This is a genomic window from Streptomyces sp. col6, from assembly GCF_008042035.1.
Classification (GTDB): Bacteria; Actinomycetota; Actinomycetes; order Streptomycetales; family Streptomycetaceae; genus Streptomyces.
Genome location: NZ_RDBL01000009.1, coordinates 112,408 through 154,783 on the forward strand (window position 1 = coordinate 112,408; position 42,376 = coordinate 154,783).

Annotated in this window: 37 protein-coding genes and 4 pseudogenes (1 of these 41 cut by a window edge); 19 read left to right on the forward strand and 22 right to left on the reverse strand. The window is 69.7% G+C overall.

What is annotated here, in order from left to right:
* The 3 genes from EAO73_RS13385 to EAO73_RS13395 all read right to left on the reverse strand — a co-directional run.
* A protein-coding gene (locus EAO73_RS13385; protein WP_224756271.1) for an SWIM zinc finger family protein crosses the window boundary here: on the reverse strand, positions 1-1,448 show its 5' portion. It extends 121 nt beyond the left edge of the window; only the first 1,448 of its 1,569 coding nucleotides appear in the window; the start codon lies at positions 1,446-1,448; the stop codon falls past the left edge of the window.
* A gap of 225 nt (positions 1,449-1,673) precedes the next feature.
* Entirely contained in the window at positions 1,674-2,576 is a 903-nt protein-coding gene (locus EAO73_RS13390; protein ID WP_147971767.1) for a PhzF family phenazine biosynthesis isomerase, read from the reverse strand.
* Between the two features lie 12 nt (positions 2,577-2,588).
* Positions 2,589-3,518: a DMT family transporter gene (locus tag EAO73_RS13395; protein WP_147971768.1), complete on the reverse strand. Its 930-nt coding sequence runs from the start codon at positions 3,516-3,518 to the stop codon at positions 2,589-2,591.
* Between the two features lie 248 nt (positions 3,519-3,766).
* Here EAO73_RS13395 and EAO73_RS13400 point away from each other — a divergent pair, with 248 nt between their 5' ends.
* From EAO73_RS13400 to EAO73_RS13410, 3 genes are all read left to right on the forward strand, one after another.
* On the forward strand, positions 3,767-5,275 hold the full coding sequence (locus EAO73_RS13400) for a leucyl aminopeptidase (RefSeq protein ID WP_147971769.1): 1,509 nt from the start codon (positions 3,767-3,769) through the stop codon (positions 5,273-5,275).
* Positions 5,272-5,694 (forward strand): RidA family protein, encoded by a 423-nt coding sequence (locus EAO73_RS13405; protein WP_147971770.1) that lies wholly within the window; start codon positions 5,272-5,274, stop codon positions 5,692-5,694. The genes EAO73_RS13400 and EAO73_RS13405 overlap by 4 nt, the downstream gene beginning before the upstream one ends.
* Positions 5,695-5,793: 99 nt before the next feature.
* Positions 5,794-6,438: an SDR family NAD(P)-dependent oxidoreductase gene (locus EAO73_RS13410; RefSeq protein ID WP_147971771.1), complete on the forward strand. Its 645-nt coding sequence runs from the start codon at positions 5,794-5,796 to the stop codon at positions 6,436-6,438.
* A gap of 8 nt (positions 6,439-6,446) precedes the next feature.
* Here the strand turns inward: EAO73_RS13410 and EAO73_RS13415 are convergent, their stop codons facing one another.
* From EAO73_RS13415 to EAO73_RS13430, 4 genes are all read right to left on the reverse strand, one after another.
* The gene (locus tag EAO73_RS13415) at positions 6,447-7,085 is read right to left on the reverse strand and encodes a TetR/AcrR family transcriptional regulator (protein WP_224756273.1); all 639 of its coding nucleotides are present in this window, start codon (positions 7,083-7,085) and stop codon (positions 6,447-6,449) included.
* Positions 7,086-7,185: 100 nt separating this feature from the next.
* Positions 7,186-7,878: an alpha/beta fold hydrolase gene (locus EAO73_RS13420; protein ID WP_147971772.1), complete on the reverse strand. Its 693-nt coding sequence runs from the start codon at positions 7,876-7,878 to the stop codon at positions 7,186-7,188.
* The gene (locus EAO73_RS13425) at positions 7,875-8,351 is read right to left on the reverse strand and encodes an ester cyclase (RefSeq protein WP_147971773.1); all 477 of its coding nucleotides are present in this window, start codon (positions 8,349-8,351) and stop codon (positions 7,875-7,877) included. Before EAO73_RS13425 ends, EAO73_RS13420 begins: the two co-directional genes overlap by 4 nt.
* Positions 8,352-8,365: 14 nt before the next feature.
* Positions 8,366-9,313 carry an NADP-dependent oxidoreductase gene (locus EAO73_RS13430; protein ID WP_147972005.1) on the reverse strand — a complete coding sequence of 316 codons (948 nt, stop codon included), beginning with the start codon at positions 9,311-9,313 and terminating at the stop codon, positions 8,366-8,368.
* Positions 9,314-9,434: 121 nt separating this feature from the next.
* Between EAO73_RS13430 and EAO73_RS13435 the strand changes: the two genes are divergently transcribed.
* The gene (locus tag EAO73_RS13435) at positions 9,435-9,995 is read left to right on the forward strand and encodes a nitroreductase family protein (RefSeq protein ID WP_147971774.1); all 561 of its coding nucleotides are present in this window, start codon (positions 9,435-9,437) and stop codon (positions 9,993-9,995) included.
* A gap of 58 nt (positions 9,996-10,053) precedes the next feature.
* On the opposite strand, the gene EAO73_RS13440 is transcribed toward EAO73_RS13435, so the two are convergent.
* The 3 genes from EAO73_RS13440 to EAO73_RS13450 all read right to left on the reverse strand — a co-directional run bounded on the left by EAO73_RS13440 (position 10,054) and on the right by EAO73_RS13450 (position 13,175).
* Positions 10,054-10,989 (reverse strand): LysR family transcriptional regulator, encoded by a 936-nt coding sequence (locus tag EAO73_RS13440; protein ID WP_147971775.1) that lies wholly within the window; start codon positions 10,987-10,989, stop codon positions 10,054-10,056.
* 284 nt (positions 10,990-11,273) lie between these two features.
* Complete coding sequence (locus tag EAO73_RS13445; protein ID WP_224756274.1) at positions 11,274-11,987, reverse strand: peptidylprolyl isomerase; 714 nt, start codon at positions 11,985-11,987, stop codon at positions 11,274-11,276.
* A 279-nt stretch (positions 11,988-12,266) separates the two neighbouring features.
* Positions 12,267-13,175, reverse strand: coding sequence for a LysR family transcriptional regulator (locus EAO73_RS13450; RefSeq protein ID WP_147971776.1), 909 nt, complete (start codon positions 13,173-13,175; stop codon positions 12,267-12,269).
* A gap of 126 nt (positions 13,176-13,301) precedes the next feature.
* On the opposite strand from EAO73_RS13450, the gene EAO73_RS13455 reads away from it, so the two are divergent.
* Positions 13,302-13,688, forward strand: coding sequence for a VOC family protein (locus tag EAO73_RS13455; RefSeq protein ID WP_147971777.1), 387 nt, complete (start codon positions 13,302-13,304; stop codon positions 13,686-13,688).
* 195 nt (positions 13,689-13,883) lie between these two features.
* Positions 13,884-15,023, forward strand: a complete 1,140-nt coding sequence (locus EAO73_RS13460; RefSeq protein WP_147971778.1) for a serine hydrolase domain-containing protein — start codon at positions 13,884-13,886, stop codon at positions 15,021-15,023.
* Positions 15,024-15,480: 457 nt separating this feature from the next.
* Here EAO73_RS13460 and EAO73_RS13465 read toward each other — a convergent pair whose 3' ends face one another.
* Both EAO73_RS13465 and EAO73_RS13470 read right to left on the reverse strand, forming a co-directional pair.
* Positions 15,481-16,284 (reverse strand): lipase, encoded by an 804-nt coding sequence (locus EAO73_RS13465; RefSeq protein WP_147971779.1) that lies wholly within the window; start codon positions 16,282-16,284, stop codon positions 15,481-15,483.
* A gap of 1,023 nt (positions 16,285-17,307) precedes the next feature.
* Positions 17,308-18,294, reverse strand: coding sequence for an aldo/keto reductase (locus EAO73_RS13470; RefSeq protein ID WP_147971780.1), 987 nt, complete (start codon positions 18,292-18,294; stop codon positions 17,308-17,310).
* Between the two features lie 122 nt (positions 18,295-18,416).
* On the opposite strand from EAO73_RS13470, the gene EAO73_RS37300 reads away from it, so the two are divergent.
* Positions 18,417-18,815, forward strand: a complete 399-nt coding sequence (locus tag EAO73_RS37300; protein WP_191134079.1) for a hypothetical protein — start codon at positions 18,417-18,419, stop codon at positions 18,813-18,815.
* Positions 18,816-18,845: 30 nt separating this feature from the next.
* Here EAO73_RS37300 and EAO73_RS13480 read toward each other — a convergent pair whose 3' ends face one another.
* Positions 18,846-19,199, reverse strand: coding sequence for a winged helix-turn-helix transcriptional regulator (locus EAO73_RS13480; protein WP_147971781.1), 354 nt, complete (start codon positions 19,197-19,199; stop codon positions 18,846-18,848).
* Between the two features lie 96 nt (positions 19,200-19,295).
* Here EAO73_RS13480 and EAO73_RS13485 point away from each other — a divergent pair, with 96 nt between their 5' ends.
* From EAO73_RS13485 to EAO73_RS13505, 4 genes are all read left to right on the forward strand, one after another.
* Positions 19,296-20,177 carry an NAD(P)-dependent oxidoreductase gene (locus tag EAO73_RS13485; RefSeq protein WP_147971782.1) on the forward strand — a complete coding sequence of 294 codons (882 nt, stop codon included), beginning with the start codon at positions 19,296-19,298 and terminating at the stop codon, positions 20,175-20,177.
* Between the two features lie 1,280 nt (positions 20,178-21,457).
* Positions 21,458-21,895 (forward strand): DUF4231 domain-containing protein, encoded by a 438-nt coding sequence (locus EAO73_RS13495; protein WP_147971783.1) that lies wholly within the window; start codon positions 21,458-21,460, stop codon positions 21,893-21,895.
* 643 nt (positions 21,896-22,538) lie between these two features.
* Positions 22,539-24,611 carry an ATP-binding protein gene (locus tag EAO73_RS13500; RefSeq protein ID WP_147971784.1) on the forward strand — a complete coding sequence of 691 codons (2,073 nt, stop codon included), beginning with the start codon at positions 22,539-22,541 and terminating at the stop codon, positions 24,609-24,611.
* Positions 24,608-25,444, forward strand: coding sequence for a hypothetical protein (locus tag EAO73_RS13505; protein ID WP_147971785.1), 837 nt, complete (start codon positions 24,608-24,610; stop codon positions 25,442-25,444). The genes EAO73_RS13500 and EAO73_RS13505 overlap by 4 nt, the downstream gene beginning before the upstream one ends.
* 12 nt (positions 25,445-25,456) lie before the next feature.
* Here EAO73_RS13505 and EAO73_RS13510 read toward each other — a convergent pair whose 3' ends face one another.
* The 5 genes from EAO73_RS13510 to EAO73_RS13530 form a co-directional block, all read right to left on the reverse strand.
* Positions 25,457-27,391: a WD40 repeat domain-containing protein gene (locus tag EAO73_RS13510; protein WP_147971786.1), complete on the reverse strand. Its 1,935-nt coding sequence runs from the start codon at positions 27,389-27,391 to the stop codon at positions 25,457-25,459.
* Between the two features lie 300 nt (positions 27,392-27,691).
* The gene (locus tag EAO73_RS37205) at positions 27,692-28,132 is read right to left on the reverse strand and encodes an SsgA family sporulation/cell division regulator (protein ID WP_318153262.1); all 441 of its coding nucleotides are present in this window, start codon (positions 28,130-28,132) and stop codon (positions 27,692-27,694) included.
* A 479-nt stretch (positions 28,133-28,611) separates the two neighbouring features.
* On the reverse strand, positions 28,612-29,499 hold the full coding sequence (locus tag EAO73_RS13520; protein ID WP_147971787.1) for an RNA polymerase sigma factor: 888 nt from the start codon (positions 29,497-29,499) through the stop codon (positions 28,612-28,614).
* 417 nt (positions 29,500-29,916) lie between these two features.
* Complete coding sequence (locus tag EAO73_RS13525; RefSeq protein ID WP_412074591.1) at positions 29,917-30,828, reverse strand: IS5 family transposase; 912 nt, start codon at positions 30,826-30,828, stop codon at positions 29,917-29,919.
* Positions 30,829-31,652: 824 nt separating this feature from the next.
* Positions 31,653-32,399 carry an SDR family oxidoreductase gene (locus EAO73_RS13530; protein WP_147971788.1) on the reverse strand — a complete coding sequence of 249 codons (747 nt, stop codon included), beginning with the start codon at positions 32,397-32,399 and terminating at the stop codon, positions 31,653-31,655.
* 162 nt (positions 32,400-32,561) lie between these two features.
* On the opposite strand from EAO73_RS13530, the gene EAO73_RS13535 reads away from it, so the two are divergent.
* Positions 32,562-33,173, forward strand: a complete 612-nt coding sequence (locus tag EAO73_RS13535) for a TetR/AcrR family transcriptional regulator (protein ID WP_224756278.1) — start codon at positions 32,562-32,564, stop codon at positions 33,171-33,173.
* A 397-nt stretch (positions 33,174-33,570) separates the two neighbouring features.
* Here the strand turns inward: EAO73_RS13535 and EAO73_RS13540 are convergent.
* Positions 33,571-34,269, reverse strand: a pseudogene (locus EAO73_RS13540) (SDR family NAD(P)-dependent oxidoreductase); the annotation flags it as partial.
* 42 nt (positions 34,270-34,311) lie between these two features.
* Between EAO73_RS13540 and EAO73_RS36485 the strand changes: the two are divergent.
* Positions 34,312-34,467, forward strand: coding sequence for a DUF6131 family protein (locus tag EAO73_RS36485; protein WP_224756279.1), 156 nt, complete (start codon positions 34,312-34,314; stop codon positions 34,465-34,467).
* Between the two features lie 122 nt (positions 34,468-34,589).
* On the opposite strand, the pseudogene EAO73_RS37305 reads toward EAO73_RS36485, so the two are convergent.
* Both EAO73_RS37305 and EAO73_RS37310 read right to left on the reverse strand, forming a co-directional pair.
* Positions 34,590-34,700, reverse strand: a pseudogene (locus EAO73_RS37305) (IS5/IS1182 family transposase); the annotation flags it as partial.
* 113 nt (positions 34,701-34,813) lie between these two features.
* Positions 34,814-34,980 (reverse strand): annotated as a pseudogene (locus EAO73_RS37310) (transposase); the annotation flags it as partial.
* A 229-nt stretch (positions 34,981-35,209) separates the two neighbouring features.
* On the opposite strand from EAO73_RS37310, the gene EAO73_RS13550 reads away from it, so the two are divergent.
* Positions 35,210-35,899 (forward strand): DUF6882 domain-containing protein, encoded by a 690-nt coding sequence (locus EAO73_RS13550; protein ID WP_147971790.1) that lies wholly within the window; start codon positions 35,210-35,212, stop codon positions 35,897-35,899.
* Between the two features lie 259 nt (positions 35,900-36,158).
* Here EAO73_RS13550 and EAO73_RS13555 read toward each other — a convergent pair whose 3' ends face one another.
* On the reverse strand, positions 36,159-37,097 hold the full coding sequence (locus EAO73_RS13555) for an SDR family oxidoreductase (protein WP_147971791.1): 939 nt from the start codon (positions 37,095-37,097) through the stop codon (positions 36,159-36,161).
* Positions 37,098-37,639: 542 nt separating this feature from the next.
* Here EAO73_RS13555 and EAO73_RS13560 point away from each other — a divergent pair.
* From EAO73_RS13560 to EAO73_RS37100, 5 genes and pseudogenes are all read left to right on the forward strand, one after another.
* A complete protein-coding gene (locus EAO73_RS13560) occupies positions 37,640-38,407 on the forward strand; it encodes an SDR family NAD(P)-dependent oxidoreductase (RefSeq protein ID WP_147971792.1) in 768 nt (255 codons plus the stop codon).
* 25 nt (positions 38,408-38,432) lie between these two features.
* Positions 38,433-38,804: a MerR family transcriptional regulator gene (locus EAO73_RS13565; RefSeq protein ID WP_147971793.1), complete on the forward strand. Its 372-nt coding sequence runs from the start codon at positions 38,433-38,435 to the stop codon at positions 38,802-38,804.
* A gap of 1,554 nt (positions 38,805-40,358) precedes the next feature.
* Positions 40,359-41,075 (forward strand): DUF2993 domain-containing protein, encoded by a 717-nt coding sequence (locus EAO73_RS13575; RefSeq protein ID WP_147971794.1) that lies wholly within the window; start codon positions 40,359-40,361, stop codon positions 41,073-41,075.
* 479 nt (positions 41,076-41,554) lie between these two features.
* Complete coding sequence (locus tag EAO73_RS13580; RefSeq protein ID WP_224756280.1) at positions 41,555-42,052, forward strand: nuclear transport factor 2 family protein; 498 nt, start codon at positions 41,555-41,557, stop codon at positions 42,050-42,052.
* 52 nt (positions 42,053-42,104) lie between these two features.
* Positions 42,105-42,376: pseudogene (locus EAO73_RS37100) on the forward strand (hypothetical protein); the annotation flags it as partial.

Below are 42,376 nucleotides of genomic sequence, written 5' to 3' on the forward strand. Positions count from 1 at the left end.
ATGCTGCGGAGGAGGCGGGCGATTTCGTGGTACGTGCGGTCGCCGGTCGATTGTTTGAGGGGTTGGAGTTGGCGGAGGTACACGGCGAGTGCGTCGGAGGGCCTGTGGTCCCTGATGCAGTCGGCGAGGGGGAGGAGTTCGCGGTCGTCGACGTGGCCGACGGCGGCCTCCCACGCCGCGTCGGCCTGGCCCGCATCGAGCAGGATGTCGACGCGTACGCGGACAGGGACGCGGGCGTCGTCGCGCAGGAGCGTCATCGCGGTGTTGCGTTCCTCCTCGCCACGACTGCAGGCGCGGGCCGCCGTGCACAGCGCGCGGAACGCTGCGAGGGAGATACGGGACCGGAAGACGTCGCGGCGCAGGGCGAGGGCCTTCTCGTCGCGGCCGGTGGCAGCGTAGCGGGCGCAGAGCCACTCGACGAGCTGAGGGTCCCGCCCAGTGGCCGGCAAACCGCGTTCGGCCCATTCGAGGGCGTCCCTGGGACGTCCGGCCGCGTCCAGTTCCCGCGCGATCCGCAGGTGGCTGCTGCCGTCGGCGGCGGGGGCAGCGCCCAGGAAGGCGACGAGGCCGTCGATGTCGCCGCGCGCCTTCAGCAGGCGTTCCAACAGCCGGGCGGTCTTCTTGCCGGGGTCTTGCCGCCATGCCTCGGTGGCCAGCTCCTGGGCGCGGGTCAGGCCGGCCTCGCCGAGGATATCGCGGTAGTCGGCGGGGTCGGCAGAGGCGCACGGTCCGAGCAGGTGACCGACGAGCCAGCGCGCAGTCGGCTCCGGGTGCGGGGCGGCCGCCCGGCAGGCGCGCAGGTGCAGTTCCTCAAGGCCCTTCATGGACTCGTACAGGCATGAGAACCCGAGGGCGTGCTCATAGACATCGCTCAGCCGCCACAGCGCCCACCGGATCCCGTCGACGGCTTCCGCCGCCCGCTGAGCCGCGATCAACGCGCTCAGGACGATGCCCGCCTCCGCCACCCGCTCGCTGTATGCGACGGCGTTCGCGGAGTCGTCGTTCTCCTGCTCGTACTGCCAGTCCCCGGGGTCGAGCAGGCCTTTGACCAGGTCGCGGACCTTCGCGTGGTCGGCCTGGGCGGCCTCGGCCCGTATGCGCAGGCGGTCGCGCACGGCGGGGTCGGCGGCCGACTCCTCGGCCAGCAGGTCGAGCAGGGCGTCCCGGCCCAGCGTCGTGAGCCAGGCTGCCGCGTCGTCGCCGGGCCGCTTCGGCGAACGGGCTTCCACCGCGGGGGCCGGTACGGCGTGTGTGTTCGGGGCGGTGGACCGCAGGACCGCGAGGCCGACGGCGACACAGTGCTTGCAGAAGTTGCCTTCGGTGCCGTAGGGGCAGGAACAGGTCCCCGTCACCCCGGCATCGGGTCCCGCGACGAGTTCGACGCAGTACGTCTCCGCACCCGGCACAGTGGCGCGGATCGTGCCGTCGGCGATGTACAGGCCACTCACGGCACCCACGTAACTCTGACCGCGCTCGAACGACGTCGACCCGGCAGCACGCCTCAAGGAGGCCTCGTTGAAAGCCGGTTGCATGTCCATCATCTTCGGCACCCGTACATTCAAACGGATGCCGCAACCAGGCGGAACCTGGACCACGCGTGAACCGGAGTGGTTCCTCGACGCCGTCGACCTCGCCCCCGCTCCAGCAAATGGCCGGCCCGCGCGGGACAGGCCTCAGATGCGCAGGTCCGCCCTGAAAGCTGTTGCCGCCTCACCCGTGATGGCGACGCGCAGTTCGTCTTCGGTCCCCGTGTCGACGCGGACGTCCACGTCACCGGGCCTTCCCATGGCCCAGCCCTGCCGGCCGGTGAACGTGAGCCGGCCGTTCACAGTGGGGACGAGGCCGTGCCGCACCAGATAGGCGCCGAGCGGGCCGTGCCCGTTGCCGGTGACGGGGTCCTCGGCGATGCCGATGGCCGGGGCGAACATACGGGACCAGGTGAGCAGGCGAGGGTCGCCCGTGGCTCGTGTGAAGACGAAGAAGCCGTTGGTCCCGAATGCGCGGCTCAGCGCGGTCAGCGCGGCGGGATCCGGGCGCAGGGTGTCGACGGTGGCACGGTCACGCAGTTCGACGAGCGCCTTGGAGTGACCGGTCGACACGATCTGCACGGGCCCGTCGCCGGTCAGGTCGTCGGGGCTCGCACCCAGGGCTCTGAGCAGCCTGTCCCTTCGGTCGCCGTCGAGTTCGGTGCCGAAGACCGCCTCACCCTGCTCCATACCGATCCGTACCCGGTCGCCCTCACGCAGGACCCGCACCCTCTGCAGCAGCCCCGTACCGGACTTCTGCACCCATGATCCCGACGGCAGGCTGTACTCGACGGCCCGAGCGTAGTGTGCCGCCACCGTGGCGTGCCCACAGGTGGGGACCTCCGTGGTGGGGGTGAAGAACCGCACCCGCACATCGTGGTCGTCCCCGTCCGCCGGCAGTACGAAGGCGGTCTCGGAGTTGTTCAACTCCCGTGCGACGGCCTGCATCTGTGCGTCCGTCAGTCCCACGCCGCACAGGACCACGCCGGCGGGGTTGCCCCGGAAGGGGGTGGAGGTGAAGGCATCGACCTGATAGAGGACTCTCGGCATGGCGCGGCTCCTTCAGCCCTGGGTGGTCGGCTGTCGCTCTGCCACCCCGAGAGGCGTCTCTCCGCGTCGTGAGCGGGTGACGGCGACGCCGACGAGCACCACCGCCATCCCGACGCCCAGCCGCACGTTGAAGTCCTCACCGAGCACGACGACGCCGAGGGCCACCGAAACCACCGGCAGCAGGTAGCCAAGGGTCGCGGTGTTCGTGGCCCCTTCGGCAGCGATGTTCCGGTAGGTCAGATGGAAGGTGGCCGCCGTGGCGACAACACCGAGAACCAGTACGACGATCAGTGTCCTCGCGCTGACGTCGACGGGCTCGAGACCGCCGAACGGCACAGTCACCGCCGTCAGGGCGGTCGCCACGACCAGTTGCGCCGCGGAGAGTGAGATGGTGGGGATACCGGTGCCGACGAGGTGGCGCCCCATGTACGCGAATCCGATCGCGTAGCTCGCTGCCGCCAGGGCGACGGCCGCGATGCCCGACCCGCCCGACTCCGCGGCCTTCCACGGTGCCAGGATCAGTACGACTCCGGCATACCCGGTCAGCAGTCCGCCCAGCCGGAGCGGCCGGAGCCCTCGCTCCATGCCGGTGACGACACCGATCAGAACGGCCCACAGCGGCGTCGTCGCGTTGAGCACCCCGGCGACACCCGAGTCGATACTCCGCTGGCCGACGCTGAACATCGCGAAGGGCAGAGCGTTGCAGAAGAAGGCGGCCACGGCGATACGGCCCCAGATGCTCCGGCCGCGGGGCAGCCGATGGCCCGCGCACCGGCACGCGACCAGCAGGGTGACAGCCCCGATCACGCACCGGCTGAGGGTCACCTGTACCGGTGTCAACGCCTCGAGAGCCAGCTCGATCCAAAGGAAGGTCGATCCCCAGAGCAGAGCGAGAGCCCCGATCCGTACCCCAGTCCAGTTCCCGTTCATGCCACCCTGCACATCGTCGCGTCCATAGATCTCCCTCGTACGTTCGCGCACTCGAAGCCGCAGGACAATTGAAAAGTTCTCGAGGAGACTTAAGCATGTCTACAAAGTGAGCCACCTTCTCTTCCTTGTCGTTCGGGCCAGGACAGTAAAGATGTAGCGTGCCTTAACGATGGCGCAGAGATTTTTGATTGTCCTCAGGGGCCGCTCCGGGGCAACGTGAGCGCGATTCGGAGATCCAGCCCCGAGAACAGGACCATGACGTGACTGCCCTTACCGTCTCCACTGCCGCAGCGGCAGCGCTGCCCGCGCAGTGCGTCGCCATCGGTGTCTCAGCGAGTTCCGCGGGGCCGGTCGCCGCGCCCGGTGCCGAGGCCGTACACGCGGCGTTCGGCGGTGGCCTCGTCGCGACACTCACCTCCCTCGGCTTCACCGGTGCGGAAGGGGAAACACTCAAGCTGCCGGCCCCACCGGGCCTCGAGGCAGAGGTGGTCCTCGCCGTCGGACTGGGGAAAGCGGCGGACGACGGTGGGATCACCCGCGAGGCGCTGTGCCGTGCCGCCGGTGTGGCCGGCCGTGTACTGGCGGGTGCCGAGCGTGCTGTGCTCGCCCTTCCGGCCGGGACGGCCGAAGCCGCGGAAGCGGTGGCGATGGGCGCTCTGCTCGGGGCCTACGCCTTCACCGACTACCGTGTCCCGGTCGCGGCCCCGGTCGGTGAAGTGGTGATCCCGGCGGCCCCGGAGACCTACGAGGAGACAACGGCCGGTGCACGGCACGGCAGGGTGATCGCGGAGGAGATGAACCGCGCCCGGGATCTGATCAACATGCCCGCGAACCATCTGACGCCGGACGTCTTCGCCGTCATCGCGAGTGATCTGGGGGAGCGGTACCGGCTCGACGTCCAAGTGCTCGACGAGGAAGCCCTCGCGAAGGAGTCGTTCGGCGGCATCCTCGGTGTGGGTCAGGGCTCGGTGAGGCCACCACGCCTGGTCAGGGTCGCCTACACCCACCCGGAGGCCGAAAAGACACTCGCCTTCGTCGGCAAGGGCATCACCTATGACTCGGGCGGCATCTCGCTCAAGCCGGTCGGCTTCAACGAGATCATGAAACGGGACATGTCCGGGGCGGCCGCCGTCCTGGCCTCCGTGGTGGCCGCCGCACGGCTCCGCCTGCGCGTGAACGTCACCGGCTGGCTCGCACTCGCCGAGAACATGCCGTCCGGCTCGGCGACCAAGCCGGGAGACGTGCTGCGCATGTACGACGGCAAGACCGTCGAGGTACGCAACACCGACGCCGAAGGACGCCTGGTGCTGGCCGACGCCCTCGTCCGCGCCGGTGAGGAACGACCGGACGCCCTCGTGGACGTGGCCACCCTGACCGCCGCGATGAAGATGGCCCTGGGCCACCGCGTCTTCGGCGTCATGTCACCCGACCCCGGCTTCCGTGCCCTTGTCGTCGACGCGGCCGGACGTGCCGGAGAGGAGGCGTGGCCCATGCCGCTGCCCGCCCAGCTGGCCGAGGGGCTGGCCTCCCCGGTGGCCGACCTCGCCAACACCGGCGAACGCGTGGGCGGCGGCCTCGTGGCAGGTCTCTTCCTGGCGGAGTTCGTCCCCGCCGGCATCCCCTGGGCTCACCTCGACATCGCGGGCCCCGCCTTCCACGAAGGGAAGCCCTACGGGTACACGCCCGCCGGAGGGACCGGCTGCGCGGTACGCACCCTGGTGCGACTGACGCGGGAGGCCGCCGCGGAGCAGCCGGGAGCGAGCCGGTGAACCACTTCCCTTCGGGCCTCCGCGGTGTCGAGGCGCCCGCGGCTCCTGCGCCCTTCGGGCACTACGCGCCGGCGACGGTCACCCCGGACGGTACTGTCCGGGTCTCCGTGCAACTCCCGGTCGGAGGAGGCGTGGTGGCCACTTCGCCCCCTGCCGACCAGACGCGGCAAGCCCTCGTCAACGTCCTGTCCGTCGTGGAGGCCGCGGGCGGCCGAGCCGATTCGGTGGCCAGGGTCACCCTCTATCTCACCGACATCGCGGACTGGGACTCCGCCGACGCCGTCTTCGGCGAGGTGTTCGGCGCACACCGCCCGGCCCGGACCGTCGTGCAGGTCGCGGGGCTGCACCACGACTACCGTGTGGCCGCCGACGCCGTCGGTTGGTGTACGGAGCGGAGGGCCGGCACCGCACACGGCTGAGCCTGCGCTACGGCCGGGTCGGATCATGCGCTCGGGGAACAAGCGGTGGCAGAGCGGGAGTTGCCTCCTGTGAGTCAAGGTCGAGGACAAGGAGCGGTCATGGCAGGAGCGTTGGTCATCGGTGCGGGGCCCGGGATCGGGCAGGCGGTGGCCCGCCGGTTCGCCCGGGAAGGCCTGCCGGTCGCCCTGATCGCGCGAACGAAGGAAACGGCGACCGCGGCGGCCGAATCCGTTGCCGCCCTGGGGGTACGGACGCTCCCGCTCGTCGCCGACGCGGCCGACGAGACCGCGTTGCGCGATGCTCTGGACGCTGCCGCAGGTGAGCTCGGTGAACCCGACATCGTGGTCTACAACGCGGCAGCCATTCGGCCCGACGCCATCGGCGAACTCTCGCACCGCGACCACGTGGACGCGTACGCCGTCAACGTCCTCGGCGCCCTCACCGCCGCCGCGCACACTCTGCCCGCGATGGCACGGCGCGGCCGGGGCACCTTCGTCGTCACCGGTGGCATGCCCGACATGAAGCCGCAGTATGTGAGCCTGTCGTTGGGCAAGGCCGGGGTGAGAGCCCTGGTCGAACTCCTCGACGCGGAGTACGGGCCGTCGGGCGTGCACGTCGCCACCGTCACCGTCGGCGGGGCCGTCGCGCCGGGAACCGCCCACGACCCCGATGACATCGCCGATCACTACTGGCGTCTGCACACGCAGCCGCGCGAGCGGTGGGAACGTGAAGTCCTCCACTGAGCGCGCGTCTACGCCCGATCCTTGTGTGCGCAGCCCGGGGTGTCCCGGCCGGCGACGCCGGCGAGCACCAGGTCGAGTTCTGCCAGGGAGTCCTCCAGCACGGTGCGCCGGTCGGGGGAGTCGGCGAGGTCCAGGGCGATCTCACCGATCCCGCCGTACAGCAGTGAAGCGAGGGGAGCCGACGGCCGCTCGGGAATGCATCCGGCCTCGATCGCGATGCCGAGTCCGCGTCGCATCTGGTCCTTGCACCCGGCCTGGATGCCGCGCAGGGTGGACCAGTCGAGCGCGCCCGGCGCCTCGATCAGGGTGATCCGGCGCACGGCGGGTTCCAGGGACGCCTCCAGCAGAGCCCGGCAGCCCGCGGCCATTCCGTCCCAAGGGTCCTGCTCGGCCTGGAACGCCCGCCGGACGATCACGGCGAGTTCCTTCTGGTCGGCCGCGTACACCTCGCGGAAGATGTGTTCCTTGTTGCTGAAGTGATGGTAGAAGGCGCCGCGTGTCACCCCGGCCCTGGTGCAGATCGCGTCCAGCGAGGTGGCGGAGAAGCCGTCGTCGACGAAGAGCTCGCGTGCCCCGGTGATCAGCGCGTTCGTGGTGGTCCTGGTGCGGTCCTGCTGACTGCGGCGCACACCCGTCTTCGTTGCCACTGGCTCCCCTTCCGTCTCTCCACGAGGATAGAAGAGGCACCGCGGCACAAGCACGCCGTGCGCGCCGTCGTGTACGGCCTGTTCGCGCGCCGCCGGCAGGTCAGGCGGGCCGCGCGTCGCGCAGGAGGATGTCCGCCAGTGCGTGCGGTGCGATGACCATGGCATCGTGACCGACGGGCAGGGCCGTGCTCTCCCACCCGTTCCTCGCGGCCAGGTCCGCGAATGGCATGGGGCCGTCCGGCGAGCAGAGGACCGCGCGGCAGGCGATGTCCTCGACGGCCCCGGTCAGCCGGGTCGGCTCGGAGAACGTCCGCCGGGGCTGGGGAGTCAGTCTGGCTTCGAGCCACGCCACCTGCTCCGGCTCCGTCACACCGACGGTGCCCGCCGGGGCCGGCGGAATCAGACCGTCGACCGTGGCCCCTTCGATCCACGCGCGGAAGAACCGGGGTGCCAGGTCCTCCAGTGCCTGCCCGTCCCGGCCCGCCCAGGCATCGACCATGGTGATACGGGAGACGCGTTCGGGCATCCGGTCGGCCGCCTCTCGCACAACGAGACCGGCATAACTGTGACCGACGAGCACGACGTCACGCAGGTCCTCGTACCGCAGCAGACCGAGGAGATCGTCCACGTGAGTGCGCAGCCCGATCTCCTGGCCGACTAGGTGAGCCCGTTCGCCGAGACCGGTCAGCGTCGGCGCGTAGACCTCGTGGCCGGCCCTCCGCAGCAGGTTCGCGGTCCTACGCCAGCACCAGCCACCGTGCCACGCGCCGTGCACCAGCACATAGGCCGTCATCGTGCCTCCGCCCGCGTACGCTCCCGCCAGGCCTCGAACCTCCCTGCCGCCGTCTCGGTGGACAGGCCGAGCTGCTCGCACATCTGATGGAAGTCGAAGAAGAACCGCTCGTGGACGATCAAGCCGCCCCGTACGGTCCAGTGGCAGGCGAAGGGCAGCGCGAACGCCCTGCCGGTGGGCTTGATTCCGACCAGGCTCGCCCTCATGGTGGCCCGTACCGTCCCGGCGCCGATGACGAGGTCGCCCGCCGCGACGAGATACTCCAGATCCACGCCGTAGTCCGGGAAAGTGCGCAGAAAAGCCGCGTTCTGCCGGGCGACCTCGTCCGAGCCGGACGCAACGGCCTGGAAGGCGATCGTCTCGAAGACGACGTCGGGGTGGCAGAACCGCATGGCGCTCTCCACGTCGGCCCGGCTCTTCGCCCGTGCGTAGGACCGGACGACGTCGGTCGCCGAGGTGTGTTCCCCGGTCATCCCCGTCTCCCTGTTCATTCCGGCCCACCGACGGTGAGCACGACCTTGCCGGTGGTCCGGCCGCCGGCGACGTGGTCGTGCGCCTTGGCCGCCTCCGCCAGCGGGAACATCGCGTCCACGTGGACCTTGAGCCTTCCCCGGGCCACGAGGCCGGCCAGCGCTTCGAGCCCCGCGCCGTCCGGATCGACGAGGAAGGCCACGGCGCGCACACCGAGATCGGCGGCCCGTTCGTACAACCCCGGTGTCCAGGCCGCCTGCCCGCTGACCAGGACACCGCCCGGCCGGAGGCAGTCCAGGGCCTGGAGCCCCGCCTCGCCGCCGAACATCTGGATCGCGGCGTCCACGTCGCGCACCGCCGCGGACACGTCCGTCGTCGTGTAGTCGATCACTTCGTCCGCGCCCAGTGCACGGACGAAGTCATGCTTGGCGGCGCTGGCGGTACCGATGACGTAGGCGCCGCGGGCCTTGGCGATCTGAACCGCCAGATGCCCCACCCCGCCCGCCGCGCCCGCCACGAGAACCCGCTCCCCAGGGGCGGTGCCGGCGACTTCGGCGAGCATCTGCCACGCCGTCAGGCCGGCCAGCGGCAACGCGGCCGCCTCGCTGAAGCCCATCCCCTCGGGTATCCGCGCGAAGTGCCGGGCCGGGGCCGCGACGTACTCGGCGTAACCGCCTGCCTGCCGGGGAAACCACGGCATCCCGAACACGGGATCACCGGGCCGGAACCGGGCGACGCCGTACCCGGTCCTCACCACGGTCCCGGCAACATCCCAGCCATTGACGAAGGGCAGGTCGAGCACCCGGTTGTAGGCCTGACCCCGCCGCGTGTACACATCCACCGGATTGACCCCGGCCGCGCGGACCTCGACCAGCACCTCGCCGTACGTCGGCTCCGGTGCTTCCACCTCGACGAGCCGAAGAGGTTCGTTCTCGCCCCACGCAGACTGCTGAATCGCCCTCATGTCCAGCACCTCCTGGCGTGAAGATACATACATACAGTGTGTACGTAAAGAGGGGTCGGACGCCCGCACCACGTTCACATCGGCCGGAATACGCGCGTGCGGAGGGCGGTTGCAGCGGAACATGCGCGATTCCCAGGACACGCCCGGTGGCATACACCCGCTGCTCGCAGGGCGTTTCAGCCCCTACCAGTTCGACCCGTCGGCGCGTGTGGACGACCAAGCCCTCGGATTGCTCCTGGAAGCCGCGCGGTGGGCGCCGTCGGCGGGGAACTCCCAGCCCTGGGGCTTCTTCCTGGGCAGGCCCGGTGAACCGGACCACGACCGGCTGCTCTCGCACCTCGCACCGAGCTCGGCCCGCTGGGCGGCGGACGCCGGCCTGCTCGTCGTCACGCTGACGCGCCGTCACGTCGACGCCACGCCGCTGCTCTACTCCGAGTTCGCGGACTACGACCTCGGCCAGGCCGTCGCCCATTTGACGGTGCAGGCCCAGGCCCTGGGGCTGGCCACGCACCAATTCCGGGCCTTCGACCTGGAAGGTCTCACCAAGGACCTCGACCCGAACCCGGGCTGGGCGATCGTCTCCATGGTCGCTGTGGGCAAGGCGGTGGGGGAACCGCGGGAGGGACGCGGCCGACGCAGCGCCGCGCACCTGCGCTCCGCTCCCTGGGCACCGGCGGAGTGACAGACGAGTTCACCGCCCGTTTCACAACCCGCTGTGGAGAACTCTGTTCAGCGATCGGCTACAGCAGTGGAGCGTCTTCGCCCGCCGGCCGTTCAACACGGTGCACCGAAGCGGCTTCCCTGAGAGCGCTCAGCATGCTGCGCACGACGACCTGGTCGAGGGAGACGTCGCGTACGGCGGCCTGGATCGACCTGATCGGTTGCGGATTGTGCACGTCCCGGAGGGTGACGCCGTGGTGGCGATTGGCCAGCCCCAACCGCGGAATGAGCGCCACCCCGAGCCGAGCGGCGACGAACCCCTGGGCGGTTGCGTAGTCCTCGCTCTGCACCACGAAGTCAGGAGTGAAGCCCGCCGCGGAACACGCGGTCATGATGATGTCGAGGCACGTACCGTCCGAGGACTCGCTTCCCACCCAGGGCTCGTCCGCCAGATCGGCAAGGTCGAGCCGCCCCTTCCGGGCCAGCCGGTGGTCCTTGGGCAGCACGACGAGATACGGGTCGTCGACCAGACGCACCAACTGCACCCCCTCACGACGGCTGTTCCGGGGCTGCACCACGATGGCCAGGTCTGCTTGATGCCTGATGACCTCCTGCAGGGGATCATCTGCTTCGAGAACGCCCAGATCGATGCGTACGCGGGGGTGTTTACGTCGGAGCGACGCCACGGCCGGTGCTACCAATTCCGCTCCGGCGGTCGCGAAGTACCGCAGGGAGATGTGCCCGGTACGCCCCGCCCGCAGGTCGGAGAGCGCTGTCTCCGCTTCGGCGACCTGTTGACCGATGCGGGCCGCGTAGTCGGTCAGGATGAGCCCGGCGGCCGTCGGCTGGACTCCCCGGCCGACCCGTTCCAGAAGAGGGAGGCCGACCTGCTTCTCCAGGGCTGTCATCTGCTGGCTGATGGCCGAAGGGGTGTACCCGAGGTGGGCGGCCGCGGCAGTGACAGAACCACTGGTGACGACAGACCTGAGGATTTGCATACGCCGGACGTCCAACATGGACGCCAGCCTAACGACAGCCCCTGACCCGCCACCTCGGGCTCGCTGGCCACCGGACTCGTGATCCCGCACCGACGCGAACGCGGCCGGACCGGGCTGATCAACACCTCCCGCATGACGGGGGAGCCTCAGGTCAGTCCGTCCGCCCGGGAATCGGCCGCGGCGAAGCGGGCCAGTAGGGTCGCCGCTCGTAGTGGCTGAGGATCACCCGCATCGGCAACGGCCGCTCCGCGTCACCGTGGGGCCAGGCCCGTAGCCGGACCCGCGGTGACACGGAGCACGGTTCATGAGGGCCGGCAGGAAGGCCGGACGGTGCGCAGTTCGGTCCTCAGTACGGGCGTGCCGTCGACAGGCGCCGGATCCTCCGCGGTCGGCTCGATTCCGCCGGCAGCGATCTTGTCGAGCGTCTTCAGACCGGCGGCGCCGACCGTGCCGAACACCGTGTAATCCGGCCGCAGTACGGAGTCACCGTAGACGACGAAGAACTGCGAACCGTTCGTGTTCGGCCCGGCATTGGCCATCGCCAGCAAGCCGCGCCCGTAAATGCGACGGGCACCGGTCGGATCACTCGGTGCCGGCGGCAGGTCCACCGGCAGCTCGTCCTTGTACGCGTACCCCGGTCCACCCTCGCCGGTGCCGGTCGGGTCGCCGCACTGCAGGACCTTCAGCGTCGGATACGCCGTCAGCCGATGACAGACCGTACGGTCGTAGAACCGGTGCCGGGCCAGGTGCGTGAAGCTCTGGACCGTGCAGGGTGCCTTCGCCCGGTCCAGACGCAGGGGAAGCGGCCCCTGGCTGGTCGGGACAGCCATATCGGCCGTGCCGTGACCCGGGGTGTGCCGCGGGTCGGGCGGCAGGGGAACCGGCCGCGCCGCCGGCTCGTCCGGTGTCTGGGAGTACTGGCAAGGGCCGTGCGTGGTTCGCGGCGGAGCTTCGGAAGCGGACGCGGTGACGCCGCCCCCGGACACGACCAACGTCAATACCGCCAACGCGGTCATGAAACCTCGGTTCATCCTGCACACCCTCCAAAAGATCGTCAGATTTCGGAGCGCTCGCAGTCTAAGGCGCGGCCCGCCGGCCGAGTACCCGTCCGCAAGCCACATTCGCCTCCTTCGCGGCGGAGCCGTCCCGCCCCGTCGTCCTCACCGACACCACAAATACGGCCGGTGGGAGCCCGAGAACCCGGGATGATCTGAAGGAACGGCCTTGAAGGGGAACCCGGGCCCCATTCGTGAGCCCATGCAATCGTCTGGGGGTACGACCGGACCTCGCTGCTGCTAGTGCCCGGGGCTGCTCGCCGAGGCCGCCTGGGCCCTCTCCAGCAGGATCTCGGTGAAGGCTTGCACCTTCGGGGTGCAGTTCGTGGCCGACCACAGGAGGCCGTACTCGACCAGTGGTGCGTCGCTGAACGGTACGTAGACGACGTCGGGGCGCGAGTAGTACTGGGCGGCGCGGGCGCACGTGGGGGAGACGCCCTTGCCCGCGCCGACCAGGGCGAGCACCTCCTGCCAAGCTGTCGTGAACGGACCCCGCGCAATGGGCCGCCCCTTGGGCGTGCGGTGCGGGTAGTGGTGGTCGAGGAAGTACTGGGGCTGGCCCGTGACGGTGATCAGGGGGACTTCCGAGAGATCCTCGAGTGAGACGGTGTCCCGCCGGGCGAAGGGGTGGCCGACGGGAACGACAAGCGCACGGGGCTCGGAGAAGAGGACCGGCCCGTTGACGATGTCCGGCTCGTCGATGGGAAGTTCGACCAACTGGATGTCGTGTGTGCCGTTGCGCAGGGGACCGAGCGGGTCCAGGAGCGGCGACTCGTGGATGCGGACGAGGCAGTTGGGGTGGCGGGCCCGGAAGCTGTCGGTCGCGGCCACGACCAGTGTGCCGCACCACGCCGCTGAGTACGCGACGTTGAGTTCGCCGGTGATGCCCTGACCGGCGGCCGTCGCGGCTGCCAGGGCTTCCTTGATCTGCTGGTAGCCGACGGCGAGGCCGTCCCGCAGGACCATGCCGGTGGGCGTGAGCTGGACGCTGCGGCTGGTTCGCTTGAACAGCTCGGCACCGATGGCACGTTCCTGTTTTTTGATGGTCTGGCTGATCCGTGCCGGTGTGACGCGCATCCGCTCGGCCGTCCGGCCGAAGTGCAGTTCCTCAGCCAGCACCAGGAAGATCTCTATCTCCCGCAGTTCCATGCCGCCCACCCCCGTTTCATGTACCGCCGGCTTAACGGTCGTTGCAGGATACGACCTTGATGCCTCTCTTCCCGGGCGGGAGGGTGGACCGTGTGAGCAGCGGATATGCGGAGAAGGGCTCAGCGCATGAACATCATCGGGTCGGCCATGGTCCTGACCGTCGACGACCCGGCCCTGTCGGCCCGGTTCTTCGTGAGCCACCTCGGGTTCCGTGAGGTACTGGTGGCTCAGGGAGCAACCCACCTCTCCCGCGACGACGCGGCCACCGACATCGTCCTACGCGGCGGCGCCGGCCCCGGCACCTCGCAGCGGCACCCGCCCACACAGGTGCCCGCGGTCGTTTCCTACACGGTTACCGGAATCCACGCCGAGTACGAGCGTCTGCAACAAGAAGGGGCACGGATCACGGCCCCGCTGCGCAGGGAACTCTGGGGGGAATGGGGTCTGCAACTCACCGACCCCAACGGGGTGGTGGTCCAGCTCGTGGAGTGGATCCCCCCGGCCGGAGCCTGACCACCATCGCGCCCAGGTCCTCCGTATACCGACAACGGCTGCGCGGCCTGTGCCACCAGGCCTGCCGCTCCCGCACGGCACACAGCCACGAGTCACACCTCGATCACAGCAGAACCAACCTCTGCGGCGACGACCGCGACCCTCACGATCCCATCTTCTACAACCTTCCCGACACCCCGACAGGAGCCCAGAGACATGCCCCTCACACCGCCCGAAGAAGACCGCCCCGAGCTGCAGAAGATCATCGACGGGATGATCGATTCCGGATTCACCGGTGTGGCCATACGTGTGCACGATGAGAGAGGCCCGTGGGAGGGCAGTGCCGGCCTGTGCAGGCTGGACGAGACGGCGAAGCCGCCGACGGACGGACACATCCGGATCGGCAGCAACACCAAGACGTTTGCCGCCACCGCGGCGCTCCTGTTGGTGGCCGAGGGCAAGATCGATCTGGATGCTCCCGCAGCGGATTACCTCCCGGAACTGGAGGTGGACCAAAGGATCACCGTGCGCATGCTTCTGCAGCACACCAGCGGGATCTTCAACTTCACCGGCGAATACTACGAGGACGGAACGTTCGCACCGGGAATCGCCGCGACGACGGCAGGCCGGGAATGGGTGGACAACCGCTTCCACACCTACCGGCCGGAGGAGCTCGTACGGCTGGCCCTGTCCAAGCCGGCACGGTTCGAGCCGGGCACGGACTGGAGTTACTCCAACACCAACTACGTGCTCGTCAGGTTGCTGATCGAAAGCGTCACCGGCAACTCGCTGGTCGACGCGATGGAGCACCTGATTCTCAAGCCTCTCGGACTGACCGGCACTTCGCTGCCGGAGACCCGAACCGGCCTTGCGGATCCACACGCACACGGTTACTACCGCTACGAGGAAGACGGGGGTCAGGAGACGACGGTGGACGTCACCCGCCAGAACCCCTCGTGGATCTCCACCGGCGGCGACATGATCTCGACCACCCACGACCTTCACACCTTCATCTCCGCATTGACAGGCGGCAAGCTCCTCCCGCCCCCGCTGCTGGACGAGATGTTCCGGCCGCACCCCAAGGCCAGCTACGGCCTCGGCGTCTTCGTACAGGACGTGGGCCCGGACGGCGGCCAGGTCATCACCCACAACGGAGGAATGGCCGGCCACGCGGCGCTGATGTACAGCACCCCGGACGGCACCAGGACCCTGACCGCAGCGCTGAACTATGTGGATGACGCCTCGATGTCCATGGCCCAGGCATTCCAGCAGGCGACCGGGACACTCGTGCAGGAAGTGTTCGACGACAGCGACGCCGCTGCGGCCACGAAGGGCCCGTCACCGGCCGGTGGGTGAATCTTCCCCGGTACCCACCAGCCCGCGGCGGTTCCGTCCTGGGGTGGGCAAACCGTAGGGTGCCGTTCCTCTCGCCCCCCGGACCGCTGCGGGCCGTCCCGGCGAGCAAGCCATCCTGGACGACGAGGAGCAGCCGCTCCTGTGCCGGCACCGACCGGATGCGCCTCAGCTCCAGCAGCGACAGCACCGGGTTGACGCCGCCGACCCACGGCACGGCGCGCACCGGACCGGTGTCGCCTACGAGGGGCTCACCGCGTACAACCGGACCCAGCAAGCTGAAAAGGGCTACACCCCAGCCCCAGTTCTGGCTGCTGCGCACACCCGCAACTCGGGCAAGGTCGTCGTCCCCGGCCATCGCGGGACGACGACCTGCATATCCAGGTGCTGCTCACGGGCGGTATCTACGACGAGGCGTACGCCCGCGAGATGCTGGGCCGGATCGCGGGCCGAGGGTCCGTCAGCGCCTGGCCGGCTCGGCGAACCAGGACACGATCCGCGGGGTGGCCGCCACGTTCGACCCCAGGTGGCGCGAGCCGTGGTAGTCGGCCGCGCCCAGGTCGACGACCGGGGCGTGGACCCCGTTCGCGGCCAGCTCCGAACGGCGGCGTCCGGTGTTCTCGATGGTCGCCTGCTCGTCGCGGGACGTCATGTAGAGGCGGACCGGCGCGCGCGGGGTCCAGTCGGCGCAGACCGCGTCGGTGGTCCGCAGCGCCTCGGCCAGGCCGCCCGTCGGGTGCGCGAGCAGGGCGCGGCCGTGCGGGGTCAGCAGCTCGTCGAGCGCACCCGGGGTGCCGGCCATCAGCTCCTGGCCGGTGCGCGTGCCGTCGAAGAGGGCCCCGACCGTGTCGGCGTACGGCGCCCGGAACACCTCGCCCGGATCCTCGTACACCGCGTGCAGGCGGTTGAAGGCGACCAGAGTGTACGCGGCGTAGACCACGCTCGACTTGGCGTCCAGCTCGCCGGCGAGGAGCGCCCGCAGCTCTGCGCCGCCGAAGTCGTAGGCCCCGCTGACCGGCGCGAGCGCGTCGAGGCGGAACCAGTGGTCCTCACCTGCCTGGAGAGCCCGGCCGAGCCCGAGGGCCGCCGACGCGCCCTGCGAGAAGCCGGTGACCATGACCTCGCGGTCCAGGACGTGACCGGTGCGGGGCGCGAAGGCGCGGGCGGCCCGGAGCATGTCGAGGGAGGCCGTGGTCTCGGAGCCGATGTCCATCCAGGGGTGCAGCCCGGGGCCGGCGCCCATGCCGAGGTAGTCGGGCGCCACCGCGAGCGCCCCGGCCGAGGCGTGCGCGATCGCCGGCGCGGAGACGAAGGCGGCGCGTTGGGCGGACGGCGCGTCGTCCTTGTGGCTGCCGGTGCCGTGGGCGAACGAGATGGCGTAGAGCCGAGGCGCGCCGCGCAGGGCACGGCGACGAGCCCCAACTCGGATGCATTCCAGGGCACGTGAGCCTTTCGCGATACGGGTCCCCGGCGCATTGGTGGGCGCCCCCAGCCCTCGACGGGGGCTGTCCCCCGCATGGGTCAGCCCTGCATCGTGTTGCCCTGTACGTGGGAAACGTTCCGTGACGGCTCATGGCCACGGGCCTGTGACGGGCTCCTCGTCGGTCTGTGCCGGGCATTGCGCAATCCGGCCGATGATCCGGCAAGCGCTTCCGTACCGTCTCGACGCCGATGCCTGCGACCATGCCCTCAGCACTCCTGGCGCCCGCGACCTCAGCAACCGCACTGCGATCCAGCTTCACCTCCTGGTCGACGAGTTGCCAGTCGGCCGGGTCGCCCGGCCGACCGTGGCCTGCCACGGAGGCCGGCACCGCTCAGATGCAGTGGCAGAAGCGGTCGGCCACCAGGTCTGGGCCGCGAGGGGCTCCACTCCCGTTCGGGGGGCGATGTACACCGGACGATGAGCGCCCCAGGCCAGGTTCTGCGGGCGTGTTTCTCCTCGCGAACGTCGGCGGGCGGTCAGTCCGTGGTCAAGGGGGCGCGTGGGAGGAGCACGTGTCCGCAACCCGCCTGAATGCTGCTGACGTGCGTTATCGAGTTCTGGGTGCGTGCCACCGAACCTTGAGCGGTTCATGGCACCGCCCTTGGCTCAGTGCCGTATGCGGTAGGTCACGTGTGTGACCGAGTTCTTTGCTCGCGACAGGATGCGGAAGTCCCCGGGCCGCGGCCACCCGCCGTTTCACAGCAGCGGGTGGCGGTGAAGCCGTGCCTTCCTGCAGCGCAGATCCGGATCTTCCACGGCATCGTCACGCTCGTGCTCTGGCTCCGCTCATGACCCGGACAGGGCCTAATGCGCGGCGTCCAGTTTCGCCCGCTGGTCCTGCGTGAGGTCGAGGTCCGCCGCCGCCAGGCTCTCCTCCAACTGCGCCACTGAGGACGCGCCCACCAGGGGGATGACCGGGATCTGGCCACCGATCAGCCAGGCGAGTACGACCTGGTTCTGCGTGGCTCCCGTCTCTGCGGCGACCTCGGCCAGGGCGGTGAGACGGGTGGCCGTTCCCGCGTTCTGGTAGCCGGGGTCCAGAGGCTTGTCCGCACGGCCGTAGCTGCCGTTCAGGAGCGGGGAGTACGCGACCAGGCAGAGGGAGGGGTCATCACGGACATAACTGAGATGGTCGCCGGAGGCGACCCCCAGGTCGCCATCGGGAGAGCGGAGCGTGGGCTCGTCCGTGCGGTGGCGGAGGTAGCTGTGGTGGTACTGCAGAACCTCGAAACCGGGCAGACCCGCGGCCGCCGCCAGGGCGCGGGCCCGCTCCAGGCGCCAGACACGATGGTTGCTCGCGCCCAGCAGGCCCACCGTGCCATCGGCGACGACGGCGGCGAAACCCTCCACCGTCTCCTGCAGCGGAACACGGCGATCCTCGATGTGCGCGTACAGCAGGTCCAGCTTCTCCGTGCCGAGGTTCTCCCGGCTGCGCTCGGCCGACTCGCGAATCGTCTTCGCGGTGAGGCTCTCGACGTCCTTCGTGAAGGTCGAAGTGGGGTGGTCGGGGCGGCCGCCGAGCTTGGTGGCGATCGTGATCTCGTCGCCCACACCCCGGCTGCGCCGCCAGCGTCCCAGAAGCTGCTCACTCTCACCGCCCTGGGTGCCGTTGACCCAGAACGCGTAGTTGTTCGCGGTGTCGATGAAGGTACCGCCGGCTTCGACGTACCGGTCGAGGATTGCGTATGAGGTCGCCTCGTCGGTGGTCGTGCCGAACCGCATGGCACCGAGGCTCAGGACGCTCACCTCGCGGCGGGTGTCCGGATTCTGACCGATGGTGCGGTAGCGCATGCGGGTGCCTTTCCGAAGGGAGCCTGGGGCTTCGACGGCGAGTCTGCCTCCTGGAGTGCTCTCGAAGTCAAGGGGCACTGAGGTCAGACCAGCCCTCCCCGGACGAGCCGGCGGTACTCGTCGTGGTCGTAGCCGCGGTCGCCGAGGAGCGTGTCGGGCCGTCCGCGTGGCCTGCCGACGAGCCCGGGAAGCGATGGGACCTTCCGTTCGGGAAGATCGTCTGGTCCCACTTCGCCGCCGGCCACGGCCACCCGAGCCGTTCCGGAACCCCGGACGTGCTGACCCGGACCGCCCCCGGGGCCGGCCCAGACACCGGACTGCTGGCCTCGCGGGGCGCCTGGACCTGGCCCGGCACCGTCCGGGAAGCGATATCCGACAAGAACGACGACACAGAACGCCATGCCGCACAGTGCCGCATCAACCGGCTGAAACGCCTCCGGGCGGTGGCCACTCGATACGACAAACCCGTCGTCCGCTCCGAAGCCCCCGTGCTGGTCGAGGCCATCAACGAGTGGCTGTGACCGTCACGTTCGCCACAGACCCCGGACCGCCTACTCCTCCAGCCCTCGAGTCGTCGGCCGCTCGCGACCCCAGGCAGCCAGCGGCTGGAGTGCGTCGTTGAGACGCTTGCCGTTCTCGGTCAGCGAGTACTCGACGCGAGGCGGCACCTCGTCATAGGAGACGCGGTGCACGACGCCATCCGCTTCCAGCTCACGCAGGTGAGAGGCGAGCACCTTCTCGGTGATGCCGGGAAGCAGCCGGCGCAGCTCTCCGAAGCGGCGGCAGGGGTGCTCGTGGAGCGCCCAGAGGATCAGCACCTTCCACTTGCCGCTGATCACCTCCATCGCGGTGTCGATCCCGCAGATGTGACCGCCTGGTGCGCCCGGCCGGTTCAGCGTCGTCATGCCCCACCCCTCTGACGTGCTCGCTCACCCCGGGGTAACCACCCACTAACAAGTGCGTACTTGATCACCCCTGGGCCTGCGACCAGCCTAATCGGCATGACACGGAACACTGTTGAGAAGACTCCCGTCACGCTGCTGGGCCTTGGCACGATGGGCACCGCGCTGGCCCGAACCTGGCTTGCCGCCGGCCACCCGCTCACCGTCTGGAACCGCACCCCGGTCCGCGCCGCAGCACTCGCAGCCAAGGGTGCAAGGGTCGCGGACACCGTCACCGAGGCGGTCGCGGCGAATACCCTGATCATCGTTTGCCTGCTGGACGACACCTCGGTCGAGGAGGTGCTGGCCGGCGCCGACCTGGCCGGCCGCGACCTGGTCAACCTGACCACCAGCACCCCCGCCCAAGCCCGCGCCCGCGCCCAGTGGGCCCGCGAGCGAGGCGCCCGCTACCTGGACGGCGGGATCATGGCTGTCCCTCCAATGATCGGCATCCCGGAAGCCGGCGGCTACGCCTTCTACAGCGGCTCGCCACAGCTCTTCGAGCGGCACCGGACAACCCTGAGCGTCCCAGCCGGCACCACCTACGTCGGCGAGGACGCCGGCTTCGCAGCCCTGCACGACGTTGCCCTGCTCAGCGCCATGTACGGGATGTTCGCCGGGGCCGCGCACGCCTTCGCTCTGATTCGCAAGGAGGACATCGACCCCGCAGCGCTCGCCCCGTTGCTCGCCGACTGGCTCGTCGCGATGGCCCCGGCGGTTCACCGGACCGCCGACCAGCTGCGCAGCGGTGACTACACCAAGGGTGTCGTCTCCAACCTCGCCATGCAGGTGGCCGGCACGCCGACCTTCCTGAGCACCGCTGAGCAGCAGGGTGTCAGCCCGGAACTGCTCAGCCCCTACTTCGAGCTGATGCGCCGCCGCCTGGCCGAGAACAGCGGCGGGGAGGACCTGACGGGCGTGATCGACCTGCTGGTGCACTAACCAGCCACCTGCCGTCACAGCAGCGACCTGCTCGTCACAGTCCTCAACGAGACGGGTGCCCAGCACTTCACGACCCGCCCCTAGGGCGTGTCCGTAAAGTCCCGTCTGGCCCGCGACGCCTGGCACGCACTCTCGCCGCACCGGCCAACATCCCAAGTACGTCCAGTACGAGGGATGTGGGCCGGCACACCGAGAGCACGCACCAGACGCCGCAGGCCACGCCCTCCGGGCGTACGACGGGACTTTGCGGACACGCCCTAGTCCGCGACGTTGGAGCGCTCGTTGATGTGCTGTGGCTGTTCGATTGATTCACCGTCCTGGCGGAGGATGTCCATGTCCAGGAAGTAGGAGTCCGAGCACTCCCCGTTTCCCGTCGTCAGACTTGTAGGAGATGGTCACGCTCCTGCTTCGGGGCGTCCTCGGAGTTCACGAATGAGCCGGTCGGCCAGTGCGTCCTGTCGACGCGCACCAAAGTGGTTGGCCTGCGGCCGAACAGCCTTGTCAACCTTTGACGCGAACGATTGGCGTTGCACCGCAGAAATGACATAGCACAGGAGGCGGACAGTGCAGGACCGTTTCAATCACCGCCAGTTGCGCAATATGGCACTGGGCGCCGCAAGCGACGCACACGAGCTTGATGCAGAAGGAGATAACCTGCGCGCACTCTCGAAGGTGGTTATGTACTTCATGTACCAGGACATCTTCACGCGCACGCCCTTCCCGGAGCGGGAAAAGGTTGCCCAACCTTGGTGCGGAGAATGCGAGAAGGAGAGTAGGCAACTACTCGACTGCAGAACTCTGCCGCCTGCCGTGCTACCCACCTCTTGCGGTGCGTGTCACCCCAATTGCTGGCCCCTCGCCCCCCAACCTGGATGGGTAAAGCGGCCACCACGCCGTGCGGGAGCAGTGCGCAGGGCAGGGATCGAGCTGCGAACGGCAAACGCGGCCACTTTCCCCGGACCGACCCTGTGCAGCGCCTGGAGGACGCGGTGCGCAAGCGCCGACAGTCTTCGACTCCAGGCCCGTCGAGCGGTGGGGCGGGGTGCTGCGCGCGGGCTAGGTGTATTGCCCCGCAGGATTGTTGACACGGCTGATCGGGGCGCGGGTAGACGTATTACCGAACGCCACGGCTGGCGAATCGTAGTGTGCAGCGAGCTGAAGCGGAACCATCGGGGGCGTCCGCGGTGATCGTCGCCTTGGTGGATTCACGACTCGCTCGCTGGGGCAGAGACGGGGTGCGGGGCGGGGGCTGGCCCAAAGGAAGCGACCGGGGGGGTGCCATGGCAGATGCCGACGAAGAGGCCGAGGAAGCGGTTGCTCCGGGAGATCGGGGACTGGGGGCGCGGGACGCGCTGCTTACTGAGATGCATAAGACGGCCCGCACATTACGCATCGGGACCCGCAATTACGGGGTCACCTACTACCTGAGCCGCATCCTGCTGATCTGCCTGTCGAGTGTCGTGGCGGCTGGGGCGAACCTTGCCGACAGCAAGGGCAATTGGATGGTCATCTGGATCCCGGTGCTGGCGGTAGTGGTGGCTGCGATGACTGCGCTCGATACCTGGCTCAAGCCACAGCAGAAGTGGCAGGACTTCATGGAGTCCCGTGACGCCCTGGCCCTCCTCGTCATCGACTTCCGTCACGGCCTCCCCTTCGAGGAGGCACATCTCCGCTTCAGCGACCTGCGCGAGCAGCACCGCACTCGCAACATTTTTTGAACCCCGGAAGGCACCCATGCCCCAGTCCGCAGACGGCCCGAGGCGGATCACGCCCGGCGGCCACCCATTAACCACGCGCCGGTTCCGGCACACCCAATCACGGCATTTACGCCGGAGACCTCAAGGGCATCCACTTCCAGGAGAGCGCGGGGATCGGACCTCGGCCAGAACTGCTGTTGTTCGCTTGCACAGCCGGCATGCGTGCACTCACGATCGGTGGCTCAGCACTCGGCGGAAGCGGTAGTCGTCCATCCGGAGGTTCGGCCGCGCCGACTGGTGCGTGGCCCGAACACCGGCGAGGACGACGAAGACGATGGTCGCCGTAACCGAACCGTCGTGGGTTGAGTCGGTGCCTGTGGCGGTTCTGCGGCTGCGAATCTGACCGACGGCGACAGGTCCGGGCGGGGCTTTACCAAGAGCGGGTATCTCGAACGCGAGGCTGCCCTCACGGAAGCGGATTCCTGCCCGCAGTGAACAAGTCGCCCTGGCAGCCGTCCCCCGGCCGCGGGCCCACCCCCTCCGGGACCCGCGGCCGGCCCGACGCGCAGCAGGACCCCGTTCGAGCGAGTGCGAGCCGTGCGCGTCCGTCCGTACGCCGTCGCAGACCGCTCGGGGTACTCACGGCGTCCCTTTCCTGGTACTCATGTCCTTGGCACAGGGGGTGCGAGTGGAACGTGCGGCGGCGGGGAAGGCGGAGGCCCGCGTGCTGCTCATGGGCGTCGAGCGCTTCCCCGGACCCGCCGTGACGGCGGACGGGGAGCCGGAACCGGGGGGCGGCGCCTGGGACCGCCTGCCGTTCATGCCGGGGCTTTTGGACCGGCTGGGTGCCGCGTACGGGGCGCTTTCCTACCGGGTGCTGACCGTCCGCGACCCCGATCGGGTGGCGGTGCGCGACCACTGGAACAAGGCCTCGGACCAACGCTTCCGCGTCGTCCACGTCATCTCACACGGAGACACTGACCCCGCCGACGACAAGCGGTCCTGGCACGCGGCCACGCCCGAGCGGATCGCGATGGTGCCCTCGGACGGGGACACCGGTCAGGGCACGGACGTCAGCCATTGGGTCGCCGACGCACACCAGCAGCCGCTGCCCGTCCTGTTCGTAATCGACCTGTGCCGCGCGGGGCGCGCCGCCCGTCTGGCGCGGCTGACCGCGGTGCCCGAGTCCGAGTTGCGGGCCTGGGTGATCGCCGCAACGGGCCCCGACGACCCCGCCTACGACGGCGCCTTCAGCACGGGTGTCGCCGAGGTGCTGGAGCAGATCGCCGAGGACGGCCTCGACACGGCCCCGTCGCTGCGGTACGTCCGGTGGGACCGGGCGACCGCAGCCATCCAGGACCGGCTGTCCTCCCTCAGCCCCCGCCAGCGGGTGCACGCCACCCGCGTCGACCCTTCGCAGCCGCTGCCCGAACTGCCGTTCTTCCCGAACCCGAGGTGGAACGGCGATCTGCGGCTGGAGCGGTTGGGATCCCTCGCCGCCCCGGTGCGGGACTTCGCGGACCCCGGTACGGATCACTTCACCGACCGCGTCGGCGACCACTTCGTGGGCCGGGAAGGCCAGTTGGCCGTACTCGCGCCGTGGATCGACGACCCCTCGGCCGGCGGGCTGCGGATCGTCACCGGGGCGCCCGGGTCCGGGAAGTCGGCGCTGCTCGGCGCGTTGGTGTGCGCCGGGCACGAGCAGATCGTGGCCGCTGCCCCCGACATCCGCCGGTACTTGGCGGCACGGCATCCGCACGGAGTGCCGTCCCCCGACCCGGCCCTGGCCGCTGTCCACGCCCGCGGTCGGAACGTGGACGCCATTCTCACCGCCCTGGCCCTCCAGTGGCGGCTGCCCCCGCCCTCTGAGCCACCGGCCGGCGACGACCGGGGCCCGGCGGCGCAGTGGACGGTGCCCGACCTGCTCACAGCGGTGCGGGCGCTGCCCGCCCCCCCGCCGCTGGTCCTCGACGCGCTGGACGAAGCCGAGGACCCCGCGGGCCTGGTCGAGCAGTTCCTGCTCCCTCTGGTCGAGACCGTCCGGTCGGACGGCCTGCCCGCGGTCCGCCTGCTGGTCGGGTCCCGGCGAGGCACGCACCTCGGCCCGCTGCTGGACTGCGCCGCTGCGTCCCCGGAGTCGGTCCTCGACCTGGACGACGTACCCGCCGGGGAGCTGCGGGCCGACCTCGAGCAGCATCTGGCCCACGTCCTCGCCGAGTGGCCCGCCTACCGGGCGGCGGCCCATCGTCCGGTGCGAGAGGCCCTGGCCCGGTCGGCGGCTGCCGCCCTGACGCAGGAGCCGCCCGCCGGGCACGGTTGGGGAGCCTTCCTGGTGGCCCGTGTCTACGCCCGTGTCCTGGAGTCCCTTGACCCGCCGTCGGACGTGCCGGCCGCGACCGCACTGGGCGCGCGAGTGCCCCGTACTCTGCCGGACGTCCTCGAACTGGACCTCGGGCAGCGCGCCGACGGTATCCGTCTGCGGGCGGTCCTGACCGCGTTGGCCTTCGCCAAGGGCGAGGGCTTCCCTTTGGAGGCCGTCCAGGCGGTCGCCCCGGAATTCGCGCCCCGTGAGGAACCCGGTCTCGCCCCCGCGGACGTCCGCCCGCTGCTCGACGCGGGGAGCTTCTACGTGCGCACGGGCATCGAGACCGACGGATCGACCCTCTACCGCCTGTTCCACCAAGGCCTCGCCGACTATCTGCGGGCCCGCCCCCACACACCAGGAAGGACCGCATGAGGATCCTCGGCATCCACGGCATCGGCAACCACCGCCCGGACGAGACCCCGCAAGACGCGGCCAGCAACCTGTCGGCAATCTGGTCCCGGCACCTGGGGCCGGCCGTCGCGGCCGGGACCGTGGTCGAGGTGGTCTACTACGCCGACCTGCTGCGCGGCCCGGTCCAGCAGGGCGGTGCTGCCACGACGGCGCAGCTCACCGACGAGGAAGCGCTGGTGGTCCTGGAAATCCTCGCCCACCACCGGCCCCCGGCCCAGCCCCAGCCGTCCCGCCGGGTGCCCCAGGGCCGGTTGACCCAGCTCCTGCGGGACCAGGTCGCCGAGGTCGCGGAATCGTGGGCGTGCCCGGCCAGGCTCGTCGACCGGGCGATGGCGCGCTGGGCCAAGGAGGTCGTCGCCTACCTGACGCCGGGCCCGGCCCGCGAGGCGGTGCAGGAGCGGCTGCACGCGGCGCTGGACCGGCACCAGCCCGACATCCTGATCGCCCATTCCCTGGGCTCGGTGGTCGCCTACGAGACCCTCCACCGGGAGGACGCCCCGCCCGTAGCACTGTGGCTGACGCTCGGCTCCCCGCTGGCACTGCGCGGCGTGGTCTTCGACCGGCTCGTCCCCGCCCCCGTCGACGGCCGCGGCAGCCGCCCGTCGGCCGCAGGATGCTGGGCGAACGTAGCCGACCCCGGCGACCTGGTCGCCATACCGGCCAAGGGGATCTCCCAGCGGTTCCGCGGAGTCGAAAGCGACGAGGAGTGCGTCATCAACCGCCTCGACTTCCACAGCGCGTCCCGCTACCTGGCGAGCGGCGCGGTCGCCCGTCTCCTGGGGAGCGTACGCTGACCACGCGGCGACCTATGCCTGCGGAGCGCCGCGCGGCAGCTCGAAGACCACCACGTCCGAGCCCAGGGCCATCAGCAGGGCGCCCGGTTCGCCCGGCGCGTCGGACACCGCGGTCAGGTCCCCGACCCCGCGCAACACCGGCCACACGTCCACACAGGTCCCGCGGGCCAGGTCCCAAGTCCGCAACGTGCCGTCCGAGCCCGCGCTGAAGGCGAACGCCCGCCCGTCGGCCTCTACGCACGCCACGGCGGTCACCCGCTCCGTGTGGCCGGTGAGGGTAAAGAGCTCCCGTCCGGTCGCGGCGTCCTGGACCGCGACCGCCCCGTCCGTGCCGGGCACGAGCCGGACCTCCATACCGTCCACGACAGCCGACGTCCCCGCCACGGCAACGGGCTCCGCCCCGGACCCAAGGTCGACCGGGTCGCCCGTACGCGCGTCCCATCCCCGCACGCGCTTGTCACCGGAGGAGCCGGAGCCGGTGCTCAGCACCACCGCCCGATCCCCGACGCGCGCATACACAACCGATCGCACCGGGTCGCTGTGGCCGGGCAGCGCGTCGCCGACCGGGGCCTCGCCCAGGGCCCACACCAGCATCAGGCCCCGGCGGTCGGCGGTCGCGGCCACGGGCCGGCCGGCCACCGTGGCGCAGGCGACGTCGACCACGGTGTCGGTGTGCAGCCGCCACGGCTCAGCGTACGGCGTGCCGTCCAGCATGTTCCAGATCCGAACGGTGGTGTCGTAGCCACCCGTCACCGCAACCGGCACGCCCCGTACGACGGTGCAGTCCACCGCGTACAGCGTGTCGTTGTGGGCCCGCTCCACGGTGTGCAGCAGTCGGCCCGGCCCGGTGAGGTCGAAGAACTGCACGGCCCGGCCGCCCACGACCGCCGCGAGCGCGCGGCCGTCCACGGAGGTGCACGCGGCGGCGGCCCGGCCGGGCGGGCACGGCAGCGGCTCGCCGTGCCGCTGTCCGGTGCGCAGGTTCCAGCGGACCAGACCTGCGGATCCCGCTCCGACGGCCATCGGGGCGCCGTCGTCCTCGTAGCAGGCCAGAGCGGAAGGGCTGCCGCCCGCGTCCGGCAGGGCGTCGCCTCGCCAGTCGCGCGCGGCCAGGCTCCACACACGGGGACCGGTCTCCGCGAACTGCTGCGCGATCAGGACCACCGGCTCGCCGTCGATGACCGTGCAGGCCAGATGCGGAACCCCGTAGCGGGTCGGCACCTGGCACACGTGCGTGCCGCCGTCGTCATCCGCGTCCCACACCTGTACCGTGCCGTCGAACTCGGCGCTGACCAGCAGCCCGTGGCCATCGATGGCGCTCACCGAGGCCGTCCTCCACACCACCTCGCTGTGGCCCCACAACCGATGGCCGACGAACCTGCCACTGAGCAGGTCCCATACCCGCACCCGCCCGTTCCACCCGCCGGTCACCAGGGCCGGGCGGCCCGCCACCTGAGCCCGTGCGACCGCGGTCACCGTCTGGGACGCGCCCGAGGTGCTGTCGCGCAGCGCGCTGTTCATCCGGCTCCCGGTACGCCAGCGCGGCCGGGGGGCCCCGGGGCCCAGCCCTGCGGCGAGCGCCTCGGCCAGTGGCCCGAGGCGGTAACCGTGGGCGTCCAGGGCGAGGACGGCCCGCCGGTCGCGCGGCGTCATGAACCGGTGGACTCCGAGGCCGGCCCGGTAGACGGCGACGGCCTCGGCCGCGTCCTGCGACCGGGCGAGGTCGAGGGCAGGCACGAGCGTGCCCGGGTCGGCGTGCACCAGGAACTCGGCATCGGTCAACAACTCGTCGGCCCGCCCCGCGTCGAGGGCGTGCTCGACGGCATGCCGCCGCAGGTACGGGAGCGCCCCGGCCCACGCGCTCCCGTCGTCGCCGTCGGGCTTCAGCAGCCCCAGCAACCGCCCCAGCACGGCGGCGGCGGCCTCGCTCTCCTCCTCCATCCTCATTGGCTTCCCCTCCACCGGGTGCCCTATCCGGCCTCGGGACCGGTATTCCCGCATGTTGAGGTGTTGCAGATTCTCTGACGTTTGCAGCTTGACCATGCTGAGTAGCCGGGGCTTCCTGCTGATCACTCTGCGCCGTCGTGACCGGGCTCGTAGGTCGGGATCGTCCAGCGCATCGTTGCCCGGTCCGCGGGCCCAGGCTGAAGAGTCACGGGAGAGACCTGCCCGAAGCGGCGTTCGCCGCGATGTCGCATTCCTTCGTGGCCGTGAGGAACTCCTCCTGCCCGTGCCGGCCGTGTGCGCTTACTGCTCGGTCTTGGCTTGTGGCTTCCCCTCCTCGGCGCGGGCGGTATCAAGCCCGAACACCTTGTCGACGTCTAGGTTGATGTGTTCCTTCTCCGTGCCGAGCGGGACCAGCTCGTTGGTCCGGCGCAGGAATGACTGCAGGGCGGCTCGGGGCGCCTCCAGCAGGGCCGTTCCCTCAGGGGAGTTGAGGGAAATGCAGATGGTCTTGGAGCCGGCGCTCATGGACGGCCAGATCTTCACGTCGCCGGCACCCGCGTGAGTACGCAGTCCTGCCGTGATGATTTCCCGGCCGAAGACCCACGTCGGGTGTTCGCTCTGACCCGTGTGAAAGATCGCCTCGACCGCATAGGGGTCTGATGTCCGGTACCGGAACTCGGCAGGCACAGGAAGGGGCGGAGCATCAGGCACCACAAGACGAAGGATCGTCTCGCAGGCCACTTCGGCGACGTCCGTCTCGCGGTGGGTCACCACCTTCCAGTCGGCAGCGACCCATTTCCCGGTGCCTGTGCCTCGCCAGTGATCGAGCCGTTCGTCGAGGAACGTGCGGATCCGGCCGGAGGACTTCGCCGACCCCTGGTCAGCTCGGGGGGTACGCGACTTCTTTTGCGTCTGCTCGGCGTGCAGGTCCCTGCGGTGCCGGGCGATGCGGCGCATCGTCTCAGCGCTGGTTCGTGCCTGCAGGGCTGCGGCTGCGGGAGTGGAGAGCGAGGAGCGCTGCAGTTGGGCCACGAAGTCGAGGGCGTCCAAGGCCTTCGGGCAGGAGCTCAGGTCAGGGGCATGACCTTGCACGAGCTCCTGGTGCAGGTCGGTGAGTTCCTGCAGACAGGCACGGAATCGGTCGGAACCAGAAGCCCGTGCGACCTGCTGGATTCTCACGATGGCCTGGGCGACACCGTCGATGGTCAGTGTCTCTCGCATCATGCGTCCTCCATTCCGTTTCGCTTCGCTGAGGAACCGGATTCCTCTGGTGGGCCGCCCTGTTGCCGCGGGGGGTTCTTGCGCAGCCGGGACAGCCGCATCGAGACGGCCGCCGCGGACATCTGCAGGTGCTCGCCGATCTCCTGCATGGTGTAGTCCCTCATGGACAGGAAGAGCGCCGTCCTGGTCTCGTCGTTCTTCACCTGGCCGAGCAACCGCTGGACGACGTCGTGTCCGATGGCCTGAGCCTCCGGGCCGGCTTCGGGGGCGGGCACAGCATGCAGCGCTTCCGCGCCCTCAGCCGAACATTCCGGATGACGAGTACGCTCCGATGCCCACCGGTCGAATACGCCACCGAACTCGCCGAGGACGGCCCCGACGAAGTACGTCTTCAGCGATGCGCCGCCGTTCGGACACCAGCCGCCGCCGATCAGCGCATGCTCGCGGAACACTCGCAGTCCCCGGGCGATGGCCTCGCAGACCAGTCCCTCACGCTCGTCGTGGTCACTGCGCAGCACCTCCACGTTCTGATCGGTACGTCGCCGTACTGGGCGGCCGCGTTTTGCGCAGTTCACGAAGACCTCTCCCGTATAGAGCCAGGCCAGCATGATCGGGTGCGCGTACGCGGCGAGATCGTGCGCGAAGAGCTCCCAGGCGATGCCGCTGAATTCGGCTTCAGCCAGCTTCCTGCAGAGAGCGGAGTCTTCGTCCGCCCTTTCCGCGTCGGCGGCGACAGCCTGCCGCACCGCCTCTTGCAGAGCGGCCTGGTTCTCGTCGATCTGTACCTGGAAGAGCTGCTGTGGGCCGGGACCGTCGGACGTTGCGCGCGTAGTCGGCGGCCCCGAGGGTGTTCTCGAAGGGGACTCACCGAAGGGATCTTCCTGCATGCCTCTCCCTGAACGGACTGATTCTGGTGATACCGACGGGTCCTAGAGGGAGAGGCCCCGCAGAGCTAACGCTGATGTGAAAGAAACATCCGGACGGGTACATCAGCACCATGGGCGTGAGGCACCGGCGCTGCCGCTCTCTAGGACAACACCATGACTCAGACACTCGTCACGGCCGCCGCCACAGTCCTCGCCGTCATCGCCGCGCTCGAACATTTGCCTGTAGCGCTTACTCGTCTCGTCCGGTCATGCGGTCCCCTGGTTCAAGCATGGCGGGAACTTTGGCGCATGGGACAGAGCAACGGCAGCTGCCTGCAGACCGAAGACCGTTCTGGCCCGGACGCCTCGGCAGTTGGCGACACCCGCGACTCACGCAGGTGATGCTCGCCTCGGCTGGCTTAGGTTCTGTCCGGCGGATCATTGGCGGAGCCGGAGGCGGATTGCTGGGGCGGTGACGGTGCCATGGAAGACGTAGGCCCGCTTGTCGTAGCGGGTCGCGATCGCGCGGGAGTTCTTGAGGCGGTTGATGGTCCGCTCGACCTCGTTGCGGCGCCGGTAGTGGTCGTGCTCGCAGCCGGTTGGTCTGCCGCCTACTCTGCCTTTGCGGCGGCGGTTGGCCCGCTGGTCCTTCGGTTCCGGGATCGTGTGCCGGATGTGGCGTCTTCGTAGGTAGCGGCGGTTTCGGCGGGATCTGTAAGCCTTGTCGCCGCTGACGTGGTCCTGCCGGGTGCGGGGCCGTCCGCCCAGTGGCCGGGGAACCCGTATCCGGTCCAGGACCTCGGCCATCTGCGGGGCGTCGCCCCACTGCCCCGGCGTGAGCGGGAAGGCCATGGGGCGGCAGCCGCCTACGTCGGCGAGGTGGATCTTGCAGGTCGGGCCACCCCGGGACCGTCCGAGTCCCTCGTCGGGGCGGTGGTGCCGGGGCGTCGTCCTTTTTCGGGATCCGCGGACGGGCTTTGCGGGCGTCGGTCGTGTGCTGATGGGCCCGGCAGGACGTCGAGTCGACGCCGGCCATCGACCAGTCGACCCTCCTGCCAGGCCGGCGCCGGCCCGGACCGCTAGCAGGACCCGGTCCCAGGTGCCGTCCGCAGACCAGCGGCGATGCCGTTCCTGGATGGTCTTCCACGAGCCATAACGTTCCGGCAGGTCACGCCATGGGACACCGGTCCGGACCCATGAACAGGATCGCGTTGACCACGATGCGGTGGTCGGAGGACGTGCGAGGCGACGGTACGAAACCCGCATCTCCGGCGCGACATCGAGTGCGCGTAAGGGCAGCGATGCGGGTCCTGGGCGACAATGCCCGCCTGGCGCTGGGCGAGATGCCATGATGCCCCCTCACGAAGGTGTCGTCACGTCCGAGTGTTCGTGCCGGAAGCCGCTCGCGGACCGGGGGCCCGGGCCGCGAAGCCCCTGGGAATCTGTAAGCCGCTGAACCTGTAACCGGGGACCTGCGCGAGCTCCGCCAGCACGCCAGCATCGCGGAACCCGTACCCCCGGGCGCGCCCTACCGCTGATCACCCTGAACGGGTGATGCGCGATTTCCTCGCCGCGAACCACCCGCTCAGGAGGACGAAGCCGGACACCAAGGGGCCCACCCCCGGCGTACTGCACGGCGTGTGCAGCATGGCGGATCTGCCAGGACCGGTCGCGCGCGACCCCTCGGGAGCCGGCCGGCGAGCACCGGGGCCCCGGCCGCTGCACAGAACAAACACGTGGCGGCCTGTCGATGCGGTCCAGGCATGTGCGATTGCGGCCTGTTCCGCATCACGCAGTCCAGTCAGCCATTGGGCGGAATACTTTACCCAGCCTCACTGCTAGGGCGCGTATCCGGTCGTGATCAATGTGTGGGTTTCGCCTTTGGGGCGGGCGTGAGTCCGGTGGTCCGGAACGTATGACGCGTGGGCGGCTGAGCGACGAGGTCCGGTCGGAAGCGAGGTGGGCCTGCTGGTCAGGTCGCCTGCGAGCGCCCCAGAAGGCCCACATGCCGTCGGCTTCGCGATCTGCCGATGAACCTCCCGCACCGTGATCAGGTCCGCTCGGGGTCCGTGGCCGTCCCGCGCGCGGACGAGCGCGGGACGGCCACGTGGAGGAGCTGCTCGTGGCCGGAGCCCCGGGGCACGTGCCTCTCTGTGCCCCGGGGACCGAACGCCTTACGCCTGTGCGCCCATCGGGAGGTTCGCGCCGCCTGTGCAGTCGAGTACGACGCCGGTGATGAACCCGTTCGTCGCCAGGGAGTGTATGGCCCCCGCGACATCGGCGGCGCGGCCGACCCGGCCGGCTGGGGTCGTTTTCGCGAGGCCGTCGAAGAGTGCCGTGCGCTGCTCCGCCGGGATGCGGTCCCACCACGGGGTGTCGATCACGCCGGGGGAGACGGCGTTGACGCGGAGAGGGGCCAGTTCGACCGCGAGGGGCGGCACCATCGCCTCAAGGGCGCCGTTGATCGCGGCGAGGCCGGACGTGCCCGGGAAGGCGGCACGAGCCGAGGCGGCCGTGATCAGGGTTACGGAGCCGCGCCGGCGGTCGAGGCGGGGGAGCGCGGCCTGGAGGATGCGGACCTGGGGCCAGAACTTCGCGTCGAAGCCCGTGGCCAGGTCCGCGAGGTCCAGTTCCGCGAAGGGGCCGCTGCCCGCGGCGCCGCTGACCGCGATGACCAGATGGTCGATGGGGCCGGATGCAGCGAAGAATGCCGCCGTGTCCTCCTGTGACGTGGCGTCCATCCGGTGGGTGATCGTCTTGCCGCCGATGCGGGTTGCCGCCTCGTCCAAACGGGTCTGGGAGCGTCCGGTGATCGTCACCTCCGCTCCTGACGCGGCGAAGAGTGCTGCTGTGGCCTCGCCGATGCCGGAGCTTCCGCCCATGACGACGACGCGGGGAGCGGGCGTGTGGTCCGTGGTCATGATGGCGGTCCTCCGTAAGCGCTGTGCGCGGTTGTCGTTCATGCCCTGTCTTCGGTCTTCCGTAGCATTGACGAGACTGGGGGTCTCGATAAAGTGAGTTTTGCCGAGACCGTTGGTCTCGTCAAGTGGTTCGAGCTCGGAAACTCGGAAAGGATGTGCGACATGGCGCAGACGGAACCGGACAAGAACATGAACGCGGGCACGGGCGGCGTGCGGCCCCATACAGGGCGCCGGCGCAACGAAGCGGCGCGACGGGCCATCCTCGACGCCGCGCTGCGGCTGCTCGGCGAAGGCGACGGCGATCCTGTCACCGTCGAGACCATCGCGCGCGCGGCCGGGGTCGGCAAGCAGACGCTCTACCGCTGGTGGCCTTCCAAGGGTGCCGTGCTCCTGGAGGCTCTGGCGGAACGCGCCGAGCAGACCGTGTCCGCGCCTGACCGTGGGGATCTGCGGAGCGACCTCCAGGTGGTCGTCGCCGCCACCTTCGCCGAGGCTCAGCAGCCCCCCGTGGGCCCGGCGCTGCGGACGTTGGCGCGGGAGGCGGCGCGCGACCCCCAGCTGGCCGCGCTCATGCGGGAGTTCACCGAACGCCGCCGCGCGGCCCTGCGAGAAGTGCTGGAGCGGGGGCGGGAGCGCGGCCAGCTGGAACCCGGGCGGGACCTTGACCTGATGGTCGACCAGATCTACGGCGTCTTCTGGTACCGCTTCCTGCTCGGCCATGCACCTCTCGACGACGCCACCGCCACGGTCCTCGCGGACTCGCTACTGCGGTGACAGCGGCTCGCGGTGGTTCAGGTACGCCAGCACCGCCAGTGGCCCGAGGCTCTGCGAGACCTCGCCTCCGCGCGACGGAGCCTCGGCGTGAACGGCTGGCACCGCCGACAACCTGACCGGGCGGTGCTGCGTGCCTATCCCTTTGGCCGAGGAGGACCGGTGCTCGTTCGGGGGTCTCCCGACTCGTCCGGCCATGGGAACGGCGTCGGCCCGCGACTGCGGGCCGGGCTGCCCGAGGTGGCCCGCGTTCGGCCAAGCTCACCGCGGCTTCGCCATACAAAGGGGCGCCTGCCGCTGTGCTGAACCAGCCGAACTCGGCATCGACGTTTCCGCCGAACTCGGCCTGCCGGTGCGATCCGGTCCGCATGAGACCTGGGAGGACGGCGGTGACACTGACGCCCGATGCTGCCGTCTCGGCGTGCAGCCCCTCGGCGAGGGCCGCGACCGCAGCCTTGGCGCACGAGTAGGGCAGCAGGTGCGGAACGCCGAGCAGGCCGCCGACCGACCCGATGAGGCCGAGGCGGCCCCGGGTCTTTTTCAGGTACGGCAGCGCTTCCAAAGAGGTGTGCAGAGCGCCGTAGAACATGGTGTCCATGGCGTCACGGAACTCCGCTGCGCCTACGGCCTCGACCGGAGCGACCTGGATGACGCCGGCGTTGGCAATGACAAGGTCGAGGCCGTCACGCTCATGGACCTCACGCACCAGGACACCCACAGCGGCGCGGTCGCGCACATCGCACACGACCGTACGCACACTCGCCCCAGTGTCCTCCCGCAGCTGCGCAGCCGCCCGCTCCAGTTCCTCAGCATCGCGGGCGGCGATGGTCACAATGCACCCGCGCTCCGCCAGCTGCCGGGCCACAAACAGCCCCAGGCCCCGGGAGCCGCCGGTGACCAAGGCTCCAGGGCCCCTGGTGCGATGCAGGCGGGTGGTGCGATTGGTCATCTCATCGCCTTTCTGACGGGTGTCCTCGACGCGTTCCGGCAGTGCCGTGAAACGGGACGCGCTCCGAGTGCCCACGCCTCGCCGCATGTAACGCCCCGCGGCGCTACTCCGCGAGGCTGGGCAGAGCACCCCGGTTGTAGGTCGGCCCATACCGGCGTGACACTGATGACGTGGGCTGATCGGAGGCGTGCCATGATCATCCTCGGCCTTATTCTTCTCATCATCGGTCTGATCGCCGGTATCGGCGCCCTATGGACCATAGGAATCATCCTGTTGGCCATTGGCGCGGTGTTCTGGGCCCTCGGAGCTCTCGGACACTCCGTGGGAGGGCGACGCCACTACTGGTGACTGCCCTCGGCAAAAGCTCCGACAGGGCCTTGAGGCTCGGTCGTCGCTGCATGAACCTGGATGCGGGTGAAAGCGCCGGACCGGCGAGGAGCCTGGCGGCAGAAGATTGGAACCGCTGCATTCCTGCGCCGGCCGAGCCGCCCGCTGGACTCGATGCCCTTGCGTGCGATACGGGCCCCGATGTGCTTGCTTCACAGCCATCGCTGCAGGCGGGGGACGTCGTATGCCTTGCCTGCGCGCGGGCACGGGGCTTGGACTCCGTCGCGTGGGATTCGTGCCCCATGTGGACATGAGACAGCAACGGCTTCAGGGCCTGGTGTCGTGGGCGCAGGGTCGACTCCGAGGCCCCGAAGCACGGAGGTAAGGCCCGCCAGGCGCACCCGCTGACCAGAACGTGGATGACCGCCGCGAATGCCGCCTCGTCATCAATGTTCGCGACCGCGCCCCTTGCGGGCGGACCTGGGCCGGCGGTAGCACCGGCCCTGCTATCTCCCGCAGCCTGTCCGGAACAATCCATCCCCACCGCCCCCCATACCCAGCAGAAAGGCCAACTGGCCTTGCAGGAAACGGCCGTAGCCCCTGCAACAGCCCAGCGGGACTCTCCAGGGGCATGGGCAGCTACACCCAGTCGTGAGGCTTCATCGAAGCCGCCTACGTCAGACCGGTGCATCGCAGCGCCCTTTGACCACTACATCCGACCCTGAGTACCCCTCGTCAGGTCTTGCTTCCTACGCTCGTGATCATGACAAACGAATTCAGCGATCAGTTCTTGCTTGAGGCGGAACGCCATTCCGTCTGGGGCGTGGCCCAGCTCGAGGCGCTCATGGATTTCCTGCCCAGAGCGCCGTGGAGCGCGGATCTGTCGACGTGTTCGTACCAGCAGGGGGAGGTGCAGCTACGGGTCAGTCTCCTCGGGACGTTCGACATGGAGCAGGGCTCCTGGCTGTGGGGCTGGGCAAATCCAGGATTCGCCGGGAGCGAGGTCGTGTCGTTGTCCGCTGCCGTGGCACGGTACGGGCAGGCTCACCGGATTCCCGAGTTCACTGCTTCGGAGGTCGATCTGTCCGGGTTCGACGATCCTCGGCGGGCAGCTGAGATGCTGGCCTTCGCAGGTATGGGAGTGGCCAACGCTCCTGGGTACATCGGGCAGCCCGCCGGGCCCGGCACCCAGGTGTACTTTCTGCCGGACGACGCGAAAGTGCCGAGTGCCCGGCTCGATCCGGTCGCTCTGCCTCGCGTGCTGATGACTGATGTTGCACTCATCGGGCATTCACCGAAACAGGCCGTCATGAGCTACTTCGAGCACCACGAGGTGCCGCAGCGTGTGGAAAGCGACCGCCTGCTCGCTGATCTGCCGAATGGAAACGCCGTCGTTGTCTCCTTCGACTCGATGGACCGGATCGGCAACATCCAGGTCATGGCCACCAGCTGACTCCAACCGTCCGCAAACCCTCCGCAAGTTCCTGGGTGTGGACGCGTTGACCAGGGGGCGACGAGGTTGTTTTTGCCGAACTTGCGATCCCCGGGAGTTGCGTAGGGCAAAGCAGTTCCCGAGAACTGTGTGAGGGCCTGCTGCAGGCCCCGGTCAACTTCTGACCTGGAGTGGCCGAGAAGGGAGGCCTGACTGAGGCAGCGGCGACCAGTCGAGTCTGCCGGCTATGGCGCCAAGGACCCGGTGGAGGCCGCTCGCCCTACTGGTCAGGCGGAGGGAAGGCGCGAAGGGCCCGGAAGGAGTCCCAGTCGGCATGTCCTCCGCTGCCCAGGACCTCGGCGGGAGAGGACAGCGCGCCGCTGAGGTGGCCCTTCATCTCGCGACGGGCGATACGGGAGACGAGCGCGGGGAACAGGGGGCGCAGCGGCTGGCACCAGCGGAGCCATGGAGGGGCGTAGATGTGCGGGGCCCGCAGGGCGATGCCCTGGGTGAGCCACGACGCGACTTGGTCGGGGGTGTGCACACGGCGGGCGAGGCCGGGCTGGTTGCGTCGTAGGGCTTCGAGTACCGGATTTTCGTCGATTCCGGTGAGCATGTCGGTGCCGGTCCAGTGCAGATAGGCGATGGCGATCTGTACCCCGTCCGCCTTGACCTCACCGCGGAGTGCGAGTGCGAAGGATTCGGCTCCGGCCTTGGATGCGCAGTAGGCGCTCATCATGGGGGCGGCGCCGAACGCGGCTGTGGAGGCGATCTGGAGGAAGTATCCGCGGGTCTGGGTGAGCTGGGGCAGGAAGGCCCTGGCGGTGTTCGCGGATCCTGTGAGGTTGACGTCGATGACCCGTTGCCATAGTGCTGGGGCTGTACGGTCGAACCGTCCGCTCACGCCGATGCCGGCGTTGGCCACGACCACACTGGCGGGGCCGAGTGCGGCTTCGACTCGGCCTGCGGCGTCGGCAAGCGCCGCACGGTCGGTGATATCGGCCTCGATGCAGATGCTCGGGCCGGGCAGATGGGTGGCCGTCGCGAGCAGAGTCTCTCTCTCCCGCCCGATCAGGGCCACGCGCATTCCGGCATGGGAGAGACTCCGCGAAAGAGCTTCACCGACGCCGCGAGCGGCGCCGGTGACAACGGCGACCCGACCTCGTAGGAGACCAGCGGGCGAGCGACGGGATCGCCGTCCTCGCTGGGAGTCACCCATCGTCTCTCCTTGCTCCCGCGCACGGCACCACTGGATGCTTCACTCTCCCGACCACCGTCAGCCCTCAGGCAGGTCCCCGCAACCTCGGTCACCGGCACAGGCTGGAAGAACGCCTCCGGCAGGGCGCCGCGTGATCTGCCCGGCTCGTCGCGCTCGGTGTGCCGCGCGCTCACCGACTGCCCGGCCGAGCGCGCCGAAGGCTTCCAGCGGTGGGCCCGGGCGGCGCTGCCGAGGTGGGGCAGGTCCTGTTTGCCGGAACCTCTCAGGTCGCCGGCGCGGGGGGAGCCGCCCGCGACCTGGTCGCGGGTATGGGAGTGGTCCCCGGTTCTGCCCGAGACGCTGCTGCCCGGGTCCGGCCCGCCGCTCGCTGCGCTCGTCCGGTGCCTCTTGAGCGCACCGTCACCCTGAGGGGGGGACGAGCCGCTGGAGCCAGCCACCGCGGTGAACACCGCACGCCGCCCCGGAGCCGAGCAACTGCGCGCCCTTCTCGCTCCATCCCGTCGGGCGCTGCTTGACGTTGCCACTGGCGGCAGGGTTGCACGATGACCGGCATGAGCAGCACCGCATCGCAGAGCAGCAGGATCGTCGCCATCACCGGAGCCGGCACCGGGATCGGTCGGGCCACCGCCCGTGCCTTCGCCGTCGAGGGCGCCCACGTGGTCGCGATCGGGCGACGGCCCGAGCCCCTCGAGGAAACCGCGACCGGGCACGAGCGGATCACGCCGTTGGCCGCCGACGTCACCGCCGAGGGCGAGCCGGACCGAATCATTCGGACCATGCTGGAGACTTACGGCCGACTGGACGTACTGGTCAACAACGCGGGCATCGTGCGCAGCGGCGCCCTCGGCACGCTGACGCCGGAGATGATCACAGCTCAGCTTGCCACCAATCTCGTCGCCCCCATCCTTCTGTCCCAGGTCGCGCTGCCACTCCTGGAGACGTCGGGCGGGGTGATCGTCAATGTCAGTACGTCTGTGGGGCAGCGGGCCTGGCCCGGCAGCTCGGTTTATGCGGCCACCAAAACCGCTCTGGAGCTGCTGACCCGCAGTTGGGCGGTCGAACTGGCTCCTCGCGGGGTTCGGGTGGTGGCGGTTGCCCCCGGCGCGATCGACACACCTATCGGCGAGCACCAGGGCCTGACGCCGGAGCGGATGGCAGCGGTGCGGGAATGGCAGTTGGCGCACACCCCACTGGGCCGGATCGGACGAGCCGAGGAGGTAGCCTGGGCAATCACTCAGCTTGCCGCTCCGGCCGCGTCGTTCGTCACCGGAGTGGTACTCCCGGTCGACGGCGGAGCGGTCGTGGCGTGATAGGAGTGACCCGGGGGTGGCTGGGGTGCGGATTGGTGAGCTGGCCGGGGCGACAGGGACAACCGCCCGGGCGCTGCGGCACTACGAGCAGGCTGGACTGATCTCCTCGGAGCGGGCCCCCAACGGCTACCGCGTCTACGACGAGCGGGCAGTGGTGCGGGTCCGCAACATCCGCTATCTGCTGGCCGCCGGGCTCACCCTTGACGACGTGCGGGTGTTCCTGCCGTGCCTGGACGGCGACGTGGCATCCGCACCGCCTTCGGAGAGAGGCCTGCGGGTAGCGGCGGAACGGCTGGCGGTCCTCGAACAACGGATCGCTGCCCAGACCGAAGCCCGCGACCGGCTGGAGACCGCGTTGCGACAGGCAACCGGTGTCCACATCCGCCCAAAGGCCTGAACGCCTGCTTCGCCGCAACAACCGAAGGAACCAGGAGAGGCGGATCGGCCGAGCACGAGGTCGCTACGCGGCCTAAGGGTCCAAGGACAGGGGCTCGCCCTCGCCGAACGGCACTTCACAGACCACCGATACGACGCAGCGGCACTCAGGCGCCGTATCGACGTAGCGCACCATGTACTCCACCGACCCGTCTCACGCGCGAGAACACCGCCCCCGAGCCACCCCCTCGTGGTACGCGGCGAGCCGGGCCGGCTTACGGGCCAGCAGCCACGCCGCGCGGTCGGGCCCGTCGGTCACGGCGAGCCCGAGACCGACGGGAAAGGGACTGACTGCGTACACGACGAGGTCCCCTCTTGCGACAGCGGCGAAGTGCAGCCGACGGCCTGCGGGGCAGCGCGCGCTGCGGCCATGGAGCCGACCGCAGTACGGAGCTGAAACCGGCGCGTGGAGGGAGTACTGGCTGGCGACGGCGGAGCGGGACGGGCATCCCGTCCGGGTCGGCGCCGTCACCACCCGTCCTGACGAGTGGCTCGGAGCGGTGGCTGGTGGCTGCGTGGCGCTGGCCCCGGCATCGGCGGCCCGTTTCTACTCCCATCCGGACGTGGTGTTCCGTCCAGTCCACGGGGTCTCGCCGAGCTGGGTGGGGCTGGCCCGGCCTCGGGGGCGGACTCAGGAAGCGGCGCTGGATGAGCTGCTGGGAGCCATCACGCGGCGGATGGGCCGAAGTTCGGCGGGACCGGCATCCCGCCGAGTCGCTGCCCGACCGGATCGGCACCACCTACGGAGGCCGGCGCGTTGAACAGCTCGCCCACCACAAAGGACACTCACGGCGACCGGCTTGGCCGAGTTCCGCCCGTGCAGCATGTGACTATCCCGACGCCCACTCCAGTCCGAGGCCGGCGAGGGTGGTGAGTTGCTCATCGTTCAGCTTCTCGTGGTTGCGGGGGCAGGACGTTGGTGACGGCGGCGAAGGGGCTGCGCAGCACGCAGCCCACCCGAGACCGGTCTTTCGCTCTCGCGCGTGGCCCGCCCCAGCAGGGGCGGGCCACTTTGGTTTCATGCCCGCCCTTGGGGCGTCCGCCATTAGGTAGGGCGCATTGTGACAAGTGGCAGCAGTCCAGGCACGGCTCGCCCGATCATGGAGGTCTCTACGCTTCATGGCACCGGGATCTGGGCCTGCCGTCCCCTCATGCATTCTCGACTCTTCTTGCCACTTGTCCCTCGCATCGAGGAGCCCGTTCGGAGGGCGGATCTCGGCTTCCGGCAGGTGCGTAGAACTCGTAACACGATCTTGTTCAAGTGTTCTGGTCGGGTGGGGCTGAGGCCGCGCCGGGAGAGCACGCGCGGGGAAGGGCGGTAATCGAAGTTGACTTTGCCTCTGGAAGATCGCTTGGCTGGGCGGTGTCAGGGAGCAGGATTGGGCGAGGATTCTGCTTGAAACCGCCGGTGGAGGGCACGCGACCCGGCCGCGCGGATACCATGCCCCGTCGCCGTGTGTCTGTTCGGCGGCGTGGCCGCTGCCAGGGGGGCGCGGCAGTGGGAGGGGGCGGGAGAATGAGACGGCGTTGGGTCAAGGCGCTCGCGATCGTAGTGGTCGTGCTGGCTGCGCTGTTCACGGTGGCGGACCGGGTCGCGGTGCACTTCGCGGAGGGGGAGGCGGTTCAGCTCGCGCAGCAGAAGTACGGATACGGCTCAGGGTCGACGAACGGTTACACCCATGTGTCGATCCACGGCTTCCCGTTCCTGACCCAGGCGACGGGCCGCGAGCTCGACCATGTCACGATCAGCGCGGGCAACTTCTCGCTCAACACGACGTCGAACGCGCAGGGCGACTACCTCGACGTGCGGAAGCTCGCCCTCGACCTGCACGACGTGACGGTCACCTCGCTGTCTTCCCGCACGGCGCAGGCAAACCTGGTCACCGGCGACGTGTCCTTCTCCTACGAGGCGCTGTCCGGTGTGATCACGCGGCTGATGGGCAAGGGCGGGGCGCTCACCGTCGGTCCGGCGGCCGGGTCGCACGGGCAGGAAGCGCGGATCCAGGTCAGCGGCACCTGGGACGGCCGTAAGGTCGACACCGGCGGAAGTCTGCTGGCGCAGGGCGACGAGATCAGCGTCGCGGTGCCGGGCATCGGTGGACACTCCTACGTGTGGCGCGTGTCCCTGCCGCAGAACGCCGGCTTCACCGCTGCCCGCTCCACACCGTCGGGGGTGGACTTCGAGATCATCGGCCACCAGGTCGTGCTCGGTTCCTCGACGTACACGAGGTGATGGGCCGCACGCTGATGACGTGGGCCGACCAGCGGCCGGGCATCGACCTGGCCGCGACGTCACAGACCCCTTATCACCTGAGGTGCGGCGCCCGTTCAGCAAGAAGCACGGCGTAGGCTCCGACCGTCAGTAGTCCGCCCGCCAGGATGGTCGCGGTCTTCTCGCAGCGGGCGGGGGTGCCGCCCGCTGCGGGTGGTCGCTGCGCCGCCGGCGACCCAGCCGGCCCGATGGCGGCACTCCGCGCAGGCGCCGACGAAATCCGCCAGGCGCCGCCGGGAACGGGCGTGTCAGTCGTAGGGCGGTGCTCTTTCCTGCCGTGGGCACGGCCGTGATGTGCGCCTGCCGATGCCTACGGTGGGCGCCCGGTTAGCTGCAGCGGCGGCCGGCAGGATCTTTTGAGCCGGTCGTGACGATGACGCTCAGGATGCGATGTCCGATTCTCGCCAGCGCCCTTCCCGCTGGATCGCCACCATGGGTTGATGACCCCAGAAAGCACGATGAATTCGGGCCCGATCGCCGTATCGGCGACCGGGCCGCGCACAGGCGTGCGCGCACGAGGCGAAGTCTTGGCCGTACTGCAGGAGTTCTACGCGGCCGAAGCGGCCTACATTGCCGCCGGAGGCATGGGAAAGGCCGGCTTCGACGGACTCGCCAGGTGGCTCGATCCTGAGGTGGTGATGCACCAGGCACCTGGCTTGCCCTACGGGGGCACTTGGCGCGGGCCACGCGGCATCGAGGACTTCATGGCCGCGATGAGCGAGGCGTGGCAGTCGTTGGAATTCTTGGAGCAGCGATTCGTGGTCGATGGAGATGCCGTCGTTGTACTGAACCGGGGCCGCCTGCAGGCCCGCGCCACCGGTCGGATCCTGGACACCTCGGTCATGCAGCTGATCACTGTCAAAGACGGACTCATTACCGAGATACGCCCGTTCTACTGGGACACCCTCGCGGTAGCCGAAGCCTTGCACCCACGGTAAACGCTCCGTCGTCGCCATTCCGGCGCACGCGACCGGCGAGGCCGCCGACGCCGTGGCACCCGCCGCCGCGAGCTACGAGTGGGTGCCCCCGGGCGACTCCTGCACCGCCGGGGTCATCCCGGCCGTCGGCGACGTCTTCGAATACCCCCGGGACGGCTGCGAGCGCACCGACTGGTCCTATCCCAGGTCTTTCACCAGGACTTCGGCTCGCTGGGGCGGTGACGCCGGCGGCCAGTACCCGCCGGGCCGGGCCGTCGACCACGCGACGCACGAGGCCGGCCCTCTGCCCGGCGCCGGGGGACCGGGGATACCGGTGTCAGGGGG

Coding starts and splice junctions, on each gene's coding strand:
- EAO73_RS13455 (WP_147971777.1), top strand. CDS start 13,302: ATGAACATCATCGGGTCGGCCATGGTCCTGACCGTCGACGACCCGGCC.
- EAO73_RS13525 (WP_412074591.1), bottom strand. CDS start 30,828: ATGGCATCTCGCCCAGCGCCAGGCGGGCATTGTCGCCCAGGACCCGCA.
- EAO73_RS13410 (WP_147971771.1), top strand. CDS start 5,794: ATGGCAGGAGCGTTGGTCATCGGTGCGGGGCCCGGGATCGGGCAGGCG.
- EAO73_RS13535 (WP_224756278.1), top strand. CDS start 32,562: ATGGCGCAGACGGAACCGGACAAGAACATGAACGCGGGCACGGGCGGC.
- EAO73_RS13510 (WP_147971786.1), bottom strand. CDS start 27,391: ATGAGGATGGAGGAGGAGAGCGAGGCCGCCGCCGCCGTGCTGGGGCGG.
- EAO73_RS13560 (WP_147971792.1), top strand. CDS start 37,640: ATGACCGGCATGAGCAGCACCGCATCGCAGAGCAGCAGGATCGTCGCC.
- EAO73_RS13450 (WP_147971776.1), bottom strand. CDS start 13,175: ATGGAACTGCGGGAGATAGAGATCTTCCTGGTGCTGGCTGAGGAACTG.
- EAO73_RS13445 (WP_224756274.1), bottom strand. CDS start 11,987: ATGACCGCGTTGGCGGTATTGACGTTGGTCGTGTCCGGGGGCGGCGTC.
- EAO73_RS13505 (WP_147971785.1), top strand. CDS start 24,608: ATGAGGATCCTCGGCATCCACGGCATCGGCAACCACCGCCCGGACGAG.
- EAO73_RS13480 (WP_147971781.1), bottom strand. CDS start 19,199: ATGACGACGCTGAACCGGCCGGGCGCACCAGGCGGTCACATCTGCGGG.
- EAO73_RS13430 (WP_147972005.1), bottom strand. CDS start 9,313: ATGAGGGCGATTCAGCAGTCTGCGTGGGGCGAGAACGAACCTCTTCGG.
- EAO73_RS36485 (WP_224756279.1), top strand. CDS start 34,312: ATGATCATCCTCGGCCTTATTCTTCTCATCATCGGTCTGATCGCCGGT.
- EAO73_RS13425 (WP_147971773.1), bottom strand. CDS start 8,351: ATGACCGGGGAACACACCTCGGCGACCGACGTCGTCCGGTCCTACGCA.
- EAO73_RS13530 (WP_147971788.1), bottom strand. CDS start 32,399: ATGACCACGGACCACACGCCCGCTCCCCGCGTCGTCGTCATGGGCGGA.
- EAO73_RS13580 (WP_224756280.1), top strand. CDS start 41,555: ATGACCCCAGAAAGCACGATGAATTCGGGCCCGATCGCCGTATCGGCG.
- EAO73_RS13390 (WP_147971767.1), bottom strand. CDS start 2,576: ATGCCGAGAGTCCTCTATCAGGTCGATGCCTTCACCTCCACCCCCTTC.
- EAO73_RS13555 (WP_147971791.1), bottom strand. CDS start 37,097: ATGGGTGACTCCCAGCGAGGACGGCGATCCCGTCGCTCGCCCGCTGGT.
- EAO73_RS13440 (WP_147971775.1), bottom strand. CDS start 10,989: ATGTTGGACGTCCGGCGTATGCAAATCCTCAGGTCTGTCGTCACCAGT.
- EAO73_RS13470 (WP_147971780.1), bottom strand. CDS start 18,294: ATGCGCTACCGCACCATCGGTCAGAATCCGGACACCCGCCGCGAGGTG.
- EAO73_RS13435 (WP_147971774.1), top strand. CDS start 9,435: ATGCGCGATTCCCAGGACACGCCCGGTGGCATACACCCGCTGCTCGCA.
- EAO73_RS13550 (WP_147971790.1), top strand. CDS start 35,210: ATGACAAACGAATTCAGCGATCAGTTCTTGCTTGAGGCGGAACGCCAT.
- EAO73_RS13495 (WP_147971783.1), top strand. CDS start 21,458: ATGGCAGATGCCGACGAAGAGGCCGAGGAAGCGGTTGCTCCGGGAGAT.
- EAO73_RS13420 (WP_147971772.1), bottom strand. CDS start 7,878: ATGACGGCCTATGTGCTGGTGCACGGCGCGTGGCACGGTGGCTGGTGC.
- EAO73_RS13485 (WP_147971782.1), top strand. CDS start 19,296: ATGACACGGAACACTGTTGAGAAGACTCCCGTCACGCTGCTGGGCCTT.
- EAO73_RS13500 (WP_147971784.1), top strand. CDS start 22,539: ATGTCCTTGGCACAGGGGGTGCGAGTGGAACGTGCGGCGGCGGGGAAG.
- EAO73_RS13575 (WP_147971794.1), top strand. CDS start 40,359: ATGAGACGGCGTTGGGTCAAGGCGCTCGCGATCGTAGTGGTCGTGCTG.
- EAO73_RS13460 (WP_147971778.1), top strand. CDS start 13,884: ATGCCCCTCACACCGCCCGAAGAAGACCGCCCCGAGCTGCAGAAGATC.
- EAO73_RS13520 (WP_147971787.1), bottom strand. CDS start 29,499: ATGCAGGAAGATCCCTTCGGTGAGTCCCCTTCGAGAACACCCTCGGGG.